The organism is Azohydromonas australica DSM 1124, from assembly GCF_000430725.1.
GTDB lineage: Bacteria > Pseudomonadota > Gammaproteobacteria > Burkholderiales > Burkholderiaceae_C > Azohydromonas > Azohydromonas australica.
This window is the reverse complement of the sequence record NZ_AUMO01000037.1, coordinates 110,280-166,002: the sequence shown is the minus strand read 5'-3', so window position 1 is coordinate 166,002 and position 55,723 is coordinate 110,280. Positions and strand designations below refer to the sequence as shown.

At 63.9% G+C, this 55,723-nt stretch carries 56 protein-coding genes (1 of these 56 running past the window's edge); 18 read left to right on the top strand and 38 right to left on the bottom strand.

Annotated elements, in window-relative coordinates; translation table 11 throughout:
* A protein-coding gene (locus H537_RS0105750; RefSeq protein ID WP_028997121.1) for an NAD(P)/FAD-dependent oxidoreductase crosses the window boundary here: on the top strand, positions 1–902 show its 3' portion. 307 nt of this gene lie to the left of the window's left edge; the window shows 902 of its 1,209 coding nt (coding positions 308–1,209); its start codon lies beyond the left edge, outside the window; the stop codon is at positions 900–902.
* Positions 903–1,044: 142 nt separating this feature from the next.
* Here the strand turns inward: H537_RS0105750 and H537_RS41475 are convergent, their stop codons facing one another.
* The 3 genes from H537_RS41475 to H537_RS0105735 all read right to left on the bottom strand — a co-directional run bounded on the left by H537_RS41475 (position 1,045) and on the right by H537_RS0105735 (position 3,535).
* Positions 1,045–2,676: an MFS transporter gene (locus tag H537_RS41475; protein ID WP_084150469.1), complete on the bottom strand. Its 1,632-nt coding sequence runs from the start codon at positions 2,674–2,676 to the stop codon at positions 1,045–1,047.
* Positions 2,677–2,886: 210 nt separating this feature from the next.
* Complete coding sequence (locus H537_RS0105740) at positions 2,887–3,135, bottom strand: hypothetical protein (protein ID WP_028997120.1); 249 nt, start codon at positions 3,133–3,135, stop codon at positions 2,887–2,889.
* A gap of 49 nt (positions 3,136–3,184) precedes the next feature.
* Entirely contained in the window at positions 3,185–3,535 is a 351-nt protein-coding gene (locus tag H537_RS0105735) for a hypothetical protein (RefSeq protein ID WP_028997119.1), read from the bottom strand.
* A 92-nt stretch (positions 3,536–3,627) separates the two neighbouring features.
* On the opposite strand from H537_RS0105735, the gene H537_RS0105730 reads away from it, so the two are divergent.
* Positions 3,628–4,074: a hypothetical protein gene (locus H537_RS0105730; RefSeq protein WP_028997118.1), complete on the top strand. Its 447-nt coding sequence runs from the start codon at positions 3,628–3,630 to the stop codon at positions 4,072–4,074.
* A gap of 298 nt (positions 4,075–4,372) precedes the next feature.
* On the opposite strand, the gene H537_RS0105725 is transcribed toward H537_RS0105730, so the two are convergent.
* The 18 genes from H537_RS0105725 to H537_RS0105635 form a co-directional block, all read right to left on the bottom strand.
* Entirely contained in the window at positions 4,373–4,840 is a 468-nt protein-coding gene (locus H537_RS0105725; protein WP_028997117.1) for a DM13 domain-containing protein, read from the bottom strand.
* Between the two features lie 543 nt (positions 4,841–5,383).
* Positions 5,384–6,403, bottom strand: a complete 1,020-nt coding sequence (locus H537_RS52400; protein WP_156901452.1) for an AcrVA2 family anti-CRISPR protein — start codon at positions 6,401–6,403, stop codon at positions 5,384–5,386.
* Between the two features lie 78 nt (positions 6,404–6,481).
* The gene (locus H537_RS48930; RefSeq protein ID WP_028997116.1) at positions 6,482–6,826 is read right to left on the bottom strand and encodes a hypothetical protein; all 345 of its coding nucleotides are present in this window, start codon (positions 6,824–6,826) and stop codon (positions 6,482–6,484) included.
* A 25-nt stretch (positions 6,827–6,851) separates the two neighbouring features.
* Positions 6,852–10,154: an LPD7 domain-containing protein gene (locus tag H537_RS0105705; RefSeq protein ID WP_028997115.1), complete on the bottom strand. Its 3,303-nt coding sequence runs from the start codon at positions 10,152–10,154 to the stop codon at positions 6,852–6,854.
* 29 nt (positions 10,155–10,183) lie between these two features.
* Complete coding sequence (locus H537_RS41470; protein ID WP_064735922.1) at positions 10,184–10,849, bottom strand: OmpA family protein; 666 nt, start codon at positions 10,847–10,849, stop codon at positions 10,184–10,186.
* 67 nt (positions 10,850–10,916) lie between these two features.
* Positions 10,917–13,694: a type IV secretory system conjugative DNA transfer family protein gene (locus tag H537_RS48925; RefSeq protein ID WP_051241992.1), complete on the bottom strand. Its 2,778-nt coding sequence runs from the start codon at positions 13,692–13,694 to the stop codon at positions 10,917–10,919.
* On the bottom strand, positions 13,694–14,734 hold the full coding sequence (virB11, locus tag H537_RS0105690; RefSeq protein WP_028997114.1) for a P-type DNA transfer ATPase VirB11: 1,041 nt from the start codon (positions 14,732–14,734) through the stop codon (positions 13,694–13,696). The genes H537_RS48925 and virB11 overlap by 1 nt, the downstream gene beginning before the upstream one ends.
* An 11-nt stretch (positions 14,735–14,745) precedes the next feature.
* Positions 14,746–16,068, bottom strand: a complete 1,323-nt coding sequence (locus H537_RS48920; RefSeq protein WP_051241991.1) for a TraB/TrbI/VirB10 family type IV secretion system protein — start codon at positions 16,066–16,068, stop codon at positions 14,746–14,748.
* Positions 16,065–17,033, bottom strand: a complete 969-nt coding sequence (locus H537_RS48915; RefSeq protein WP_051241990.1) for a TrbG/VirB9 family P-type conjugative transfer protein — start codon at positions 17,031–17,033, stop codon at positions 16,065–16,067. Before H537_RS48915 ends, H537_RS48920 begins: the two co-directional genes overlap by 4 nt.
* Positions 17,034–17,056: 23 nt before the next feature.
* The gene (locus H537_RS0105675; RefSeq protein ID WP_156901449.1) at positions 17,057–17,791 is read right to left on the bottom strand and encodes a VirB8 family type IV secretion system protein; all 735 of its coding nucleotides are present in this window, start codon (positions 17,789–17,791) and stop codon (positions 17,057–17,059) included.
* 12 nt (positions 17,792–17,803) lie between these two features.
* Positions 17,804–18,502, bottom strand: coding sequence for a type IV secretion system protein (locus H537_RS0105670; protein ID WP_028997112.1), 699 nt, complete (start codon positions 18,500–18,502; stop codon positions 17,804–17,806).
* Positions 18,503–18,514: 12 nt separating this feature from the next.
* Positions 18,515–19,543 (bottom strand): type IV secretion system protein, encoded by a 1,029-nt coding sequence (locus H537_RS0105665; RefSeq protein ID WP_028997111.1) that lies wholly within the window; start codon positions 19,541–19,543, stop codon positions 18,515–18,517.
* Positions 19,544–19,547: 4 nt separating this feature from the next.
* Positions 19,548–19,895: a hypothetical protein gene (locus H537_RS0105660; RefSeq protein ID WP_028997110.1), complete on the bottom strand. Its 348-nt coding sequence runs from the start codon at positions 19,893–19,895 to the stop codon at positions 19,548–19,550.
* Positions 19,892–22,462, bottom strand: a complete 2,571-nt coding sequence (locus tag H537_RS41450) for a VirB4 family type IV secretion/conjugal transfer ATPase (RefSeq protein ID WP_169516957.1) — start codon at positions 22,460–22,462, stop codon at positions 19,892–19,894. The genes H537_RS0105660 and H537_RS41450 overlap by 4 nt, the downstream gene beginning before the upstream one ends.
* On the bottom strand, positions 22,356–22,697 hold the full coding sequence (locus H537_RS0105650) for a VirB3 family type IV secretion system protein (protein ID WP_028997109.1): 342 nt from the start codon (positions 22,695–22,697) through the stop codon (positions 22,356–22,358). Before H537_RS0105650 ends, H537_RS41450 begins: the two co-directional genes overlap by 107 nt.
* Complete coding sequence (locus H537_RS0105645) at positions 22,694–23,005, bottom strand: hypothetical protein (protein WP_028997108.1); 312 nt, start codon at positions 23,003–23,005, stop codon at positions 22,694–22,696. Before H537_RS0105645 ends, H537_RS0105650 begins: the two co-directional genes overlap by 4 nt.
* A complete protein-coding gene (locus H537_RS41445) occupies positions 23,002–23,520 on the bottom strand; it encodes a lytic transglycosylase domain-containing protein (RefSeq protein ID WP_051241986.1) in 519 nt (172 codons plus the stop codon). Before H537_RS41445 ends, H537_RS0105645 begins: the two co-directional genes overlap by 4 nt.
* Entirely contained in the window at positions 23,520–23,879 is a 360-nt protein-coding gene (locus H537_RS0105635) for a hypothetical protein (protein ID WP_028997107.1), read from the bottom strand. The genes H537_RS41445 and H537_RS0105635 overlap by 1 nt, the downstream gene beginning before the upstream one ends.
* Before the next feature lie 341 nt (positions 23,880–24,220).
* Here H537_RS0105635 and H537_RS50710 point away from each other — a divergent pair, with 341 nt between their 5' ends.
* Entirely contained in the window at positions 24,221–24,547 is a 327-nt protein-coding gene (locus tag H537_RS50710; protein WP_169516956.1) for a helix-turn-helix domain-containing protein, read from the top strand.
* A 1,107-nt stretch (positions 24,548–25,654) separates the two neighbouring features.
* Positions 25,655–26,944 carry a replication initiation protein gene (locus H537_RS0105630; RefSeq protein ID WP_028997106.1) on the top strand — a complete coding sequence of 430 codons (1,290 nt, stop codon included), beginning with the start codon at positions 25,655–25,657 and terminating at the stop codon, positions 26,942–26,944.
* A 260-nt stretch (positions 26,945–27,204) separates the two neighbouring features.
* Here H537_RS0105630 and H537_RS0105625 read toward each other — a convergent pair whose 3' ends face one another.
* The 10 genes from H537_RS0105625 to H537_RS50705 form a co-directional block, all read right to left on the bottom strand.
* Complete coding sequence (locus H537_RS0105625) at positions 27,205–27,933, bottom strand: hypothetical protein (protein ID WP_028997105.1); 729 nt, start codon at positions 27,931–27,933, stop codon at positions 27,205–27,207.
* Between the two features lie 25 nt (positions 27,934–27,958).
* Positions 27,959–28,435 (bottom strand): hypothetical protein, encoded by a 477-nt coding sequence (locus H537_RS41440; RefSeq protein ID WP_051241984.1) that lies wholly within the window; start codon positions 28,433–28,435, stop codon positions 27,959–27,961.
* A complete protein-coding gene (locus H537_RS0105615) occupies positions 28,432–28,776 on the bottom strand; it encodes a hypothetical protein (RefSeq protein WP_028997104.1) in 345 nt (114 codons plus the stop codon). Before H537_RS0105615 ends, H537_RS41440 begins: the two co-directional genes overlap by 4 nt.
* Positions 28,777–28,906: 130 nt before the next feature.
* Complete coding sequence (locus H537_RS41435; RefSeq protein WP_051241980.1) at positions 28,907–30,421, bottom strand: AAA family ATPase; 1,515 nt, start codon at positions 30,419–30,421, stop codon at positions 28,907–28,909.
* A gap of 57 nt (positions 30,422–30,478) precedes the next feature.
* Positions 30,479–31,150 (bottom strand): hypothetical protein, encoded by a 672-nt coding sequence (locus H537_RS0105605; protein WP_156901447.1) that lies wholly within the window; start codon positions 31,148–31,150, stop codon positions 30,479–30,481.
* Between the two features lie 62 nt (positions 31,151–31,212).
* Positions 31,213–31,344 carry a hypothetical protein gene (locus H537_RS56240; protein WP_259375220.1) on the bottom strand — a complete coding sequence of 44 codons (132 nt, stop codon included), beginning with the start codon at positions 31,342–31,344 and terminating at the stop codon, positions 31,213–31,215.
* Complete coding sequence (locus H537_RS52395) at positions 31,337–31,558, bottom strand: hypothetical protein (protein ID WP_156901445.1); 222 nt, start codon at positions 31,556–31,558, stop codon at positions 31,337–31,339. The genes H537_RS56240 and H537_RS52395 overlap by 8 nt, the downstream gene beginning before the upstream one ends.
* Complete coding sequence (locus H537_RS41430; RefSeq protein WP_043458243.1) at positions 31,555–31,926, bottom strand: hypothetical protein; 372 nt, start codon at positions 31,924–31,926, stop codon at positions 31,555–31,557. The genes H537_RS52395 and H537_RS41430 overlap by 4 nt, the downstream gene beginning before the upstream one ends.
* Position 31,927: 1 nt before the next feature.
* Positions 31,928–32,284: a hypothetical protein gene (locus H537_RS0105590; RefSeq protein WP_028997101.1), complete on the bottom strand. Its 357-nt coding sequence runs from the start codon at positions 32,282–32,284 to the stop codon at positions 31,928–31,930.
* Between the two features lie 181 nt (positions 32,285–32,465).
* Positions 32,466–32,927 carry a helix-turn-helix domain-containing protein gene (locus H537_RS50705; RefSeq protein ID WP_084150462.1) on the bottom strand — a complete coding sequence of 154 codons (462 nt, stop codon included), beginning with the start codon at positions 32,925–32,927 and terminating at the stop codon, positions 32,466–32,468.
* A 139-nt stretch (positions 32,928–33,066) separates the two neighbouring features.
* Here H537_RS50705 and H537_RS0105580 point away from each other — a divergent pair, with 139 nt between their 5' ends.
* The 3 genes from H537_RS0105580 to H537_RS0105570 all read left to right on the top strand — a co-directional run bounded on the left by H537_RS0105580 (position 33,067) and on the right by H537_RS0105570 (position 35,028).
* Positions 33,067–33,516: a hypothetical protein gene (locus tag H537_RS0105580; RefSeq protein ID WP_028997099.1), complete on the top strand. Its 450-nt coding sequence runs from the start codon at positions 33,067–33,069 to the stop codon at positions 33,514–33,516.
* Positions 33,517–33,634: 118 nt separating this feature from the next.
* Entirely contained in the window at positions 33,635–34,612 is a 978-nt protein-coding gene (locus tag H537_RS0105575) for a hypothetical protein (protein ID WP_156901443.1), read from the top strand.
* A complete protein-coding gene (locus tag H537_RS0105570) occupies positions 34,600–35,028 on the top strand; it encodes a hypothetical protein (RefSeq protein WP_169516955.1) in 429 nt (142 codons plus the stop codon). Before H537_RS0105575 ends, H537_RS0105570 begins: the two co-directional genes overlap by 13 nt.
* A gap of 820 nt (positions 35,029–35,848) precedes the next feature.
* On the opposite strand, the gene H537_RS41425 is transcribed toward H537_RS0105570, so the two are convergent.
* The 3 genes from H537_RS41425 to H537_RS0105555 all read right to left on the bottom strand — a co-directional run bounded on the left by H537_RS41425 (position 35,849) and on the right by H537_RS0105555 (position 38,163).
* Positions 35,849–37,132 carry a PxKF domain-containing protein gene (locus tag H537_RS41425; protein WP_169516954.1) on the bottom strand — a complete coding sequence of 428 codons (1,284 nt, stop codon included), beginning with the start codon at positions 37,130–37,132 and terminating at the stop codon, positions 35,849–35,851.
* A gap of 340 nt (positions 37,133–37,472) precedes the next feature.
* Entirely contained in the window at positions 37,473–37,664 is a 192-nt protein-coding gene (locus tag H537_RS0105560) for a hypothetical protein (RefSeq protein WP_028997096.1), read from the bottom strand.
* A 256-nt stretch (positions 37,665–37,920) separates the two neighbouring features.
* Complete coding sequence (locus H537_RS0105555) at positions 37,921–38,163, bottom strand: hypothetical protein (RefSeq protein WP_028997095.1); 243 nt, start codon at positions 38,161–38,163, stop codon at positions 37,921–37,923.
* 109 nt (positions 38,164–38,272) lie between these two features.
* Here H537_RS0105555 and H537_RS41420 point away from each other — a divergent pair, with 109 nt between their 5' ends.
* Together H537_RS41420 and H537_RS52390 are read left to right on the top strand one after the other, a co-directional pair.
* On the top strand, positions 38,273–39,280 hold the full coding sequence (locus H537_RS41420) for an AcrVA2 family anti-CRISPR protein (protein ID WP_051241978.1): 1,008 nt from the start codon (positions 38,273–38,275) through the stop codon (positions 39,278–39,280).
* Between the two features lie 167 nt (positions 39,281–39,447).
* The gene (locus H537_RS52390) at positions 39,448–40,005 is read left to right on the top strand and encodes a plasmid mobilization protein (protein ID WP_156901439.1); all 558 of its coding nucleotides are present in this window, start codon (positions 39,448–39,450) and stop codon (positions 40,003–40,005) included.
* Between the two features lie 56 nt (positions 40,006–40,061).
* On the opposite strand, the gene H537_RS48905 is transcribed toward H537_RS52390, so the two are convergent.
* The 3 genes from H537_RS48905 to H537_RS50695 form a co-directional block, all read right to left on the bottom strand.
* Complete coding sequence (locus tag H537_RS48905; RefSeq protein WP_051241976.1) at positions 40,062–41,156, bottom strand: ParB/RepB/Spo0J family partition protein; 1,095 nt, start codon at positions 41,154–41,156, stop codon at positions 40,062–40,064.
* Positions 41,156–41,968: a ParA family protein gene (locus H537_RS0105535; protein ID WP_238446615.1), complete on the bottom strand. Its 813-nt coding sequence runs from the start codon at positions 41,966–41,968 to the stop codon at positions 41,156–41,158. The genes H537_RS48905 and H537_RS0105535 overlap by 1 nt, the downstream gene beginning before the upstream one ends.
* A gap of 118 nt (positions 41,969–42,086) precedes the next feature.
* Positions 42,087–42,260, bottom strand: coding sequence for a ribbon-helix-helix domain-containing protein (locus H537_RS50695; protein WP_084150459.1), 174 nt, complete (start codon positions 42,258–42,260; stop codon positions 42,087–42,089).
* A 498-nt stretch (positions 42,261–42,758) separates the two neighbouring features.
* On the opposite strand from H537_RS50695, the gene H537_RS0105530 reads away from it, so the two are divergent.
* The 4 genes from H537_RS0105530 (at position 42,759) to H537_RS0105515 (ending at position 47,294) form a co-directional block, all read left to right on the top strand.
* Positions 42,759–44,252 carry a hypothetical protein gene (locus H537_RS0105530; RefSeq protein ID WP_028997092.1) on the top strand — a complete coding sequence of 498 codons (1,494 nt, stop codon included), beginning with the start codon at positions 42,759–42,761 and terminating at the stop codon, positions 44,250–44,252.
* Between the two features lie 58 nt (positions 44,253–44,310).
* Positions 44,311–45,276 (top strand): relaxase/mobilization nuclease domain-containing protein, encoded by a 966-nt coding sequence (locus H537_RS0105525; RefSeq protein ID WP_043458276.1) that lies wholly within the window; start codon positions 44,311–44,313, stop codon positions 45,274–45,276.
* Between the two features lie 87 nt (positions 45,277–45,363).
* Positions 45,364–46,650 carry a DUF1173 family protein gene (locus H537_RS0105520; RefSeq protein ID WP_028997090.1) on the top strand — a complete coding sequence of 429 codons (1,287 nt, stop codon included), beginning with the start codon at positions 45,364–45,366 and terminating at the stop codon, positions 46,648–46,650.
* Between the two features lie 14 nt (positions 46,651–46,664).
* Positions 46,665–47,294 (top strand): class I SAM-dependent methyltransferase, encoded by a 630-nt coding sequence (locus H537_RS0105515; RefSeq protein WP_028997089.1) that lies wholly within the window; start codon positions 46,665–46,667, stop codon positions 47,292–47,294.
* Positions 47,295–47,392: 98 nt separating this feature from the next.
* Here H537_RS0105515 and H537_RS48900 read toward each other — a convergent pair whose 3' ends face one another.
* On the bottom strand, positions 47,393–49,168 hold the full coding sequence (locus H537_RS48900; RefSeq protein WP_051241974.1) for a zinc ribbon domain-containing protein: 1,776 nt from the start codon (positions 49,166–49,168) through the stop codon (positions 47,393–47,395).
* A 228-nt stretch (positions 49,169–49,396) separates the two neighbouring features.
* On the opposite strand from H537_RS48900, the gene H537_RS50305 reads away from it, so the two are divergent.
* The 5 genes from H537_RS50305 to H537_RS50680 all read left to right on the top strand — a co-directional run bounded on the left by H537_RS50305 (position 49,397) and on the right by H537_RS50680 (position 55,118).
* Positions 49,397–49,879 carry a single-stranded DNA-binding protein gene (locus tag H537_RS50305; protein WP_084150458.1) on the top strand — a complete coding sequence of 161 codons (483 nt, stop codon included), beginning with the start codon at positions 49,397–49,399 and terminating at the stop codon, positions 49,877–49,879.
* Positions 49,876–50,310 (top strand): ACT domain-containing protein, encoded by a 435-nt coding sequence (locus H537_RS0105500; protein WP_028997088.1) that lies wholly within the window; start codon positions 49,876–49,878, stop codon positions 50,308–50,310. Before H537_RS50305 ends, H537_RS0105500 begins: the two co-directional genes overlap by 4 nt.
* A gap of 477 nt (positions 50,311–50,787) precedes the next feature.
* Complete coding sequence (locus H537_RS50690; RefSeq protein WP_084150457.1) at positions 50,788–52,068, top strand: DUF262 domain-containing protein; 1,281 nt, start codon at positions 50,788–50,790, stop codon at positions 52,066–52,068.
* Positions 52,061–53,992 carry a GmrSD restriction endonuclease domain-containing protein gene (locus tag H537_RS50685; RefSeq protein WP_084150456.1) on the top strand — a complete coding sequence of 644 codons (1,932 nt, stop codon included), beginning with the start codon at positions 52,061–52,063 and terminating at the stop codon, positions 53,990–53,992. The genes H537_RS50690 and H537_RS50685 overlap by 8 nt, the downstream gene beginning before the upstream one ends.
* Before the next feature lie 682 nt (positions 53,993–54,674).
* Positions 54,675–55,118: a hypothetical protein gene (locus H537_RS50680; protein ID WP_211234967.1), complete on the top strand. Its 444-nt coding sequence runs from the start codon at positions 54,675–54,677 to the stop codon at positions 55,116–55,118.
* Positions 55,119–55,723 lie beyond the last annotated feature (605 nt).

Sequence of the window (55,723 nt, the reverse complement as noted above, 5' to 3'; positions counted from 1 at the left end):
TGCTGGCCACCGGCACGCGCGCGCGGCAGTTGCCCCATCTGCACGCCGACCTCGACAACGTTGCAGTGCTGCGCAATGCCGACGATGCGCAGCGCCTGCGCATGCTGCTGGCCGCTTCGGCACATGTCACCGTGCTGGGCGGCGGCTTCATTGGCCTGGAGGTCGCAGCGACCGCGCGTGCGCTGGGCAAAGCGGTGACGGTGCTCGAATCAGCGCCGCGGCTGCTGATGCGCTCAGTGTCGCCAGAGTTGGCGCAGCACGTGCTGGACACGCACCGCGCCGCAGGCATCGAGGTGCGCCTGGGCGTGGCGGTCGGCCACTTCGAAACCGAGGGCGCGCGACTGATAGGGCTGGCCGCGGATGGGGTGCGGCAGGAGGTGGACCTGCTCGTGCTGGGCATCGGTGCCGTGCCGGAGCACCAACTGGCCAGTGATGCGGGTCTGGAATGCGAGAACGGCATCGTCGTGGACGAGCACATGCGCACCAGTGACCCGGCCATCCTGGCCGTGGGCGACTGCACGAGCTTTCCTGAGCCCACCAGCGGCCGGCGGTTGCGGCTGGAGTCGGTGCAGAACGCCAACGACCAGGCGCGTGCTGCCGTGGCGACGCTCACCGGCGCACAGCAGCCCTACCGGGCGCTGCCGTGGTTCTGGTCCGAGCAGGGCAGCCTGCGCTTGCAGATGGCTGGGCTGATGCCGGCTGACGGAATTCGCCTGCGTCGCCCTGGCGCCAGCGAAGCCAGCTTCTCGCTCCTGCACTACGCCGGAGGTCGCCTGACGTGCGTGGAGTCGGTCAACGCGCCGCTGGACCACATGGCCGCACGCAAGCTGCTCGAGGCCGGTAGCAATCCCGATCCTGAAATGGCCTGCGATCCATCGAAGCCATTGAAGTCGTTTCTCTAGCAACAAACATCAGTTGACGTATACGGACCTTGTCGGGCCTGAGGAATAGCGGGCCCGGACCTGCGTCGAAATCGATTCAGCGCTCAAATGGACAACAGTCTCGGAAATGTTGGGCCGCTGGCATGCAACAAGCAGCAGCGAGTTATCCAAGGCGAGTTTCGTTTCCAAGTACATCGTTTTCACGATCGATGCCTATCAACCTCGAGATGCGCACGGGAACGCTCGCAAGCTTCTCGACGTCATGCAGCAGGTTGCGGTCCGCCATGGTAGCCCTCGCGCGCAACCTGACGTACTCGGCCCACGATGCAAGGATGAACCGCTCGACAAAGACGCCCTCTTCCCCCAAGTTGCGAAAGACGCGCCAACTGATGGCCCCATTGCGGCGGCGTACCGGCTCAAGGGTGTGAATGGCGCGAAGAAACGCCTCGCGATGCTCGACATCGACCCGGTATTCGAGCTGGATCAGCACCGGGCCATCCTTTGGTCCGGGCTCGACGGCAATGGCCAGCTCCGGCAACTGTGCCCCCGGAGTGACAGCAGCCTTGTCACCCATAGCGACCCGTGCGCGGCGGCTGATGGCGAGCAGCAAGAGCATGGTGACGGCGGAGCTCACCAGCGCGGCTTGAGTTCCGGCTGCCGAGGCCACGGCACCCCACAATGCGCTGCCGAGCGCAAGACTCGCCTGGTTAGAGACCAGATTCACTGACACGGCCCGCGCTCGAACCCAGGCCGGCGCGCTGCTCTGGGTTCCGGCCGAGAGGCTCGCCAGCACGCACACCCATGCCGTGCCGCCGACGAAAGCCGCCAGGATCGCCACGGCAACGACATCGACGACAGCCAGCAAGGCGATTGCGCCTATCCACAGCATCGTTCCGGCCGTCACGACAACGTTCAGCGATCTACGCTGCAGCTGTCCAGGAATGGCCAGTGCTCCAGCAATTGCACCGGCGCCAAAACCAGCCGACAGCAGTCCGAAGCCGCCGGCACCGAGCTGCAGCTGGTCGCGTGCTATCACGGGAAGCAGCGCCCAGAACGCGGCAGCGCACAGGCTGAAACTGACATTACGAGCCACCAGCGAGCGCATGGCCGGCGAATGTCGTGCGAAGCGCAGGCCGCTCAAGACGCCTGACAACACGGTCTCCGGAACCCCAGGCAGCGTGCGCTCGCGCTTCCTTATTCGATAGACCGCGACGACCATCAGTATGAAGAAAAGCGCGCTGGTCACCAGGGCGCTGCCCGAGCCGAGCCAGGCAGCAATACCTCCGGCGAGTGCGGGCCCGATCGCGCGTGCGACGTTGAAGGCCACCGCACCCAAGGCCACGGCGCGCGGCAGATCTTCCCTTGACACGAGATCGTTGATGGTCGCTGCCTGTGCCGGAAGGTACAAGCTCAGGCCGGTTCCGACCAGAAAGGTGAGAGCCAGCAGCAGGATCGGGCCGACAAATCCGGCGAGCGTTGCTGCGCCCAGGATGACGGTAGACGCCAGCAACAGGCATTGCGTGGCCAGGATGAGCCGGCGTCGGTCCACGATGTCTGCCAGCGCGCCGGCAATCAATCCGAACAAAAGGGCGGGCGCGGTGCTGGCCGTCTGCACCAGGGCCACCATCAGCTGGGACGGCGTCAGCGTTGCCATCACCCAGGAGGCAATGGTCGTCTGCATCGTGTAGCCGAGTGCCGTTCCTATGGAGCCGAGATAGAACAGTCGGAACTGAGCATGCCGCAGCGGTGATGCCTCGAACAACCGCGACGCTGAAGAGGCCAGGGATGCTTTCACGCAAGGAGTCTAACCACCGCACGAACGGCGGTCGTGCTGGCGGACGGGATTGCCAAGGTTGTAGTGGCCGGGCAAAAGCGGCAAATGGAGGCACAAGCCAGGGCGCGGGCCAGGGCCGAGACGAGATCGCACTGAAGGCCCATAGGGGTAGGCCAGCGATTGCCCGGGATGCATTGAAGTGCCGATGCCTGGTAATTGCGCGTCAGCGCATCAATGCGCCGGTGCGCTGTCGATGATCTCCACGAGGTCCCAAGCCTGGATGGCTTTGGTTGGCGCGTGGTCCGTTACGGCAATGCCGATACGGCTGACACGCGTCATCACGCGCAGTTCGCCAATCCCCATGTTCAGCATGACGTCGGCCACCAGGGCGCCGGGGAGGCCTTGCGGGCCCATCTCGATCACGGCCGAGCTCAGCACGGAGCAAGCCGTCCCGGGCGCCGTGGAGCTGGGCTCGGCCATGAGCGCACTTGTTGGACTGGGATCTCCCGGCCGAGAATTTCCAATGAGGTTAGCTTGCGTGCCATGGTCCTGGGCGTCGGCTGCGAGAACGCGTAGGCGGCGGCATCGCCGGCGCCGCGGCCACGAGCGCCTGCACCGCCTCGATGCCGTTGGGATCGTGGTTGCAGCTTACGGAAATGCGCCGCACCGTACCGTCGGCGGCTGGCACGTGGTCTACCTCGACGGTCAGCAGCGGATCGAGGTCGGCAGCGGCGTCGCGCAGCCGCTGCACGATCCGGCCGATGCGCTGCAGGCCCTCCTGGAGTCCCTGGTCGGTGAGCGATGCATCCAGCAACTTGCACAGCGTTGCCCCGCCGTCCACCACGATCTGCCAAAAGTCGCGTGCCTTGCCTTGGTCCATGGCCTGTTACCGTGGTGAGGGGTTGAGTCCGAGCCACCGGTCGTTCGCCTACGGGGGCGATGATGCCTGCGGATGCATGGCACGCTCGTGGCATGCCTGACGCCTTCGATCCCCAGCCACCGCAGCAGTTGCGTGCCTTCTATGACCGGTTCTCGGCGCGGTATCAGGCGCCTGGCGTGCGCCTGTCCGGCTTCAGGTTGAGGTGGATCGCCTACCGCAGCGAGGAACTGGACAAGGGCATCGAGCGCGCGGTGCTGGACCTGGCCTGGGGCGAAGAGAACGTCACCCGGCAAGTCCAGTTCGTCGCGCGCGCCCTTGAGGAAGTCCAGGGAGCATGCGTCTTGAGCTTCGTGGAGGTCGGGTGCAAGCGGATGCTGTGGGGCGCAGGCGATGAGCTGCTGACGCCAGCGGTGCTGCGGATTTCGATGTGGCGCACCGATCACCCGTGCGGGCTGATTGGCCGCATCGAGCTCGATGCCGAGGGCCGGCCCACGGGGGCGGCGCAGCCGCCGTCGCCGCTGGTGCGCATGGGCGGCTGAATCCATGGCCTGGCGAGGAGGTACGTGTCAGGACGGCGCTCAACGGGTGCGGACCAAGAAAATGGCCGCCACGTCCGGTCAGTTGTGGCCGCATTGGCGGTGGCGGTGAAAGCCCGGCCACGCAAGGATTCAGACCTTGACGTCCGCCCACGGCTGCGCAACCCGTGAGTTGCTTCGAGCCGGACGGCATTTGCGCCGAAGTCGAACTCTGCCGCCATGTGCAGCCGCTGCACGTCCTGCAGCGCCACCTGCAGCGGTCCGACCCGCACCGCCGATCTGCTGCTGTGTGCTTGAAGCGCTACCTGTACCGGGCGGCCGTGATGAACTGGCTGAAGGTCTCGCACCAGACGATGACGGCGCTGTATCGCGCGACGTCGATCGTGGGCGGCACCTGGACGATGAAGTTCTCGAAGGTTTTCACGTCCCCGACGCGGACCATGCGTGACTTGAGGCGCTGGAAGTCGGCTTGCGTTTCCACGAACTCCGGCGACAGGTAGAGCTTGTAGTCCGGCCCGGGTGCGAGCTTGCCGGCCAGCGTGACGGCCCTGGGGCCCACCGTCACCTCGCCCTCGCCCCAGTGCAGGGCGTCGCTGTCCTGCAACTCGCGGCGGAACCGGCCCTTGAAGGCGCCCGTCGCCGACAGCGCCCCGATCTCGGCGGACGAGGGCGCGGGCGGCGCGATCAGGATGGGCAGCAGATACACGCCCAGCGCGAAACCTGTGCCCAGGCATAGGAGGTGCGTAAAGACCAGGAGCAGGCGCTTCATTGGGCACATTGTGCGCATCGCGTCGCAGGGTGGCGTTGGTTTTCACGCTGGCCGGATGCCTGATGTTCGGCCTGGGCTACGGTGGCAGGCCTGGCCGAGAGGAGGGAGCAGCGGAGCCAAACGCACAACATACCTGTAATCGATCTACCAACCCCTTCTCCCTCCCCACTTCCCCCTGATCGCCCTTTCTTCTCCTCCCCCCACCTCCCACCGCCGAGAACGCGCAAACAAAGACAAGGCTGGGCAGGGAAGCTGTCTTCCCCTGACTTCCCCCCAAAGGCACGGCGCGCGCAGGAGAAACAGGGCTTTCTATCACCCCGCTCAAACAGCGCGAAGCCGGACAGAAAAAACGGCTCCCCCTGCTCCACCCTTCAACAGCGCGGCCGGAACAAGGAGGTAGCGGAATGTTTGGGCTGTGGCCCGGTATGTTGTGAAACAGGGCTGCCTAAGATCGCAAAAAGGTACGAGGTACGAGGCTGAGCCCAGATCAAACCATGAGGGTCTGGCAATGCGGTGATAGCCTTTGATGCCCGAAGCCGAGACTCAACGGTTGATTCGATAATCCTTCACTACCGCACCCAGCTTCGAGCCGGCATTCACCATTGTGTGTCGGACCCAGATGCTCTTGCTTTCGAGCCGACGAAGATGGCCGCGGCGAAGATGCATTCTTGGAGACGCATGGGTGCCTTTTTCGCCTGCAACCGTAGCGACAGCATGGGTCTGCGGTTCAGCGCTCAGCTGAAGCACCTTGTATGAAAAGAAAGGCTGCTTGCCGCGTGCAATCCTCTTCCTGTTGATGACGGGCTCAGCCCGCATGTCCACAGTGGTGACATTTGCACAATTGAGGACGCTGCATGCCTGGATCATCATGGTGACCTCGTCGCTTGCATTCAATATGATATTGGCTGTCGCTTTATCCCTGCTGCCAAACGCGTAGGCTAGTTGCTCCACCATTTCTGGCAAAACCTCGAATGGCTCTGCCAGGTATTCATTGGCGCTCGCCTTTGCTTCACCATTTTGAACTCTTGTTTCCTTGGCAATCAAGGAACCGGGCAGTTTCGGTTCAAAGGTTGCCTTGCGGATGAAGTTGCTGTGCGGGATGAACAGTCCACCAGCGCCAACCATCCATTGCCTATGGTCGTCGCTGTAATAGACGGGAAGCACGAAGACCCCGCCGTCGGGATAATATTCGAGCCAGTCGTTGCTGCCCGGGAAAACCTCGTTGGCTGGATCAGACTCCCAACACAATGCGATCCGTCTGGTGGACAAGGCTTCCGCAAACTCTCCCATTCTCAGACATACGTTTTCCTTTTCCCAAGGAGCCTCGAATGCGACACAAGGATAAGGCAAGCGCGCCATGTCCAGGTGGGCTTGCCTGAAATCCTCGGGATCAATCAATTCGCAGCAATTGGGAAGCAAAAACTTGATGCTGTTGCGAAGCATCGAGATAACGGTTTGGATGGCCCTTGATGACCGCGGCGCCGTGAATTTCGTGGCTTTTGACAGTTCCTTCAAATCCTCGATAGCGTGCGCGCAGTAGTTGAAGACTTGAACTCGCTCCATTGTCAATCTCCTTCACGAGAACTTCCTGAAGTCCGCCAGAGATTGCAATCCCGAGGCGCAATCGTTTCCGCGGGGACGTCACTTCACGTAAGCCGAGGTCCACAGGACCAAGCCGAAAACTGCCGCGTAGAAGGCCCACTTCGCGAGACGCACGGTCAGGAACTGGTATGGGCCACGCTGGGCCTCGTGGCGCACCCAGACCAGCCCCGGAAACCAAAACACACGCGTGCGCCCTCGGTCGATGCCCTGCGCGTCATCGAGAGCCCACTGCAGCCGGCGCACGCCCCAGACGAACACCAAGAGCATGAACAGCAGGAGGATGCCGCCCATGCGGTCGTTGGAGTGCAGCAGCCATGCCAGCACCGCCACGGGCCAGCCAACGGCGTCGAGCACCGCCAGACGATGACGCATCTCGGCTCGCATGGCTTCTTTCTCCAGGGCCTGAGTTTTACCGCGCTCGGCTCGGCGCCGCTTGCTCCCGCTGCGGCTGGATGTGAACCTGGCGCTGGCGCTGGGCATTCATGTCGTACACCTGCGCCGTCGGGTATCCCTTGCCCAGCGCCGCCTGCTTATCCAGCCACTCCCCACCCCGGGCCATCAAGGTGGCCATCTTCTCGGGCGGAGTGTTCTGCGATTTCAGGTACGCCTCAAGAACCCCAAGAGCCTGCGCCCGGCTGTACCGGTCCGCCTCGGACAGTTCCGTCGGCTTCACCGGCTGGCGCGCCTGCTGTTGCGCCGGCGGCTGGCGCGCCGCGTCCGGTTCCTGGCCGAGCTCAACTCGGTTGACCTGCTGGTCCTTGATGCGTTCCTGCAGCCTGACCAGATCGGCCCGGGTCGGTTCGTAGCCCACCGACTTCAAGCCACGTACCGCCGCCTCCATCCATGCCGCGGCGCGGAATGGCTCCGTGCCTTTGAGCTGCACTGTCTTCCAGCCCTTGGCCTCGGCAAGATCGACCATCGCACGCGCGACCTCGGGCTCATTGCGGTCCGTGGTGACCGTCTTCTCGCGGTCGACGAAAGCCACGCGTTGCTGTTCGCTGCGGAATCGGTACTCGCCGGCATTGATGGTGAAGCGCTGCGCCAGGGATGCCAGCAGCTCCTGCCGGCGCTTCTCGGCGGCAGCTTTCCCTGCATCTTCGGCTGGGACGGGTTGGCTGCTTGGCACCGGCTGCTGATCTTGGGTCTGCGCGGCTGGCGCTGCCTGGCGAGCAGGTGCTTCTTGCTGCTTCGCAGCCTTCTGAGGCGCAGGTGCTTCCGGCTGGTGCACCCGGGTAGGCCCGTCGTAGCGTTCAATGCTGTTTACGACGGGCGCAGCGCTTTGGCCTGGTGCCAGTGTCTCCTGGCCAGCTTCAGGTGAGGCATTTTGGGAAGGTGCTGGTGCCGTGGTTTCCTGCTCGGGCAAGGGTGAGCGTTTCTGTGATTCCTGCACTGGCGCCACCTCCGGTGATGGCTTTGTGGCGGCGACCTGTTCCACGACCTCCCGTGCCACCGCCTGTGTGGCACCCTCCACTACCGCCTGCTTCGCTACCTGATCCGGCTGGGACGAGAGATTTTGCGTAGGCCGGGGCTCACCGGCCGGCAGTTGCAGCTGGTCTCCACGCAGCGAGCCATTGCGACCCCTGGCTCCCAGCAGATGCTTGGCCGGCGACGCGCCGAGGTGGTCAGCCAGGTCTTCCTTCCGCAGCGCCGGATGTTTGCCCAGCAACTTTTCTCCTGCCCCATAAGCAGCGACCTCGTAGCGCAGGCCTGCGGGCGTCTGCTTCTTGGCAAATGCCAGCCTCTCCACCGGCAGCCCGTTGATCTCCATCTGCCGTCCCGTAAGCACGGCCCGCTTGGGCGCGACAGACTCCTGTTTGCGCGCGGCACGCTCGGTCCTCACTTTGGCTTTCACAGGTGCCGCCTGGGTGGGTTGCAGGATGTCAATCGGGCGTTGAACCTCTGTTGCCGGAACGTCGAGCTGTTGGCCGGAGAGCTCGCCAGTGCGGCCGTTGAACTTCGCAACTTCATGCCCCACCGTCGGGCCAAGGACCTTGGTCAGGTCGTTCTTGTCCACTCCATTGAATTCCGTCAGCGGCTGGTTGTTGCGGTCCAGCACAGTGAGATCGACAAACACCCCGTGCTCGGTTGAGTGCTTCTCGAACGCCAGGCGTCCAACATCTACACCGTCGACCTGCAGGCGCGTCAAGTTCATCGCCGGTCCTTCTTGCTGCGGTTGGGTGGGAGCTTGCTGGTCGCTCACAGGCTGTCCTTTCGGCTCGGTCGCTGCTGAGGTAGTAAGGGTCGGAACTTCAGGCTGCCGCGACGGCTCGGCAGCAGGAGACTGCAGAGAGACGGCCTGTTGCTGAGGTACAGGTTCAAGAGTGGACTGGGCCAAGTCCTCTGTCTCCACAGCCTTGGCGGGCATGCGCCGACGCGCAGCCTCGTAGCCGGTACGAAATTCCTGCGAGTCATCCAGGAAGACGTGCTGCAGCTTGCCGTCCGCTCCCGGCGCTGTGATCGCGATCGTGCGGGTGGTCTGGTTTTCGTACTTTCCCGTTCTGTCCTCAATGCCATCGACCACGTGTTGAATCACACGTGGCTGCTCCTCGCGGCGTGCAGCGTAGAACGCTTCTCCGGCCAACTGCGCGCTGTCGTAAAAGCGAGGTTCACGGCCCTGAGCGATCAACTCGAAAGCGCCAGAGACCTCGTAGCTCTTGATGGTCGCCTTCGCCAGTTGAGCGCTTGATGGCTCTGCCTCGCGCTGCGCAGCAATGGACGGGGGCTCCTGCGGCAGAGGGGGCGGCATCTGCGCCTGCTGCAGCAGTGGCGGTAGTGTCTGGTTGACCTCTGGCAAAGGCGGTGGCACTTTCTGGCCCTCTGCAGCCGGTGCAGGTTGCAGCAGGGCTATCAACTTCTGGTCCAAGTCCCGGCCGTCCTGCAGTTGCCTGTCGATCCGCTGGAGCTGATCTTGGTAATGGGCCTCGATCAGCGGGCGTTCCACCGGCGTGGCGACCTGCGTCAGCAGCCTGTGAACGTCCTCTCGTGCAGCATTTGCCCGCCGGCTCATCACATCGACATACGGTTCCTGCGCGCCGGACGCGTGGTCGTAGAGGCGACCATGCTCTTTCATGGCCTGCACGTAGCCGGCCAGGGTCGCGTTCTCGAGTTGATGATCCAGAGAGCCTTGGTGTGCGCCGAGGTGGATGTGCTGCTCCTGGCCGGGCCACAGGCGAGCCGCTGTCTCGCGCTGCCAGTCTTCGTGCAGTTGCCCATGCCCGGTCCAGCCCCAAAAATTGCCTTGGTGAAAATCGGCGCCTCGCTCAGCGAAGACCTGCTTGACCGCCGCGTCGCGTGCCTCAATGCCGCCCTCATAGAACACGGCCTTGGCACCCTCTGGCACTTGCGTCCCTACCGGTGCCACGATCGTTGCATCTCCTACGGGCAGGCTGCGGTGCAACCGACCATCAGCGTCGCGCTCACCGCGCAGCCGCCACCAAGCATCGACCTGATTCCAGCCCGCCGGTATGGGCATGTCCTTCGGGTCTGCGATTACGACGATCCGGCCTTTGAAGTCGCCATCGCGGCTGACGTTGAAGGCCCCGTAGGGCGTGTCGTTCACGATGGAGTTGACCGACCAGTGCAGCGTATTGCGGTCAGAGCCGCCGGTGCGCGTGTAGTGCAGCGAGAGCTGGTTGCCATCGTGCCGAGCGCCGTGCAGATCGTCTTGCACGCGTACGAGCAGCAGCTTGTCCGGAGTCGTTTGATCGTTCATAGAGGAGCCTCTCAGCGTCGCTTGTGGGCTCACTGCCGCTGCGCGACGGTGGCGCGCGGGTCGTCCAGGGAGCCCGGCTGCGGCTCAGCCGCGTACACCTCGATCTCGACGCGTCGGTTCAATGCCCTGCCCTCGGCCGTGTCGTTGCTGGCCACCGTGTCGCCTGCGCCCTGCCAGGTTGCCCGAATCCTTGAGACAGGCACTCCCCCCTGCACTAGCAACACCCTGGCCGCTTCGGCGCGTAGCCTCGCCACGCGCGCGTTGGCGGCATCGTCGCGTTCCGAGTCCGTGCGCCCGCGCAGCACGATCTGTGCTCCCTGGCTCGCCGCCTTGACCAGTGACTGCTGTGTGGCAGGCGCCAGCGCCAGCTTCGTACTGCCGCTGCTGAAACGCACGGTGTAGATCGTGTTGGCGCCGTTGCTGGCGCTGCTTACGCCGCTGCCGGGGCGGAAGGCCACCGGACGCGCCATCGCCTGCGCCTCGGTGAGCATCTGCATCGACTTCGCCTGCTGCGCGGCGATCTGCAGGCCGACTCGGGCACGTTCCATCTCCGCGCGCAGTTTCAGCGCCTCGATGTGCGCCGGGTCGTTGGCTGGCTGGCGGCTGGCCTCGTTCGCCATGGGCGGCTTCGGCGCCGAGGCGCAGCCGGCAAGCACCGCTGCTGCGGCCAGAAAGGTGAGGCTGAGGATTCGCATGGTTTGCCCCTTGGTCAGAAAACAGGGATCGCGCAAACACCGGCGCGCCGAATGTGGGAGGGAAGTTTCATGCTCGCTCCTGTCGCATGCCCGGTGCCGGGCGATTCGGCTTGTTCTCAAGCACATCCAGGTTGAGGTCGTGCCAGAGGTCATCGGGCTCGCTCCTGGGTGCGGCGGCATCGCCACCCTTGGCGCCATGCTGCGCCGGCTCCATTTCGATGACGCCATCGGCGTCAACCTTCTGGCGCTGACCGTTTGAGCCTGCCACCGTGGAAATGTGCGGTTCCGCCCCTGTTGCAGGGTCAGCCTCGCCCTCGCCCTTCGGCCGCCGCTTGCGGTTCACCGGCTTCTTGGGTACCACTTCGACCAGGCCATTGGGCTCGACCGAGATGTCCTGATCGGCCGTGCTTGTCACGGCAGGGAGGCGTGGCCCTTCTCCATCCACCTGGTCAGCCTCGCTTTCACCCTTCGGGCGCCGCTTGCGGCCCACCGGCTTGGCCACCAGTGAAACCTTGCCGTCCTTGCCAACCGTGATGTCAACGCCGATGCCCTCGCTGCCCTTGGCTTCGGCGCGCGGCTTCTTGGGCGGCTCATCAACCGGCGCCGCCTCAGGCTCCGGCTGGGCCATCCGCGCGAAGAAGCCGCCCATCCATTCGTCAACGACCTCATCTGGCGTGTCCGGCGTGATATCCGGCGGCGGTGGCAGGTCTTCAACATGGATGGCGATCTTCTCCATCGGCATGTCCTTCGTGTCGCCGTCCTCGGGCTTCACTGGGCGTGTGAGCGTGGCGGCGCGGGCGAGGTGCAGCTCAAGGTCGATCGGCTCGACGACAACCGGATCCATCACCCGCGACAGCATGATCGGGTCTTCGAAGAAGCGCGCTTTCTCGCAGAGGATCGGCAACTGGTTCTCGATGAAGATGATCTGCTTGTCGGGGCCGATCTCCTTGACCTCCTGCGGCAGCAGCAGCGGCCGCGCGTGCTCGCTTTCGTTGAGCGAGCGGCTGGTGCTGCTGTGGTGGCCCGACGAGGTACTGCGGCCCTTGCTGACCTTGCGCTCGGTGAAGGTGCCCAGCCGCCTGGAGTACGCCTCGGCGTCTGCCTGCTCGTTCGGTGCGAACACGATATGGCAGCCGCAGGCTGTCATGATGGCCCGCGCCATCTCCTTGCCGTAGGTCGCCTCCAGTTGCGCCACCGACTGGATAATGATCATCAGGCGCAGGTTGTAGGCCGGCATGAAGCCAATGCCGCGGGCGATCACGTCAATGCGGCCAGCGGCGGTGAACTCGTTGAGGTACACGTCGCAGACGTGCTTGAGCTCCTTGTTCTGCGAGGGCAGCTCGCGCACGTTGAGGCTCACCATCTCCGTCACGAACAGATTCAGCAGCAGCCGGGCCGGCTCCAGCTCGTCAAACGGAAGCACCACGTAGATCGTCATGCGCCGCTTGCGCACGTCCCCCAAGTCGAAGTCGCTGGCGCTGGTGGCCGCATCCGTGACCGGATCGGCAAACGGTGTGAGCGGTGCCAGGAACGTGCCGACGATTCCGGTGAGCGTGTTTTCGGCGGCATTCGCCAGGAAGCGGCCAAAGGCCGCGATGCAGTCGTACGACAGCGGACGGTCGGATTTCTCGCGCTCGTTGATCAGGTCGCCGATCGTGTCACGTACCGGCTTGCCGTCGCCCTGAACGATGCGCAGCATCTCGCCGATCGTGCGCGGGCGCTCTGGGGTTTCCAGCAGGTACAGCACCAGCGCCAGGTAAAGGTTGCGTGCCTGGTCGGCGAAAAAGTTGCCGGCGTCGCTGACCTTCGTGGTGTCGTTCGGGTAGATCACCTGCCCGCGCTTGAGGATGTCCTTCACGCGCAGCCGCCTGTCAGTGCGGATCGCGGCCAGCGGATTCCACCGGGCGGTGCAGCCGTCGGTGTCGAAGGGCGCGAAGATATAGACCTCCTGCCCGTGCGCGGCACGGAATCCTGAGGTTCTGTCGCGCTGCTCGCCCTTGATGTCGAAGACGATCGCCGATCCTGGGCGGTGGAAGAGGTTGGGCGTGACAAAACCGACGTCCTTGCCCATGCGCGGCGGTGAAACCATCGCAACGAACTGCTGACCAGGAAAAGTGATGTACTCGTTGTCGATCTTGCCGACGATCAGCCCGTCCCCCGCCAGAAGCCCAGCCGTGCGGATCTCGGGCTTGGTGGCGAAGCGCGCGTTGCCGTAGGTCGGGCGCGACGTTTTCATAGCCGCTGCGAACGCACCGGGGACGGCCACGTAGCAAAGCCCAAAGGCCAGCGCCAGCGACAGCACCAGCTTTTTCTCCTGCGCCGGATCTTCGCTGTACTGCGACCAGTAGCGCAGCGTTGAATCCCAGTGCGCCCGGCGCGGGTCGGTCTTGTTGAAGGCCAGGAACGCCATGCCGGAGAGCCACAGCGCCGCGAACGTGAGCACGCCGACGACGACCGCCAATCCGGCGACCTTGCCGACGTTCATTGCCACCGCCGACGCGTCGCTTTCGGGCGTCTTGAGGGCCAGGAACAGCTCGGCCACACCCCAGGTCAGCACCAGCGTGAACGCTGCGAAGCCGGCGCTCTTGAGCAGGCTCTGCATCGTGGCGCCGCCGGCCCACTGGAAGGCCAGCACGATCACCGCGACCACCGCCCCGAGCAGCGCCACGAACACCACCATGTGGCGCGGCGGCAGCTTCGCCGCGCTTGGGAATGCCTGCTGCAGCGCCCCGTGGAACCTGCGCACCATCCATCCCATGGCGATGCCGATGCCCACGGCGAACATCGTCAGGACCAGCAGCGAGCGCAGGGCATCTGTGCCTGAGGCCGTTTCGATTGCACCCATCACATGCCTCCTTCAGCAGCCAGCCGGCGCTTCAGTTCGGGGTCGTAGTAGATGTCCTGCACGAAGCGGCCGTCACCTTCGTTCCCGAATTGGACGATGACGTCGATGGTCAGCAGCAGCAGCCGCTTGATCTCCCTGAACGTGAGGCCCGCGCCTGCGCTGGACTGGCGGATCATCAATGCCATCTGCTCGATGGCCAGGGCCGGCGTTGCCGCATGCAACGTCGTCATGCTGCCCGGGTGGCCCGACGCCGCCGCGCGCACGAAGTAGTAGCACTCCTCGTCGCGCACTTCGGCCAGCAGGATGATGTCGGGGCGCAGCCGCAGCGCGATCGTGAGCAACTGGCGCGGCGTCACCTCGGCCACGCCCTGCCCGCCCTGGGACCAGAAGAGGTGCAGCGCGTTGGGGTGGTTCGGGGTGTCCACCTCGGCGGCGCTCTCGATGGTGATGATCCGCCGGTCGCGCGGCATGTACTCGGCCAGTGCGCGCTGGATGGACGTCTTGCCACTGCCGGTGTGGCCGGACACCACGATGGTCTTGCGGTAGCGTATCGCTTCGGTCAGGAAGAGCTTGTTGAGCCGGTCGCGCTTGAGTTCCAGCAGCCGCCGCTCATGCTCCTGCAGCCCGTCGCACTGCGGCGCGACGCGGTCGAACATTCCCTGCGCCTCCATCTCGTCGAGCGTGATGATCTTCCCTGGCGGCCGGCGCATGACCATCGCCACCGTGCCGCGCGTGCAGGCTGGCGGCATCACCAGTCCCAGGCGCTGCCCGCCTGGCAACGCGGCCTCGAGGAGCGGCGTCGAGTCGGTCACCACCTGCGTGGAGAACGTCGCCGCCGCCTGCGCCAGCGACATGCAGCGCTCGAAGTCCATCTCCGGCACGGCGATGCACTCACAGCCGGTGTTGGAGTAGATGAACACCTCGCCGGGCCTGTTCATCACGATGTCGGTGACGCCGTCGGCGTCGAGGAAGCGCTGCAGCGGTGCGATCAGGTGCCGCACCGAGGCGGAAGGGTCGCCGTAATCATCATGCGTAGTCATGGCGCACCTTTTCAGCGGGAGGCGCGCAGCGCGTAGACCTTGGAGAAGTCCACGTTCTGCTTGATGTGCAGGTAGACCGTCGCACCCTGGTTGACGGTGAAGACGGGCGGGATGTCCAAGGTGCGCCTTGCAACGTCGGTGGCCAGCCGGTCACCTTGCTGCAGCGTGCCGCTGCCGATTACCACCGTGTTGCCGGTGGCACCGTCGGACTCGCGGGCGATCAGCAACTTGGCGGTGTCGCTCATGAGCGAGAGGAAGATCGCTGGGCCCAGCCGCTCGGCCCATCGGTTGTTGATGTGCCCCTGCAGCCCACCCTCGCCAAGCGGCCCGGTAACGCTGGCCGGCAGGTCGATCAGGATGCTGTTGGGCGCGGGTGTGCGCAGGCGCAGCTTGTTGATGGGGATGGCGTTGACGCCCAGCCGCACGCTCTGCGCGTCGTACTCGGCTTCAAGGATCGACCCGGCCTCGATCAGAACGATCTTGTGGTCGGCGCCGTAGACGTTGCGGGCAACCAGGCAGGAGAACGGGCCACCCACCGTCGTGGCGACCTTGGTGAGCGAGGTGCATTGCATGACCGAGCCGAACGGCAGTGTTAGCGTGCTGTCGGTCAACTGGTCGGCCACCACCGTCGCTGTCGCCATCGGGTTCGACCTGGCCGGTGCGGAAGCCGCAGCGCCAGGAAGCGGCGCCGAAGCGCCCGGCGCGGCTTGGGTAGCCTGGGCGGCCCGCTGGTCCACCATCGCCTGGGTGCGCGCCATCAGCGTGTCGATCTGCCGCTGGTAGTGCTCGCGCCGTTGCTGCAGCTCCTGCCGGCGCTGGTCGAGATCGGCGCCGGACATCTGAACCGCGGCCAGGAGACGCGTGTCGACCACGTTGCCCTTGGAGATCACCATCATCGGACCGTCGCGCGGGTCGCGGCGGGGCTTGGGCGAAGGAGACCCGCCTCCTCCCTTGATAGGAATCGGGCTGATCTCGTCATCACGTGGTTCGGGTGGCGGAACCTTGTGCTTCGTGGGCTCGGACGCCGCTGATGCAGCCTGATCAGGCGCGGAGGCTTTCCTGGGCGGTGACACGAAGGCCGGCGCAACGCCTTCAGTGGCTCCGACCGGACTGGGGCCCCGCTCCTCCTTGACCACCTTGAACTTGCCAGTAACGGCGTCGTGCAGGTACCAGACCGCGCCACCGCCGATGCTGGCGACAGCGGCGCCCACGACACCCATCGTGATCCAGCGGCGGCGCTGCGAGCGTTTCTTGGCCAGCCCGGCAACGCTGGGGATGCCCTGCGGGGCTGGCGCGGCGGCAGTGCCGCACTGCGGCGTGCTGATCGTGCTCAATTGCTGCGCTCCTCAAAATTGCCGGTGCGCGGATTGCGCACCACCCGGCGCACGCCTTCGACGGCGCTGCCGGCCACGGGCGCGACGCCCTGCGGGTCGTATGCCTCGTTCCTGACCGATGCCACTGGCGAACCCTTCTCGGCCCCCAGGCGCAGCCGCCAGCCGTGCGCTACTTGGTCAACAGCGAGGTACTCGGTGGCGAGGTCGAACCGCGGGTTGACCTGCTCCTCCGACCCGTCGGGGTTGACCTTGAACACCGCCGGCTTGGGGCGGTTGCCGGGCAGGTGGAAGTACGTCGCGCGGCCATCGTCGAAGACCGCCACGGGGCGGACGTCCTCGCTGTCCCGGCCCAGCGCGATCGAATAGGCGGCGTTGCGCACCAGCGGCGGCAGCGCCATGCGCGCCTGGATGACGTCCTCCTCTTTCGGAGCCAGTGCCATCGCTATCGCGACCTTCTGCTGCATGGCCAGGGTCGCCGGATCGGGCTCGGGCGGCTTGGGCGACTGGATGGTCAGCCGCTGCACCGCCAGCGCGGGGTTACCCACCACGTTGAAGGAGAAGGAATAGCTGCGCCGGTTGGTCACCACCGCCACCGGGTTGGGGTAGCAGTGCGTGACCGTGCGCGGGGGCTTGCCGTCTTCTGTTGGAAGGCTCTTGGTGAAACAGCCACTGGAAGTGGGCTTGATAAACAGGTTGCGGCCGTCCTTGGGAGCGCACAGGTCCCAGGCGTCAGGCGACACCTCGGCGGTCTGTGCCGTGCCGTTGCTAGTGCTGTCCTTTGCGGAGGTGCGGCACACTGAGGCCAGGCCAGCGGCTGGCGGGGAGGTGATCTTCTCGCCCTCCTCAAATTCGATATGCGTGGGGACGCCGCGCGCCACCGGCACATTGATCACCTTGGTGGGGTCGTAGGTGATGACGCGGATCGGTCCCTCACTGGCTGCGACGGCGGCCTGCAGCGCCAGCATGAGCGTCGTGGCTGCGGCGAGTCTCATGGCGCACTCCCTCCTGCCTTCACCGGAGTGACGAGTTGCGAGTCGGCACGCCGCACCGTCACGACGAACCCCAGCGCGTTCTCCGAGCGGCACTCGGGACCCAGCTTCATCCTCGGGTCGTAGCGGTACTGCACCGTGAGCACGAAGTACTTCGGCCTGGGTTGCTGGTCAGCCTGGCGGTCGCGGTGGACGACCTTCTGTTCGATCTCGATGCGGGCGTCGTACCCGCCGGTCTTGTTCGGGCCCAGAAGCGTCGTGCTGGTCGCTTTGGCATAGCGCACGATGTTCGCCTTCGTGCCGTTGACGTCGATGTAGTCCTCGGTGCCGGGCTGCTCGAACTGCGCCTTGTACTCGTTGAAGATGCCCGCCGGGCTGGTGCATTCGACGGTACGCCAGTCGCGCGGCAGGAAGTCGTAGCTGTACGAGTGGTAGGCAACTGCCCAGCGCTCGAGGTCGTGCTTGTGCGAGGCCTCCTGCGGCGTCAGGTTCTCGACTGTCAACTGGCTGGGAAGCCGCTTCTGGCCAAACTCGTTGACGTACACCGGCTGGTAATCGACCGTCGGAGCCGGCGGGAACACGCGCGGCCAGGCCAGGCCCACGATGAGTGCTACGAACTGCCCGCCGGCCACCCACCACGCGATGCGCTCGGAGCGGTTGCGCATGGCGCGCACGACCAGGTCGGGGTTCACGTTGGGGAGGGTCGGGACCGGGTCCTCCGAAGCTTTTCCCACGACGTCCTCCGATCAGAAATCGGTGGGGTCGGCGGCGATGCGCAGCCCGCCGGCACGGTTGAGGTTCTGCAGCATGGCTTCGCGCCGCTGCGTGGCAGCAATGCGCTCGTCCTGCTCGGCCACGGCCTGCAGCGTGGCGATCTCCGCGTCGGCCTGCCTCGCCGCGGACATCTCGCCTTCGATGCGGGCACTGAGTTGTGCGATGGCCGCCGGATCGCTCGCGCCACTGACCATGTCCAGCAACCCGCGAATCTGCGCGACGCGCTGGCGCTGCTGTCCCATCGCCTGCCGAAGCAAGGCCGAGTTCTGGTAGGGGATGGCCCCCTGGCGCTCGCAGATGCCCCGCGCCGTCGGCATCAGGCTGAGGCAGACGTTGGGGCCGTTGCCGCGCAGGGCTCGCGCCGCCGGCGACATGGTGGCGAGATCGGCGGCGTCGACCAATGCCATCGCGTCGGCCGGCAGGTAAGTGTCGAGGCCAGTGTTGCGCAGCAGGCGGCCATAACCTCTGTCCCCGGTGAATGCCGCGTACTGCCGGTACTGGCCCTGGATCATTTCGATCTGGTGCTCGATCTCCATGACGTTGTCCAGCAGTTCCTGCAGCCAACTGAGGTTGGCCAGGATGTCCGTCACCGGGATCTGCGCCTGGACGGGAGCGGCGGTAGCGGAGGCGGCCAGCGCCAGCGCTGCGAGCTTGGTTCGAAGTGCGTTCACGGTGGCTCCTTGTCAGGGGTTGGAACGACCGCGGGAAGCGATCGACTGGTAGGCCCAGCGCCCGGCACTGGCCATGGCGTGGCCAGCGGCATAGCCGACGGTTGCGGCCGGCGTGGCCTTGCCGAGCGAATTGCCGGCACCGTCGCCGCCCTTGGGCTTTTGCATCTGCAGGTAGGTCTGTGCGGCCTGCATCACCAGTTGGGAGCCCAGCTGCATCGGCGTGCCGCCGGTAATGCCGGTGGCCAGGTTGGGCGCGTTCCACAGCACGGCAGCCAGCGACAGCATTAGGACGACGAAACCGCCCGCGATCTTCAGGACGTTGTCGGCATCCAGCCCCGCCTTGGCGCTGTCCACGAAGTTGGTGGCGGCGAAGAGCGCGACACCGAGGCAGAAGTACGTCACCCAGGTGAGTACGACCATGCTCAAAAGCATGTGCAGCCAGGAGAAGAAGAGTCCTGTGGTCTGCTTGATCAGCGTCAGGCCGATGGCGATGGGTCCCAGCATCAGCACAAACAGGCGGAACACCTTGGCCTGGACGGTTACGCCGATGGCGACGAGTTCCAACGCAGCAACGCCGATGGACATCATGACGACGGCAGCGAGTCCGATGAGCATGTCCAGGCCCACCGCGAAGTCCCGCGCGACGATGACGACCAAGTCCCAGGAGCGGACATCGACACCCTGAATGGCCGCCCACACGTCACCCGCGTTGTTCTGCATCGCGTTACCCGGCGCGGTGAAGAACGTCAGCATCGCCCCGCCGGCCAGGGATTCGATGAAGTCGCTAACAACGTAGTTGAAGACGCCCGTGATGGTTGCCACTGCCACCACGCAGGCCTTCTGAAAAGCATCCCAGGAGAAGGTGCCGATGGCGTGTGGCACCTGGCCCGTCGCGGTTGCACGGAAGACCCCTGTGCCCCAGATCATGATCACCGAGGCCAGGATCGGCCCCAGCCACGCGCACAGCAACGCTATCCGGCCCATGACGTAGCCGAAGACGGCGTTGTCGATGTAGCGCCCAAGCCAGACGATGCCGTCCATGGCGTCAGTCCTGCTCGACCCAGTTAGGCGTCTGGCGCATGCCGACGCAGCCTTCGCGGCCCTTCGGGCGTGGGCAGATCATCCATTCGCCCTCCTTGCGCACGAACACCCTCATGCGCTTGTCCTTGCCCTGGACGTAAGGCCGGCACGCCGCCGGGTCGTAGAACCGGTCGGGGCACTCCACAGGTCCGGTCGAGGTCTGGATGACGTATGCAGGCAGCGTTGTGCCCTTGGCCCACCACGTCGGCGACGGCGGCAGCTTGTACTTGGGCTCAGGCGGCAGCTCGATGGGTGCAGCCATGACCGAGAAGGACAGTGCGCCAGCCAGCGCGAGGAGAACGGAGTACTTCATGCAACTTTCCTGAGGTGGTGGTCATGCGCGCGAGCCTTGCGCTGGCGCACGCGCTCCAGAAGGATGGGTTCCCAGTCGGCGGGGTCGTCTCCAACCTCGGCCCTGATCTCGTCGAGCAAGCGGACGTTGTCCTCGGTGCCGGAGAGGATGACCAGGTGGTCATCCAGTCCAGTGAGATCGAGTTCCAGGACGACGGAGGTACCCGTGCTGGGTTGCTTGAAAAGGAACTTGTGGCCGCCGTCGAGGTTGAGTCCACGGATGATCCGGGTCTCCTCCTCGGTCCAGAACATCTTGTCGACATAGACCTCCCGCTTGGCACCCCGGTCGCCGAGCGCCAGGAAGGTCGATGTCTGCGACACCATCGTGCGCCCGTAGGTGGACAGCACCGAGTCGGCGGGCTCCTGGGTAATTTGCCAAATGGTCCCGTGCTTCTTGCGCAGCGTCTTCATGACGTCGCGGGCCTTGCGCGCCAGCTCCTCGTCGTCGAGCACCTTCCAGGCCTCCTCGAACACCAGCATCAACCGGCGGCCGTCGATCATCTGGTCGAGGTAGTGCAGCAGCGCCAGCGTGATCGGACCGCGCAGTTCGGGGCGGTCCAGGAACTCGGAATAATCGAACCCGATGATCTCGGCCTCGCGCGCATCGGGCAGCACGTCCTCCCCGTCGAACACCCAGCCCAACGCGGCGCCGCGGCACCAGGGGCCGAGTCGTTCGAACAGTGACAGTCCCGGCCCCTTCGACGTCTTGACCCGCAGGTTCTCGCGGATGCGGGTCAGCCCGCGCATGTGCGCCGGCATCCCGGCCACCACATGGATCGCGCGGCGCAGGTCGGCCTTCTCGTCGGGCGAGGAAACGACCTGGGGCGTGTCGGCGCAGCGCAGGACGAGCTCGTACCAGTGGTTCTCGTCGCCCGGCGTGGGCTCGCCGACACGCGGGCGACGAAAGGGGTTGATGCCCGTGTACTCGCCGATCTGCAGCCGGAAGTACTTGCCGCCCATGCGCCGGATGCAGATCTCGTTGCTGCGGTCCTTGTCGAACAGCAGGATCCGGGGCGCGGGGTAGAAGCGCTGCGCCAGCACCATGTACACGCACAGCAGCGAGGACTTGCCCGACCCCTTCACTCCGGTCAGCAGGACGTCACCCGACAGCGGCTTGCCCTCCTCGTCCAGCTTGGGGTTCGATTCATGCACGCTCGCCATGAAGGCGCGGCCACTGGCCGTCCGATGCAGGTTCCAGGCCTCGCCCCATGGATTGCCAAACCGCTTGCCCAGCAGCATCCCGTGATCAGGCGACAGCGCCGCGAAGGCGCTGCTGGTGATCTCGACCTTGCGCGGACGCTTGTCGAAGTTGCCGGGGCACTGGAACTTCCATGCGTCGTCGGGCAGCAGGTCGACTTTCGCCATCTGCAGGCCGTGGGCGTCCTGCATGACCGAGCCGACGATGCTGGACGCGAGGTTGAGCGCTGCTTGCGCTGACGCACCGAAGATCGCAAGGCCGTAGCCGTACCAGCCCTGCGACTCGCGTCCGTCCTCGACGGCGTCCATGCCGGCCTGCAGTCGCTCGCGCTGGGTGACGGAAACATCTTCCGTGGCGAGCAGGAAATTGTGTTGGCGCTTCATGGACGCCACGCCGTCCCGGCGCAACATCGGTTCCCAAGCCTGAACCTCAAGAAACTCCACCGGCTCCAGCAGCAATCCGTTGAGCACGCCCGGCTCGACGTTGACGTAGTCCTTGACGTCCAACATCGCGGCGAAACGGCTCTCGGCGATGCCGATGAGCTCGACAGCGCCAGCGTTGGCCGCCATGCGCTTGCGCGGCAGCACCTGCGGCAAGAACCCGCAGTCGGCCCGCACGCGGGACCACTCGCCGTTGATGGTGTAACCGAGAAACTCGGCGGGCTGGGAGAACGTGACGCCGTTGTGCCGGTACTCGCCGAGCACGCGAGGCTCATGTGCGCTCAGTGCGCGCTCCATCGACGTGCCGCCCTCGTCCAGCGACTGCAGGGCCGCAAACTCGTCGTCGACGATCTGGGCCGGCGTGCGGCGGTCGCTGCCCAGTCGGTTCTTGCCGCGCACGCGCTCGGGGATGAACTCCAGAACGAGGTAGATCTCCGAAACGAGAAAGGGGCGCTCGGCATTGCGCCGAGCGATCTCCTCATCGAGCAGCGCCGCGTAGGAGGCCCCGGCGATGGGCGTGAGGCGGGCGTACGCGTAGCGCTGGACGCGGTACTTGTAGACCCGCCACGCGCCGCCTTCCAGGCTGTTGAGCCAGTGCACGTGCACTTCGTGGTGTCGGGCGATGTCGTCAGGGGTGGCGGTTTCCCATGGCACGCCCTCCAGCTTCCAGAAGCGCAAGTAGGTGCCCGCGCGCGTGATGACGGTGGTGGCGTTCACAAGCGACGATGCCGGAACCCACTGGGCGACCGGCACGTCGTGTGACGCCAGCGACCGACGCATGACGTCAGTCCAGCCAAGCATCTGAGACTCCGTGGTAGGTGATGGGGGAGTAGGTGCGGCACTTCCAGAAGGCGAGGCTGCGGCGGTGACGCCACCACAGGCCAGCCGCACGGACGACCTGGTCGAGCTTCTGCGGGTCGTGCTTGGTGACATGGCGCATCCAGAAGATCGCCCCAGTGGTTGCGCCGAAAACGGTCAACATCCACCAAGGCGACTGCGTGAAGACCATGCCCCATATGCCGACCACCAGCCCGCCGAACATCGTGTACATCAGCGGCTGCACCGGCACGCCGTACTTCATGGCGGGCCGCGTGCAGCCCTTGTAGAGCTCGACCTGTACGCTCATGGCGCGGTGATGTACGCGGCCAGCATGGCGATGGCACCGATGCCGGCGCCGCCCCACATGATCGGCGTGAGGTCTGCCCATTGGGCCTTGTTGGCAGCCATGCGGCTGAAGCCGATAACACCACAGATGGTGATGATCGACGCGCCCAGGCCAACGGCGTACAGGGCGATCTCGTTCATGAGCGTCCGAGGCTTCTCGGGCAGGCCTTGCGCCTGCGCCAGCATCGGGGCGACCAGCATCACGAAGATCGACGCCCACGCCAGGACATCGCGCCAGGTCAAACGCTGATTGATGGCAATGGCTTTCACGGTGCACGCTCCTTGAGTGCTGCGGGTACGGGAGAAACGACCACGGGCGCCCGCAGCACCTTCACGACGTAGCCGTTTTGAAAGCCGGCGCGATGGCTGCCGGTGTTGTAGCAACTGAGCGCCATCCTCAAAGCCGCCTGCGGGTCAGTGGCCGGTGCGCGGGTGAAGCAGTCCAGCAGCACGCGCTGCGCGGCGCGGGCGCTCTCGCACGCGTCGAAGACGGTGGATTCGTTGAGTCCCAACCAATCCCAGTTTTTGATGTTGATTTGCCAGGGTCCGGCATCGAAGTTGAAGCCGCGGCGGCGCAGGTCGCGGGCCGTGACAACCGCCTCGGCCAGGCTGCGCGGCTGCCACGCGAGCTGGACGCCGCCGTTGATGCTGACGGCGAGCACGTTGCCGCCGGACTCGACCTTGAGCACCTTGCGCATCGTCAGCGGGTGAACCTCGGGCGCGCAGGTTTCGATGACCTGCATCAGCGTGGCCGGATCCACAGGGGGCACGTCGGTGGGCAGCATTAGCTGCCTCCGTTGCCTGGGTCAGGCAGAACCAGCGGTGGAGGCTGCGTGGCAATCCACGTTGCGAGGTCGATGTCCCACTGCGGATTGATGAAGTTGCCGTACAGGGCCCGCGCTTCGTCGCTGTACTGGATCACGGCGTTTTCTTCGCCACCGTACGTCCACCACACCCGCGTCCACTGCGGGTTGCCGTTGGACGCGATGTCGATCACACCGCTCTTCGTGCAGCCGACCTTGATCCGATTGCCATAGATGTCGTACTCGTAGACGCCGTACTGGTCGGGGCAGTCAGGCGCTGAGGCCCAGGCAAGCGTCGAGTTGCTGTCCTCGCATGTCGGCCAGCACTTGCCGCGCGACATGCATTTCAACGCTTCCCGTACATCGGGCACGCACTCTTGGATGGAACTCCACTGGCCGCCCAAGCATAGGATGACCCTGCAACCATCGAAGGCCTTGGCAGCGAAGGGTGCCAATAACCCGAGGGCAGCACACGCAGCCCCTACTCCATGTTTGAACTGTTGGAAAGGGGGCTGCATCAGTGAAATTTCCATGCGATGGAAATTTCATCATCCACGGGAGATGCGGCACGATCTGCTGGTAAATGCTCACCCCGGTAAACGGTGGTTAGCAGCCGGGCTGGATGTTTCCCTTGGAAACAACCTCATGTAGTGCAGAGGTCAGCCGTGGTCGCATATCTAAAATGAAGAGGAGCAAAAAAATAGACATGCATGAAAAAAAAACGGACGCGCCAGCCAAGGCGCGGGCGGCGCAATGCGTCGCGAATTTTTTGTCCAGCAAGGAAGTTCCCACGCGAAAGCACTCGCGGACCGTAGAAGCGATCCTTGGAATCAGCTACTCGCAGGCGCATCGCATGGTGCTGGGCACCGACGACTGGACGTTAGACGAGCTGATGAAGGTCGCTAGCGCCTTTGGATCCACGCTGGACGACGTGCTGCAGCCATTGCTGGAACGGCGAGGTCAGCCAAGTAGTGCGCCGCCGCCAGGGGTACCGCGCAAGAAATCTTGAACTTGCCCAGCCCATAGGTTCTTGGGCGCATATTGCCAGCCGCCTCTGCCCATGGCTCGACAGTCAGCTCCACCTGTGAGCCAGCGCGGAGTCCACGCAGGTCAAGACCGCCCAAGGGAGACAACTTTTGGGAGTTCTACTGGCGCTAAAGGCTCAAGAAAGCCCAAAAGTTGTCCCCTTGAAGTCTTACAAACGGCAACAGGGACACCTTTTGGGATTTGCTGGGCTCAAAACGCGCTACGAAAGCCCAAAAATTGCCCCCCTTTAGCTCTTTGGAGAGCACGACAGGGTCAACGTTTGGGCTTACCGGGTGCTTCTAGGGCTTTCAAGCTCCCAAAAGCTGTCCCCCTTGCCCCTTAAAGGGCCTCAAGGGGTACAACTCTTGGGCTTTGGCCGCTGCCCGGGCCCGATAAAGCCCAAAGTTTGTCCCCCTTGCGCGATCTAGGCGCGTTGACGGGAACTGGCCGTCTGGTACCGCTGGCAGGTCGCGCAGTTGGCCACATCTGTCGCGGGTTGCCAGAAGGGCTGGTGAACCGGCCACTGCATGAGCTGCAGCCACGCCGAACGCATTGGGCGCCAGGCAACGCCACAGCGCCAACGAGCTGCGGCGGCTGGTATCACACAGCTGCCTCAGCAGCTTGCTGTGGATAAATCTCGTGCCGCCTTGGCGCAGGCTGCGGCTCGGCAGCCGCGCCGGCCCGCTCGCCGCTGCGCCGCGGCAAGCTCGGTGTACTGCGAGCCAATCATTAGCACCGCCTCGACAGCCCAAAAGTTGCCCCCAAAAGCCCATATCCACACCCCCTAAAGCCCAAAAGTTGCCCCCCAAAGGCCCATATCCACACCCCCTAAAGCCCAAAAGTTGCCCCCCAAAAGCCCAAAAGGTGTCCCGCAAACGCTTCCAAGTACCTGTCAGCAAAGGGAAATTCTGTCCTAAAGGTTTAAAACGTCTTAAAGGTTCTTAAAGGTTAAAAACAAGCCGCTGCGTTGCAAGGAAGGAGCAAACGCCCATTGCCTTGCCCTGTCGTTGAGTGAACGTAACATCAGCCGGACAGGAGGGTGAGCCGGTACACTGCGATGTAACTTTGTCCCGCTTCCCGGAGTCACCGCTTGAACCGCCGATCACGCGAAGTCGTCGAATCGACGCAGGGCAGCCTGCTTCCAACGGAGTCCCAGGAACCCGACGACCTGTGGCGCAAGACGGTGAAGGTGGTGCACAGCGTCCCGCGCGGGCATTCGCTGACCGTGATGCAGCGCAAGATCGCCAATGCCTGGATGAAGCACGCAATCGAGAACCCACGAGGCAGGGACGGCTGGTGGCAAATGCCGCTGATGAAACTCCGCCAGGAAACGGGCTTCGGCAGTTCGCACAACACAAAGCACCTCAAGGAGTCAGCGAAGGCGCTCATGCGCATCATTTTTGAGTTCGACGTGTTCGCGCCTGGCGACCGGCGGACCGACGAGTGGCAGGCGCAGGTACTGTTTCACGGCGTGGCGCTGTCCCGCGGCTATATCCGCTGGCAGATCAGCGACAACATCTACCGCGAGCTGCTGCGCCCTGAGGTTTACGCGCTCATCAACATGTCCGTCATGCGCCGCTTCACTACTGCGGCGGCGCTGCAGCTATGGGAGTTCTGCGTACGTTTCGAGAACATCGGCTTGACCAAAAAACTGCGTTGGGAAGAACTGCGCGACACCGTGCTCGACGGCGCTGGGAAGGCATCCTTCGCTGACTGGAAGGTGCTCAAGAAGCGCGCGCTCGTGCCTGCCATCGCGGAGATCAACACCTGCTCGGACCACGACATCGAGCTGATCGAGTTCCGCGACGGCCGCCGTATGGCTGAAGTCCAGTTTCGCGTAACGCGCAAGAAGCAGGACACTAGGGTCCCTCTTGAGGCAGAGCGGCTGGTCGAGCGCATCGTGCGGTTGGGCGTGCCAGCCATCGAGGCAAAGCGCATGGCAAGCCTCTACCCCGTGCCGCGTCTGCATGCCGCGCTGCAGTACACCGAACTGCGCCAAACCGACGCCGAGCAAGCCCCGCTGGAGTCGCCCGCCGCGTACTTTCGCCGTGCACTGGAACTCGGCTGGGGTTATGCCGGCGACATCGCTGCGCCGCAAGTCACTCAGGCGACAGGGCCTGTTGCAGCTGCGGCGGCCAACGACGTCGGCGCACCGGACGCGAGCGACGCTGCTGCTGCCAAGCGCCGCGAACTCGCCCGGGCGCACTACGACAAGCAGTCACCCACGGACAAGGAAACCCTACGCGAGCGCTACAACGCCCAGCAGCGCCTGCCCAATCTGCGCGTGAAAGCCCGTGTTTCCAAGATGACCCAAGTCGCTTTCCTGAACTGGCTGGCCCGGGAACTGTGGGGCGATGGAGCGCAGGACGTGCTCCTGTGATCGCGGCGCTGACGATAGTTTGTGAAGTTGCGGCTTTACGTTGAATTCACAGCCGGCTTACCGGCCGGTCCGACCATCACCAGTCGGTGTGCGGCGTGGACGCCCATCGGCGCCGTAACCTTCAACCCGGAGCGCGAAGCCGTCGTTGCGGCGGACTCGCGTTCATCCCACCTACACAGCCTCTAGCTGCATAGGTCAGGCGACAGGCAGGTTGACGCGCACCGCACCTGCCACCCGCCGGCGCTGCGAGCGAACAGCTTTCACTGGATGAACGGAGGGCTGTACTGGGGAGGACTGTCTGTTGCGGGTAGCGCAGCAGTCAACAGGGCACGCACCGCTGCCACCGGGTCGTCATCGAGACCAGGGCGATGCGCGGCGGACGCCACCAGCGCACAGATCACGGCATCGCGCCATGGTGCATTGCTCTGATCGAGAGCGTGCGCCGCCTCGCGCATGAGCCGGCCGGCGGCTTCGATCTGATCAATGCTCCGAATTGCGTCGTGGCTCTCGAACGCATCGGCGGCGTCGCGCAGGCGCTGCGCGATGTCGTCCGCGGCGGGTGGCGCCGCGCTGGAGGCATCTTGCAGCAGTGCCTGTGCGAACCGCTGCACGTCGGCAGCGTTCATCTCGCCCTCAGGAGCCAAAAACGGCGCAGCGATCTCGGCAATACGCGCAGCCGACAGGACCTCAACGGTGGTCGCATGGCGCAGCGCAACGCGCAGCCGGTAGGACGTGCTGATCCAGTCCGAAAGTGCGGCCGCGGTGTCGCGCCACATGCGCTCCAAGTCTTTCGCTGCAGCTTCCCGAGAGCTTTCTGCGGCCTCCTGCAGCTCTTTGCCTTGTTGCTCAGCTGCCACTTGTTCGCACACGTGCAGCACATGCAACTGCCCCATGAGCCTTGTGGCTGCATTCCAAAGGCGGTTCGCAGTGTCCAGCGCCTCGTGAGCGGCCTCGCCCAAGTCGGGCGCAGCGGGTTGTTCTGTTTGCATCACACAACTCCTTTTGTCCCATGTCTCAGTTCGGTATGAGCTCAGGCCAGTCGCCCGCCTGCGCGCCCTTGGCAACCAGAACCACGGCAATGGCTGCCCGGGTCTGCGCCTGAGATAACTCCCGGCGCTGGTCAAGCACGCCGGTGTGCAGATCAACGACATAGCGGTAGTACAGAGCCGTGGCCGGGCCACGCCATGCCAGCCAGTGCTCACGGATCGCGGCCTGCTGCTCGGCCGTCGCGTTGCGTGCGTCGCGGCGGCTCTCTCGCCACACACGGGCTTCGAAGTCCCGCAGGCGCTGCTCGGTGGCCTGGTGTGCCTGGGCACGGATGCAGGCCTCGACGTCGGCATCGAAGCGCTGCGGTTGGGAGAACTGGTCGGACAGCAACGGATACCGCTGTTCTAGACAGGCCTTGGCACGGGCGCCATGCAATTGCGCCGCGGCCAACTTGTGAGGGGTCCAGGCGAAAGTGCCCCAGCGGCGCTTGCGCTCGAATCTCATTTCGTGCCTCCGCGACGCTGGTGCCAGTCGGTCGTGAACGGACCCACCACGACCGTTCCAGGCGGCACTTGGTAAAGCGGATCGTGGTCGATGCTTGGGCAGCGCTCGATGGGTGCCGTCTGCCGTGTCGCCAACAACTTGGCACGCAGCTCGGCGAGCGTGATGCCGTGGTGCTGCATCAGCGCATGGATGCGGTCGAGTACCGGCCGCACCGATGCGGCCGGGCGCTTGGCCGCGGAGCGCCGCTGGCGCGTGCTGGGGGGCGCAGTGAGCATGCAGGCATGGCCTGCATGGCCGCAAGCAGCCACACGCTGGAGATCGGCAAAGGGACTGGCGGACATGGGCACTCTCCTTTGAAAACGTGGAAGGCAGGGCAGCAGCGGCTGGCGCTGCGCGGGATGGGAAGGGAAAGGAAGGAGGAGAAACGCCCCACCCCGCTGGCTTCGCCCTGAAAGCCCCTCGGGCCGGTGACTACTCGGCGTGCGCGCGGCTGGCACGCCGCGCTGGCGCAGCCGGTGGACGGCGCGGCGGTTGCGCCTGGCGCTGCCGCTGCGTCAGGCCGCCACGCAGCCGCTCATGCAGGTCCGTGAGGCGCGCGCGCGATTCCTCATCGAGCACATCGCGAAGCTGCTCGCCCAAGGCGTTGAGCGTGTCCAAGTCCTGCCGCTCCGCCGCCCCCTGCATCTGCCTGGCGAACGCGTCGGCGTCGAAGCCGCGGCGTCCTTGCGGCGCCGTCAGCAGCCTGGCGGTGGCCTCCGGCGCCTGCGCAGCGCCAGCATCGCCGGGAGGGGGCACGTCGGCCCGATCCGGTTCTGGCTTCGCTGCCGGTGCAGGCTCACCACGCGGGGGCTCGCCGCTGGCCGTGCCCTGCACTGCGCTGGCGCCCTGCTGCGCGGACTCGGCCGCACCGGGCCGCCCGCCGTCATAGCTCGGCGGCTTGATGGCGTACTCGCACCCTTCCAGCTCGATCCACAGGTAGTTGCGCGCCGCATTGACCGTGGGCCAGTCCATCGTCTGGATGCGCTCCCACGTGCGGGAGTTGAACGCCTTTTCCAGCCAGTCGCCCTTGAGGCGCTTTTGCTCCGAGGCCTGGCCGGGGAAGTGCTTGGCGAGCAGGTCCGCGATCTCGGCCAGCGCCACCTCCTTCATCTCCTTTTCGCGCTGCCACTTGGGCTTGCCGTCATCCTGGAACAGCGCAGCGTTGTTGCGCGAGAGGTCCACGCTCAGGTGCACACCACCCAAGTTCAGGCACTCGATGTGCGCGCGGAAATCGGCAAAGGTCGGGTTCTTGAAAACGCGGCCGTCGATGCGCCGTGACCGATCCTTGAGCACGGTGGCGGTGCGCCACATCTCGACCTGGCCCGTGCGCGGGTCGGGCAGCCCGATGTGCTTTTCCATGTGGACCAGCAGGCTCGGCTCAAAGGCGGTTTCGCTCTCGGCCTTCATCTTCACGCCCGTGCGCTCCAGCTCCTTCTTTCCGTCGTCGCGCTCGAAGAAGTCGTATTCGTAGCCGGCCCGGCCGGCGAGGATGATGTGGCACTGGCTGTTGACGTACAGGTCCGTGAAGGCGCCCCACTCCCGTTTTAACCAGTCCCAATCACCGAACTCCAACCCGCGCCGCCGCTCCTTCCTTGCCGCGTACTCGTCACAGAAGCGACGCCAGAAGTGCGTGAGCGAATCGGCGATGAGCACGCACCCGCGCGCCTCCGTCTCGCGCACGGCGTCCTTCAGATCCACGAAGGCGCGCGTCTTGGCGACTTCGAGCTCGATGTCCGCTGCGTCAAACAGCGGCTTGACCCAATCCGAGCCGGTTTCCGAGTCGATGAACATCACGGGCCGGTCGCCGGCGGGAAAGCTGCGCTCGCGCAGCAGCTGCATCAGGCCGATGGCTACCAGGCTGGCGGTGTGCGTCTTGCCGTCGCCGGCAAACCCCTGGATGCCCATCTTCAAGTAGGCCTGGGCATTGGCCGCTTTCTTGAACAGCATGAAAATTCCCGGTGAAGGCGCCGCGGCGGCGCCTTGAGCTTTGCAATGGGGGTGGCGTCAGAACGGGCAGCTGTCGGGGCACTCCCAGGCGCCGGCCTTGGCCAGCAGCCGGAACGAGCCGCGCCAGTTCATGGGGCCGCACCACGCGCTGCCCCGCTCGAACGCCACGCCCAGGCGCTGCGGCTCGACAAGCGTCACGCGCCCGACGCGCCCGTCCATGCCCTGCACCGTGTCGCCCAGTGCCAGCGGCTCGGTGTAGGGGTCGAAGCCGCCAGCAGCGCCCGCTGGCAAGGCCACCTGCGCCAGGTGCTCGGGTCGGAAGCCCCAGATCAGGCCGTCGAGCTCGACGGCCACCAGCCCCAGCAGGGCGTACAGGACGTGCGCCACCACCCTGCCCTCGCGGTTCATCACGTAGCCGGCGGCGAGGACGGGAAAGGGCTCGCAGTCGTACTGCACCAGTTGCTCCAGCGTGGCGACCACACGCACGCACGCGCCGGGCAGGAAGGCGTGGCTCTCGGTCACCGGCGCGGCCGGCGTCGCAGCCTTGTGCTGAGGCGCGAGGTAGCCCGGCACGAAGGACTGCCGCCCATCCGCTGCAGTGGCAATGGTGCCCACCGGCGTGCTGCGGCTGGCCTGCAGTGCCAGCCTCTCCCGTAGGTGCGGCTTCAGGGTGGCCTTGTGGGCATCGGCGATGCGGTTGCCAACCACGGGTCCAAGAGCGTTTGGCATGGCGGGACTCCAGGGGAAGGAGAGGCCGGCAAGAGGGGGCCGCCGACCGAGGCCCGAAGGACTCAGATCCAGAAGAAGGGAGCGGACAGCAGCGCCAGCAGCAGCCCGGCGATGAAACCGGCCAGCTCCCAGGCGGTGCGGTGACTGCAGCGGGCGCGGCGGTGCGGTCGGGGCGGCTTGTGGAGGTCAGCCATGGCGTGCCTCCCTCTCGCGCACCGGGCAGCCGCCACCGCGCAGGCAGCGGTGCCCGTACTCGCACGGCGGGCATGCAGGATCGTCGGCTTCCTCGGCCACGCAGGCGGCCTCGTGGTCGCGGATCAGGGCATCAACCCGCTGTTGCACCGTGGGGTCCGTGGGCCGGTGTGCTGCAAGCCAGTGAATCGCGGCCCGGTGGACGGCGGCACTCATGGCATGGCTCCAAGGGCACGCGCCACCGCCACATGCGCCGCCTCCACCAGCACCGCGATCCGCGCCGCCAGGGCATCGGCATCGGACGTGGTGCGCAGGGCCGCAAGTGCGGTCAGGGCCTGGGCGACGGTGAACAGGTCGGGCGCAGCTTTGAGCAGGTGCGCGTTCGCCAAGACCGGCACCACGGCGACCAGACCGCCAGGGCTCGGCAGGTTGTCGTGATGCACGGTTCGCCCGCTGGCTCCCAGGTAATACGGGCCGGGTTCAAAACCGAAATGCAGGCGATCAGAAGAAGAGGTTTGGCTGATGGCCGCCGCATGGCCCCGCACTGGAGGCCACGGGCTGCGCGTGATGCACAGCCCTTCCATTTCAGTACCCCGCGCGGGCGTGGTGGATGCGCTCGCGCTCGGCGATCCAGTGATCCTCGGCAGCGGAGGCCGCCCAGGGATCGGCGTAGTCGTCGAACTCGCTGTCGTCCTCGCCGGCCTTTTCGTGATCGGCTTCGGCTTGCGCCAGCCACTTCTTCAACTGCTCGGGATGGAAGAAGCCGGCGTCTTCGCAGAGATCGACCGCGTGGTCGCCGATGACGCAGGCCGTCGGGATGATCACGACGTCCCGGCCACGGTGGTCCTCGTTGACCTCGATCTCGTACTGAATCTCGACCGGGATGCCGGCAAAGGTGCTCTTGAAACTGTAGACGGAGTGGGAGAAATCAGAACCAACCATCTCTATCTCCTGTAGCACCTGCCCTGGTGCATGGAGATAATTCTACTTGATGTCGACCTAATATTCCAGTTTAATGTAGAGTGATTTGAGTTAAAGTGCTACCTTATTCTACTGGCAGACGTAAATGCCCAGCAAGAATGGATTGTTTGAAAACAGACTCTATAATTTATCGTAATCGACTTTACCGTTCTCCATTCACCTCCACCCCTGCCAGCACCCCGTTGAGGAAAGCGCGCACTTCCCTTTCATCACTCAGGCCGCTGGCCATGGCGCGCTGGATGACCCGCACGAATTCCGGCATGGAAAGCTCAAAGGTGTCAGGACGCTGCGCGGGCGTTGACCGGTGCGCTGTCTGCGGTTCGGCGAGGATCTGCTGCGGCTGAGGTGCCGCTGCCGGTTCCTCAGGGGCTTTCAGCAGCAGCAACTCATCGACTGAAACGCCGTAGTTCTGCGCCATCCAACGCAGGGTCATGGCGTCGGGCAAAGAGCGGCCTATCTCCCATGTCGAAACCGTGCCGTCACCCTTGCCAAGAATCGCCCCTACCTCGGCTTGTGTGAATCCTTGACCGTTACGGGCGGCCTGACGAGCCTTGCGGAATCGCTTGCCGATTTCCCGGCGCAGTTGAGCTTCATCGTTGTCCATGAGGCCGGACTTTACTGATAGGCGCAGGGAAGGCCTCTAGAGATTCTGGAGTTCTACGGTGAGCCCCCTTGTCAAAGTAGTCCTTGTGAGCGCAAATCGCACCTAGAGGACACTGCTGCAGATCGCCACGGAGGTTTCCATGTCGCCGCGTGCCGAGTTCATTGAAGCCATATTCCACAGGCTCACGCTGCGGTACGGCCGTGCTTTCCTGGCGCGCTGGGAAGCAGTTCCGGTGGACGAGGTCAAGGCCGATTGGCGGCGCGAACTGGCCAACTTCGCTGAGCGTCCTGAGGCCATTGAATACGCGCTGGCGCTGGTGGACCCCGCCGAGCCACCGACAGCGGCGCAGTTCCGCGACCTGTGCAGCACTGCGCCGGCGCCGGCGTTCCGGGCGCTGCCGCAGGCGAAACAGGCCCAGCGCGCAGCCGAAGTCCGCCGCAAGTGCCTGCGGCCGGTGATGCCCAGGATCGGGCGGGATGTGAGGTGGGCTACCGACATGGTGCAGCGTGCCCAGGCCGGTGAGCGGGTGCCCAAATACAGCCTGCGCTTGGCGATGGACGCATTGGGGCAGCAAGGCTCGATGTGCTGACCCAGCCCCATTGACCAAGGAGTGCTGCCGTCTTGGACGTCGATGGTGACCCTCTCCATGCTTTCCCTGATGGCGTCGCGCAAGTCACCGTGGCTGATATATCGAGCGCGCCGCCGCGTTGCCCTGGCTGAATGCCATCAAGCCCGACGATCTTCGGCTGCCGGTTCCCGGCGGCGTGGACCTTGCCGCATGGCTCAGGTCGGAAGTGCGCTGTGCGCAACCGTCACAGGAGGCGTGCCGGGCCGCAGCGGTGATTCTTCGAGCCAACGATCGCACGTTCGCTCAAGAAGTGGCCGACGCCGCCGTGGCCGCGGCCGGCGCACGCATCGCGGGGAAGTCACGCAAAGGCAAGGTGCAGCAGTGGGTAGAGATGTTTGTGAAGCGGTATGTCGCGCCCGACGGCCCTGGGCGCCCGGTGTCGCAACTCGCCGAGACGTTTCAGGTCTCCGGCGAGCGGATCAGGCAGGTGTGCGAAAGGATGCTGCAGGAGCTACGAGGGGATCGCTTTACCCTGCCGGCGACGATGCGTGTGTTGGAGCTCGCCCGGCGCGCCGGGCCATGCACGGTCAGCGACCTCAATGCCCAGCTGCGGCTCCACCTGGGTGATGGCGCCGGCATCGAGGCCGCCATCCACTTTGCCCACGAGATGGGCCTCACCGAGATCCCGGTCGAGGTCGTGAACACGTGGGTTCACGGCGGCTCGGACGTCGTGCGGATTGCGACGGTGCAGCCCGCCGGTGGCCTACCCTGGAGCGAGGCAATCTTCCGCCTTGCCCTGCATGACGTGAGCTTCATCGGCTGCACGAGCGTGGTCAGGCTGGCAGGCCGCCTGGTGCTTGAACACGGCGTGGCGCTGTCTCGCCAGAGCCTGCTGTCGCTCATGCAGGCGGCCCCGGGCTTCACGATGCTCGACGAGGCGGGGGGTGGTTCACCTGCGGGGACCGTGGTCTCGGCAGCCCGGTGGCAACTCGGGTGCGCAAGATCATGGCCGTGGCCAGGGAGCCGGTGCGGGTGGACGAGATTGCCGCGGCGCTCATCACGGATGACCACTGGATGCCGCGCGACAAGGAGCACGAGTGCTCCTTGCCCGCGATGAACGTCCTGCACGAGCTGCTGCGCAGCTGGGGCTGGCTCGAACAGCGCCACTACAACCGGTTCGTCGCGCGGGAAGCCGTGCCGCTGGACGTGCTATCGGAATCAGAGCGGCTCGCGCTGCAGGTCATCCAGGCCAATGGCGGCATCGCCACCGCAGGCCAGATCAACGACACGTTGGCGGCGAAGCTGCATGTCGGTGTCGAAGGCGTGAGCGGCATGCTGAACTCGTCGCCCATCTTCCTCAGGTTCGAGCAGGCGCTGTACGGGGTGGTCGGACAGCGGGTGTCCGAGACCGCGCTGGCAGTCGCGAGGCAGGAGCGGCGCTGGCGCAGGTCGCCGCAAGCACCGACAGTTCCTGCCGGCGGCCAGCCGGATCCTGACGTCGAGGGGGCTATAGGCGAGAAGGATGACTTCTGACGCTCCAGACCTGCCGCGCTGCTCGCTGCCCAGCAGGTCGCCCTTGCCCAAGCACCAAGCACAAGCACGGGTTGCAAGTTGATCAGGGTTCTTTTCGATGCTGCCATGCCTGTCCAGGCAACACCCGCCACGCCGCTAAGAGAGAGTAGTAGTCAGAAAGCGCGCAACTCCGGCGGTGACGCCGCACCGCCCTGGCGGCAGAAGCTCTCGTGGGTGCTGTAGCTGCGCGCCCGAAGTCCTCTTCGCGGCGTGAGCGGTTCAGGCCAGAGATTTCGCGCTTGATCACCAGCGCGCGCGCAGCGCCTGCTCGGCTGCGTTATTGGTTCGCGTTACGTTCGCATGTTCAATGAAGCGCGACAGCGAGGGACAGAACTGTTGGGCACGCGAAAAAAAACCCCGGTCCTTGCGGAGCCGGGGCCTGTGAGCTGTACCAATCATCAATGAAGCGCAGCTGCTGTCCCGCAAGCCACGCCGCCATCTTGCCCGCCCTGGGCCGCGAGCGCGCTGTGGAAAGCCGCAGCGCGCTCGCGGCCCAGCGGCGACTTCTCAAGCCTGGGTGCAGACGTCGCCCTCCCCGGCCGCAGCTCGGCGTGCGACACGCCTTCAGGCGCCCGTCCAAGCGTTTTTTGACCATGTATAAGCGAACTAATCTCAGGGCAGTTTTTGAACGTCGATTCGAGCCCGCCGCGAGGCCGCGGCCGCTTTGCCAGGCGCGACAAGCACTTGCGGCCGCCCTGCCCTGCCACCGCGCCGGCGTTGCGGACCACCCTGGCGGCAGGAGAAGGCCCGTGACCCCTCTTCCTGTTGCTGGCTGGGGGTCTTACCTGAATCCGAAGACGGCGCTGTGCTCGACGCCATCGGCAAAGCGCAGGGTCAACCTACGGCACTGGCCGCTCCAGGCCGAGGCCGTCTTCCAGACGTAGGTGTAGGTGTTGGTCGAGGCGTCAAAGCGCAAGCTGCTGGCGTCGGCCTTCACGGTCCGCTCGATTTCATCGGTCGGCGCGTCGGCGTTGCACGGAACTGTCCGTGAAGCCGGGTAGCCGTCGGCAAAGATGTCATGGCCCTTGTTACTGCCCAGGCTGAACCTCACCGGCACGCCTTCACCCGCTTCCAGCGTGTTGACGAGCGGTGGTGCGTCCACCGGAGCGAGGAAGCCGCTGAAGCGGTAGTTGCTCCTGAGGGCCACCGTGTGATGGGTGCCGGCGGAGATGGCCATGATGTCGCGCAGCCCGGCGGGTACGGTTGCTTGGCCAAAGGCGTTGAAACCCCACGCCACCACCGTGCCGTCACGCTTGAGCGCCACCGTATGACTGACGCCTGCGGCGATGGCCCGGACACCGCTGAGCCCGGCGGGGACGGTGGTCTGGCCCTCGCTGCTGTTACCCCAGGCCACCACCGTGCCATCACGCTTGAGCGCCACCGTATGTCCAAACCCGGCGGCGATGGCCCGGACAGCACCTAATTGGGCAGGTACGTTTGTCTCGCCGGAGGAGTTTTCCCCCCAGGCGACCACTGTGCCGTCACTTTTGAGTGCCACCGAGTGATTGATGCCCGCAGCGATGGCACTGACACCGTTGAGCCCGGCGGGTACGCTAACTTGGCCGACGCTGTTATCACCCCAAGCCACAACCGTGCCGTCGCGCTTGAGCGCCAGTGTGTGCCATCCCCCAGCGGCGATGGCAATGACACCGCTAAGCCCGGCCGGTACGTTCGTTTGGCCCTTGTCGTTCCCGCCCCAGGCCACCACGGTGCCGTCGTGCTTAAGCGCCAGTGCGTGATAACCCCCACCGGCGATGGCACTGACACCGCTGAGCCCAGCAGGTACGTCCGTTTGTCCGGCGTCGTTTCTTCCCCAAGCCGCCACCGTGCCGTCGCTCTTGATGACCAACGTCTGCTCGATCCCGGCAGCGATGGCACGGACACCGTTGACCCCAGCGGGTACGTCCAGCTGCCCATAGGTGTTCAACCCCCAGGCGACCACCTTGCCGTTCACGGCACCGTGGGCCGCACTGGATATCGCGCCCATCAGTGCGATGCAAAGCCACGCCGCGATCAGCATCGGAGCACGCAAACGTACCGCCGTAGATGCAGGTAAACCGCTCATGGAACGACTCCTAACCAGTAATTTGGACGGAATCAGCGGCCATGACCTTCGTTGGCTCATGGACGATCCGCGCTGATCTGCGCTCCTTGTTCAGGCTCATGTCCCGCTCAGATCGAACCGGCTTCCGGCGGCGTGCCGTGGCGCGTCGAGGGGGTCGTTCGCAGCGATGCTCAGTTCTGAAGGGTTCGTGAAGGGACGGTAGCACCGGCTACGCACAGTGTCACCGCAAGGCCACGTCAGCAGCGCCATTCGGCTCGCGGGCTTCACTGAGAGCCGCAGCTCACCGTCCCTCTTGGAACTGACCTCCGGGGGCCCGCTCCGATGTGCGTTCCTCTATTGCTCAGGGCTCCAGCGCCAGTGCGGCCACCCTTTCCGGCGTGATCTCAGGAATGGCTGCTCCCTTGGCGACCAATTCGTCGAGCCTGCGGTTCAGATCCGTAATCAGCTTGCGCCGCAGTTCCTCGTCCTCAATCTGACGCAGATCCATGTAAGTCGCGAACGCGAGCATGAGCTGCTGCCTGCGGTTTTCCATCCCTACCTCGCTTCCTCGGTGACGGCAAGCAAGAGTAACTGTGCCAGCACTCGGTCGAACTGGCCTACCGCGATTTTCTGGCCGACCCGCAGCTGGCGGCGCAGTGGATTGGCTCCAAGGGCGTGCCGCGCCTTGAATCGCTGTAGCGCACGTTCACCGGACCGCTCAAGATCTCATCCCAGGGACAGTCACTCAGCGAGCTGCGCATGAATTGCTGCCGTTGAGGGCGGGCAAGTCAGGCCGCTGCCTTGCGTGGTCAGCCCCGGCACTGCGGTGTCGGCGTAAGGCCCAGATCCGCCGACGTCAGCTCGAAAGCGCGCATAAGGTTCCGGATCTTCACCAGCGCTTCCAGCCGGGCGCCCTCCTCCATCTCGCGCAGCTGAGCCTCGGCCGCGGCCAGCTCAGTGCGCAGCTCGGCAATGCGGGCCCTGAGGGATTCGGGTGTGGGCTTGGCCACCGGCTTGACCCAGCCGTTTGGCATGTCTTCGGTCTTGTACATGTCCCAATGATGCCGCCTCGCTCAACGAGAGGGAAAGTAGCTGCTGGCGCAGCCGGCTGAAGTAGCCAGCGGGCGTGACCGCCCGCGCAGCGCCGGGCAAGATGACTCCATGCTTTCCAGCGCCATTGACCACCGCACCTGCCGCCCGCGCGAGATCCTGACTGCCATCGGACGGCGCTACCCGCACGCATGGAAGGTCTGCGACGAATTCCGCGCCGGCAAAGGCAGCGACCTGCCCGACTGGCCGGACTGGTGCTTCCTGCCGCTGCCGGCCATGTACCCCATTGTTAGCGGCGGGCGCGACGTGGACCTGCCGGAGCATCAGGCGCTTGACGTGTACCGCCTCGCCGCCCTGTCGCCGTGGCGCATGACCCAGGGGGTCTACAGGTTCGACCCGGCCGTTTTTAACGCCGTGCGCGACACGCCGGTGAGCGGTGACCTGCCCCACGAAGTGCTGTTCCGGCTCCCAGAGTGGGCTGTGTACGTTGAGACACCGGGCCTGCTCTACGGCGGTGAAGTGCTGTACGGCTTCTTCGCACACCTCGACTTTTCATTGGACACCGGTGCGGCTGAGCTGCGGCTGCTGCTCGATGGCGATGGCGCGCTGGACCCCGTGGGGTTTCCGCTCGGACCTTGGTCTTTGGCCGAGTCCATTGCGCGCACGCTGGTCAGCGAAGGCACAGAAGCCGCACGGGCAGCACCGGCTGCAGCTGGTGCAACCCTGCGGGCCGTGGTCGAGCCACTGGTGTCCCTGTTGCTTTACCTGTGCAGCCAAGCCGCTGAAATCGGTGACGGCACCCGGCGCCCCGGCAACCCGCAGCCCAAGAAGACCAAGCGCGGCCCGCGCCTGTTCCAGGCGGAGAAGCCGACCGCTTGGGATGTAGGTGTGAGGCTGGGGGCGGCCCTGCGCCGCGCCTACCAAGCCGAGCAGACGCGCAGTCCCGGCGATGGGATCAACACTGGCCCTCGACCGCACATCCGGCGAGCGCACTGGCATGGCTTCTGGAGCGGCCCGCTCGAAGGCCAGCGGCGCTTTGGCCTGCGCTGGCTGCCGCCCATCGCCGTAAACGTAGAGGACCTGGACGGATTGCCGGCCACCGTGCGCCGAGTTGGATAGGCTGCAGTAGACCAAGCCAGCCACGCAACTGGACATGGGCTGCCCCTGTATTGCAGACGTCAGCCTCGAAAGACTGCGTAAGAGCCCAATACCTATACAAAGAGCGATGGCAGGATTCGGGCAACTGCCCGCCTCGTATCACGTAGCACAGCGTTACCAAGCCCGCCATGCCCAGTCCGCGCCAGTTCTTGGTGGTCGATGTCGGCCCCCTGAAGCCATTGATCGTTGACTGCGCCGCGCGGGCCCACATGCCGCCGGGCACCTGGGTGCGGGAGCTTCTGGCGCAGGCCGTCGAAGTCATTGGCGACACTCCGGCGCCCGAACGTCCGTCGCTCAAGCGGCCGCCGCGCAGCGGCAATCCGGTCAAGTTCTTCGCCCGCCTTACGCCCGAGGAGTCCGCGACGCTGAAGGCCGCGGCCAAGGCTGCCGGCCTGTCTCAATCCGAGTACGTCGCGCGCCTAGTGATGAATCCGGCCGCGGCCGGTGCGGTGGGCGTGCCGGCATTGCAGGTCCTGGTCGAGTCCAACCGGCAGTTGCTGGCGGTGGGGCGCAACCTCAACCAGATCGCGCGCAGCCTCAACGAGCGGCTAGAAAAAGTCACGCGCGCCGAACAAGCGCAAATCCTGCAAACCGTGGAGATGGTGCGGACGCATGTCGAACTGGTGGCCAGCGTGATTAAGGAGCTGTCGGTCAACCGACGCACCGCGTCACGCGCCAAGACGTAGAAAAGCCGCCCGCAGGCGGCTTCTTGGTGCTGTCTTGCAAAGTGCTCTGTGAAGATTCAGGGCGTCTCGACGCGGACCAGCTGCAGCTTGCCAGGCGCGACGTGCTGCACGCCCTCGTCGCTGCCCAGGGGGCGGACCGGGATGCGGTCCTTGCGCGGCTTGGCGTCGGTGGCGACTTCCATCAGCGTTTCACCGTACCGGACCACGACCCGCAGGCCGGTCGCACGGGCCGGGGCAGGGCGCGGCAGCCTGTCCTGGCCGTCAGCCGGCGCAGCACTGGTTGGCGAGTCGGCAGGCGATTCGGACGCTCCTTGGACGACCGCCACGTCCATCACTCCCGCCGGCTCCTGGGGTAGTAAACCGTTTACCGGCTGCTGTTCTCCGGTCTGGACACCGGGCACTGGTAAACCGTTTACCGGTGCGGTTGCTGCTGCGGGTGAGGTCGTGGCTGGTAAACCGTTTACCACCTGGGCAGCCTCTTCGACGTTGCCCGGTGCTGGTGAACCCAACTGCGTCTTGAGCCTTGCCAGCGTTGTCCGCGTGAAAGCCTCTTGTCCGGCACCCCACTGCTCCACCGCATCCGGGTGCGCCTCGTACAGCTTGCGCAGCTCGTTGATCTCGAAGAGTCCCTGGCACTTGCCGCTGCGGTAGGCGTTCATGACCCAGTCGGGCGCATCGATCAGGGCGCAGGCGTAGGTGATGAGCGGACGGGACTTGCCGAGCCTTCTCGCGATCTCGCCCTGGCTCATCTTCTCGTCGAGCTTCTTCTTGACGAACAGCGCCAGCTCCAGCGGCGTGAGCCCCTTGCGCTGCTCGTTCTCCGCCACTTGGTCGAAGTCGTTGGCTGTCTCGTCCACGAAGGCCGGGATCGTCTCCTTGCCAGCCATGCGCGACGCCCGCAACCGGCGCGCGCCGAAGTTCAGCATGTAGCGCCCGGGCTGGGTCGGGTGGCTGCGGACCGACACCGGCTGGCGCACACCGCGCTCGCGGATGTTGTCGGCCAGCTCCTGCAGCGTCTCCTGGTCAAACTCCATGCGCGGCTGGTTGGGGTCCTCGTCGATCGCGTCGAGCCGCAGCTGCAGCGGCGTGCCCGCAGGTTCTACAGCGCTCGCGTTGAGCGCCCCCAGGTCGAGGTCGGGCAGTTCGAGCATCAGGCGGCTCCCATGAGTTGCGCCACGCGGGCGATGACGGGTTGGATCTCGCGCCAGGAGTCACGCGCGGCCGTATCCCCCTTGATCTCGGCCAGGAACTGGCCGGCACCCTGGGCCTTGGCGATGGCCGTGCGCTTGGGGATGAAGGCGTAGTCGGCGCCGCCTGTTGGCGCGTCCACCATGGCCACCATCTTTGATCGGATCTGCGAGGAGGCCACCAGCTGGCGCAGGTTCTCCTTCTGATACGGCGTCGGCTCGACCATCGTGGGCAAGATGCCCAGGAACCGGAGCTTCGGATTGAGCTTCTCGCGGATCCGCTCGACCCCGACCCGCTCGTCGAGCAGCAAGCCCTGGATGCCGTCCAGTGCCTCCTGGTTCAACTGGATCGGGGAGAGGACGAAGTCGGCCGACACCAGCGAGGCCACGACGCGGATGTCGGGATTCGGGTTGGTGTCGATGATGCAGAAGTCGAACCGCTGGTCGGCGTGATGCAGGAAGACGCGCAGGTTCCTCGCGAACTGGTTGTGCTGCTCACGCTGCTGCTCCAGCGCCTTGAGCTCGTGGCTGCTCGGAATCAGCACGAACGGGTGTTCCTCGGCGATCCCGTTGCTGGCCGAGGCGGCGTCCGTGAAGACCTGGTGAGCGGACATCGGCGCCACGAAGGCCTTGCCCGACTTCGTGAGCGGCTTGGTCATGTTGCCCTGGTGGTCGACGTCGATTGCCAGGACGCGGTAGCCCTGCGCGGCCAGCCAGTGGGCCAGGAGGCAGGCGATGGCCGACTTGCCCACGCCACCCTTCTGATTTGCAAGCACGACTGTTTTCACGGTTGGGTTCTCTCGGTTGATTGTTGGGCTTGAGCCACTTCGTTGTTTCGGCCGACTTGCGCTCTGGCTAAATCCTGGCGCCGGGCCTGGCGAACAAAAAGGTTCGTCAATGGGCTTTCTCGCTGGTCGCAGCAGGGCGGGGCGCTGGTGCCTTGTTGCGCTTCAGATACTCATCGATCGCACGGCGCACATGCTCCGAAACCGTGATGCCAGTACGCTCCGACAGCGCTTGAAGCGCCTCCCGAGACTGTTCTGAAAGGTGAATATTGGTGCGCTTCATGTGCGCACATCATACACACCTTTGCGGGCGAAAACGAGCTGGAGACAAGGGCTGCATGTCCGTTTTCAGGCCAGCCTGCAGCACGAGGTCACACGACGGCACACACGTCCATCCAGGGCCGCCACTGCGGGCCCGACATCCGGGAAGCTCCAGCACCCGGGCCCTGGCTGCTCCTGTCGGCTGGGCAGCAGCAGGGGAGGGCAGGGCAGCCCCCGGTCTGCCTGATGCACCGGTGCTCCAGCCCCCGCTTGCCCCGCCGGCCTGCTGCGTGGTCCGACGAAGGACGGAATCTACTTCGCGACGCCCCGCGCTGCCGCGGCCATGGCTCGGCACGAGGACGGGCCACCCGCGCGGACACTTGGCGTTGCGCCGTGCCGTTTGACGCCTCCTGGCGTGGTGCGTAGAACGTTCGAAGGGGCGTGCGTGCTCAACGAACAGGACACCGCTCGGCCGCACCTTGTCTCTTGATGCGGTCCTATCGGTCAAGCATATTTGGTCATGGTCCGAAAGCCCAAGCCGACCTTCATTCACGAGTTTCCGCTGCGCGTCGATCGCGCGCAGGCCCATGCGCTGGAGAAGCGGTTCGGCGTGGTGCACTTCGCCTACAACGTCGTGCTTCAAGAGATGCTTGCTCGGCTCCGTAGCATGCGCAACGACCCTCGGTACGCCCAGGCGTGCAAGGCTCCCAAGGGTGACGATGCCCAGCGCAAGGCGCACGGATTCAGCGAGTTCGCGGCCCATGACGTCGTCGCGCTGCACATCCGAGCCTCCCGCTACCTGGACGGCCTGATCGACTCGCACACGGCGCAGACCTTGGCCTCGCGGGCCTTCCGCGCGTGCGACGAGCACGCCTTTGGCAAGCGGGGCCAGCCGCGCTTCAAGCGCCGCGGCGAGATCGCCTCCGTCGAGGGTAAGGGGCCGACCTCGCCGCTGAACTGGAAGGGCGACCGCGTCGTGTGGGGTGGCAAGCGCCGCGACCGCGCGATGACGCTTCGCCCCGTCTTCGACAAGCGCGACCGCGACGGCGTGCAGGCACACGCCTTGTCTGGCAAGGTCAAGTACGTGCGCCTGATCCGACGCACGATCCAGGGCGAGGTCCGCTGGTTCGTGCAGCTCGTGTGCGACGGGCTGCCGCTGCAACGCTTCGAGGCCCGCGACGGCGTGGCCGCCATCGACCTTGGTCCGTCTACGGCCGCCATCGTGGCGTCCGACAAGGCGGCGCTGGTGTCGTTCCTGCCCGAGGTCAAGGAGGACATGGCCGCCAGACGCCGCCTGCAGCGCGCCATGGACCGCTCGCGCCGGGCGACCAACCCGCAGTGCTTCAACGAGGACGGCACCTGGCGCAAGGGCACGCGCGCCACCGAGCGGTCGATCCGATATCTCGCCCTGTGCCGGCACCTGGCCGAGCAGGAGCGCGTCATGGCCGAGAGGCGCGACCGCGCGCACAGCCGCTTGGCCAACATCGTGCTGCGCGACTTCGGTAAGGTAGTTCGCACCGAGAAGCTCAGCAAGAAGGCATGGCAGAAGAACTGGGGCCGGCGCATGAAGGCCACGGCCCCGGGCATGTTTATGGAGAAGGTGAGCCGCAAAGCCGGGAATGCTGGCGGCTCGCTTGTCGAATTCAATGCGGGCCGGCACAAGCTCAGCCAATTCGACCACACGCGGGGCGACTTCGTCAGGAAGCCGCTGAGCCTGCGGTGGCACGAGCTCCGCGATGGCTCCGGCCAGATCGTGCAGCGCGACCTCTACAGCGCCTGGCTCGCATTGTTCGTCTCAGCCGATGGATTGGATGCTTCCCAGGCCTCGCAAGCCTGGGCGGTTGCGTATCCGCTACTAGCGCGTGCGGCGTCCAGTCCGGTTCAAGCAGCAAGCTGGCGGCCTGCGGCCGCCTCACGCCCTCTGAGGGGCGTCGGAGCTGCTCGCATGCGAGAGCGGCAAGAACGCGCGGCGAGGCCTGCCCAAAAGGCAGAAGAGTCGCGCGTCACGCCGTAGGAATCCCCGTGCTTCAGCGCGGGGAGTGGATCAACGCAAGGCGATGGGGGAAGTGGTCATGGCCCAGACCGTCGATGGCGTGCTCCTTCAGCATGGCCAACTGCTCTTCTACCCCGAGCCCAGGCATGGCAGGCCTGCCAGTGCACCGCGCCTGCCGAAGTCGCCGCAGGCAGGCGCGCGCGTCATCCGCCGGCACATCGAGGCCGTCGTGTACCGCGTGCCTCAGGTGATGGTGAAGATCACCGGCACCAGCAATGGCATGAAGCAGCTGATGGGGCACCTCGCCTACATCACCAAGCACGGCAAGCTGCCGTTGACCGACGATCGAGGCGAGCCGCATGCCGGCATGTCAGGCGTGGGCGAGGTGGCCGACGACTTCCGCTACGGCGGATCGCTGATACCCGAGAGCAGCGACAGGCGAGAGGCCTATCACGTCAGCCTGGGCATGCCCGCCGGCACCGACGTCAACGGCATGGTCGCCGCAGTCGAGGAGTTTGTTGCCAAGGAGTTCGGCAACCATCAGCACGCCTGGGTGGTTCACGAACATCAGGACAATCCGCATGTCCACTTGGTCGTGCGCGCCGAAGGCCGCAACTTCAAGCGACTGCCCACACGCAAGCCTGACCTGCACCGCTGGCGTGAGGGCTTCGCGCGGGCGCTGCGTGACCATGGCATCGAGGCTGACGCCACAAAACGTGTGGCGCGCGGCGTCGTGCGCGACTCCGACCTGCTGTGGCAGGTCAAGGCGTACGAGGAAGGGCGCCTGGACAAGGAGCACAAGGGCCATGGCAAGGTTGCCATCAAGCTGCCCACGATGTACCGGGTGCTCGAAGCCTGGGCCCACATTCACAATGCGCTGCAGGCTTCGGCAGATCCGGCTGACCAGCAACTTGCCGATGACCTGCGCAGATTTCTGGCGGGCACGCCCATGGCTCGCATGGTGCACGCGATGGAGAAAGCAAGAGAGCACTCAAGGCAGCCGCCGGTGCGCCAGCCCGACGGGCCAGAACAAGGCATAGGTTAGGTTTCTCGCGGGCATGGTCCACAGCTGTTGAGCGCCTGTAGTCGCGGGCTCGCAGCAGCGGCTGCTGGCTCATCACGGGGCAGTTCGATGCATTACTGGATCGACGGTCAACGGCATGACTTCAGCAGCCTTTTGGACAACGAGATCCACGCGCTGCTCAAACCCTTTCACCACGCAAGCACCGAGCATGTCTTCTGCGCCTGCCAGCGCACGGATGCCCCCGACACTCGGCTTCCGATGTACATCCGCCAGAACCGCAGCACCTCGCTGAGCCTGGCCAGGGTGCCACGCAGCGGCAACGAGCACCACCGCTCATGCCGGCATTTCGACATCGCTGCAGAGGATGCGGCTCGGCTGGGCTACGACGACAGCGTGCTGGCGGTGGACGAGGAGGGCAACCAGGTTGTCGCCTTGAGCGAGTCGCTGCGCAACTCGGCCGGTGCCACGGAGCCGCGGGCCAGCGTGGTGCGGCTCGGACCCAGGGCAGTGCCGCGGCGTATATACGCGCGTATGACGCCGCTGGGGCTGCTGCACCTGCTCTGGGAGCGGGCATGGCTGAACCGGCACGTCGTAGGCAAAGTGCCGGAACTTCCCGACCTGGTGCGCCGCCTGCGTCACGCGGCCCGGCAGATCCGGATCAGGGGCCTTCGCAGCGCGCACTGGGGCATCGAGGACTTCCTGTTGCTGCAAGAGACGCCGGCGCTATCCACCGCGCGGGCGAACTTCGCCAAGCTCAAGGCCGCGGCCGACAAGGACAAGAAGGTGCTGGCGCTGGCCGTGATCGAGGACGCGATGCACCTTGCCCGCCTGGTGGATGCGAGGCAGCGCCCGACGCTCAGACCGCTGCTGGGCGTCACGGTGCGCGGCGGCGATGTCGGCAGGACCTTCGAAGACCTGCTTGCGCCCAGCTTTGAGCGCGCCCTGTCCCTGCTGCACGTCGGGGCACGGCTGGCGGTCCTGGCGCTGGCCGGTACCCGGACCTATGAAGGCACGCCTTACGCCATTGTCGAAAACGTGGTTGCGACGGCAATCACACCGGCATGGATTCCGATCGACTCCTCGCGCGAGTTCGAGTTTACTCAGCTGCTGGTCGCACAGGGCCGGCAGTTCGAGAAGCCGCTGCGCTACGACGCCGCCGAGTCGGTGTTTCCGGATTTCGTGCTGGAGGACACGGCGCAGCCTGTCCCCATCGAGATCTACGGCATGGGCACCCTGGCCGACTATGCGGCACGGCGCGAGAAGAAGCGGTCGATCTACCAAGATGCCTACCCCGGTCGCCACTGGGAATGGGATGTGCAGCAGGAGGGCCGACTGCAGGAATGGCTGCGCCGTCATCCGTTGCCAGCAGCTATACCTTCCCGGCAACGTCAGTGAAGGGAACAGCCCCCATGTCGCCCACATCGTCCTGGTACGACCGCCACGTCCTGCCGTACCTGCTGGACTTCGCCTGCGGCCTCTCGCCCATCGCGCGCCAGCGGCGCAAGGTGATCCCTCAAGCAGCCGGGCGGGTGCTAGAAATCGGCATCGGCACAGGTCTGAACCTGGCCTTCTACGACCGCGCAAAGGTCGAGCGGCTGGTGGGCATCGACCCGGCGACGGAGATGCACGCGCTGGCCCGCAAGCGCAGCCAGCGCCTGGGCCTGCCGGTGGAGTTGCTGCAGCTCTCTGCCGAGGAGGTGCCCGTGGAGTCGGGCTCCTTCGATACCGTGATCTGTACCTACACGCTGTGCTCCGTGTCGTCCCCGGATCAAGCTCTGCGCGAGATGCGGCGCGTACTGCGCCCGGGCGGCAAGCTGTTGTTCGCAGAGCATGGCCTGGCACCCGATGCGCCAGTGGCGAAATGGCAGGCTCGGCTGGAGCCGTACTGGAGCAGGATTGCCGGCGGCTGCCATCTCACCCGGGACGTTCCACGGCTGCTGGCAGAGGCCGGCTTTTCGGCCGACATGGAGGCGGGCTACGTGGCGTGGCCGAGATCACTGGCTTACAACTTCGTCGGGACTGCAACTGCGGCCCCCTGAGGCGGCGCAATCACGCGACACCGTCACGCGGCTGGGTACATCAAGCATGGCGGGTTGCTGCGTCGCCCCAGTTTCCAGGCACCGAGACATGGCCGGGCTCAGCCTTCGAACTTCACGCCGCAGTCCATGCAGAACCGGGCGTTGGCCGGATTCCGGTGGCCGCAGGACGGGCAGAACTTGGGCTTGGGCTGTGCGGCCGGCGGTGCCGGCGCGGCGGCGCCCTCCGGGCTGCCCAGCGCGGCGGCCACGTCAGCCGCGATGCGGTCCTGGGGCGGCGAGGCGATGGCGCCCTGCAGCGCGCGCTCGGCGGTGGCCAGCGCCTGGATACGGCCCAGGTCCTCGGCGCTGGCCGGCGCCACGAGGCTCGCGCGCGACTGGCCGAACTGAATCAGGTGGTCTGCCAGCGCCTGGGCCTCCGCGTCGGTGGAAAACATGGCGGTGACTTGCCGTGCGCTGTCCTTGCCGAAAACCACCGACTCGATGCGGGCGCGCCATACGCGCAGCGTCATGGATTCCGTGCGGACGATCTGGTTGGAGCTCTGGACCTTGCCGGTGAGCGTATTGCCCGTGCCGATGCTCGCCGTCTGGTAGGTGCCCTCCATCTCGACCCAGGTCAGCACCGAGGCGAAGTCGAAGCGGCCCCACAGGCGGCTCGACGCCCGGAAGCCGAACGCCGCCACCACCAGGAAGATCGACGCCGCGCCCAGCAGCCGCAGCGGCAGGTCCCCGCCGCCACCGACCGAGCGCACGAAGGCCAGCGCACAGCCCACGGCCACCAACATGAGCAGCGCGGCGTAGAGGTCGAGCAGCGTGAGGAACCGGTGGCGCCTGGACCGCAGGGCCTGGACGATGGTGGCCGGCGCCGCGTGCGCCATGGGCATGGGCTGGGTTTCCTCCAGCAGTTCGCCGGCGAAGGGCCCGGCGTGCAGCTGCGGATCAATCACGGGCGAGATGCGCGAGTAGCGGCGGTTGGGGATGCGCTCGACCCATTGCTCCTGCAGATGGCGCTCCAGCTCGTCGAGCAGCAGGCTCGGCGGCACGTTGAGCGACACGCGGCTCTGGCGCGCGCTGGTTTGCGTGGGCGGCGGCGGCTGCACCTGCTCCAGCGTGGCCGCCAGCACCAGGGCCACGGCCACCAGGCCGGAGGCCAGCAGCATCGTCGTCTGCGGCGCCAGGGAAATCTGCGGCACCTGCGGCAGTGCCCGGGAGACGAGCCCCACCAGCGCAGGGCCCAGGATCGCCACGGCCAGCAGCGCCACGAGCGACGCGGTGGTCAGCCGCGCGGTACCGGCACTCACCACCGGGCGCAGCAGGAAGAAGACGCCGAAGGCGAAGTACGCCATGCTCAGCAGCGGGCGCGACGCCTCGGTGCCGAACAGCCCCCAAGCCAGCGCGAAGCTCACGGCCGTGACCAGCATCGCGCACAGGTTGTAGAAGGCGACCTTGGCCTGCTCCTGGATGGCCAGCGGCGCGGTGATGAGGCGCGGCACCCAGTGGTACAGCACGCCCTCGATGGCCCGGGCGGGCTCGGGATAGGTCAGTGCCCCGTCGCGCAGGATGCGCTTGATGGTCGAGGCCTGGTCCGAAGTGCCGACCATGGCATTGGGCAGCTCCGGCGCTAGCGACGCCGGCCGGCCGCGGCCGAAGAAGAAGCGCAGCCGCTTGGCCCCGGTCGCGGCGGTGACGACGCTGGCGAACAGCAGCCCCAGGCCGACTGCCACGGCGATGGGGTCCAGCGATTGGCGGTGCTCGAACAGCGTGAAGAGAGCCGCCGCGCCCATGAGCGCCGCGCACGCGAACAGCAGCTTGTTCTGCACCCGGTAGGGGTTGGGCAGCTCCAGGGTGGCGTTGGCGCTGCTGTAGTCGTAGCTCATGGGCGGCCTCGGCGCGCTGGCAGGGGAGAGACGAACGATTGTGTTGGCGCCGCGGCGGCCAAGGGTGCTCAGGTTGTTAGGGCAGGGCGCCGGCGGGCAGCCACCGTGGGCCACGTCGGTGGTGAAGGCTGACGATGCACCATGGTCCTGATGGCTGGCGTACAACTGCGTAAGTGATGGGGCCGAGCTGCGTCTGGACGCCGGGCAGCTACACGGAAGGAGCAGGTCGTGATCGAAGGACTCGTTGCAGGGAAGGTGTACGGCCGCCCCGAGCAGCGCACGAGCAACAGCACCGGCAAGGTCTTCACCGTGGCCAAGGTCCGCGCCGCCACCAGCGGCGGCGAGGCGCTTTTCGTCAACGTGCTGGCCTTCGACGCCACCGCCCAGGCGGCGCTGCTGGCGCTGTCGGACGGCGACGCGGTGTCGCTGGCCGGGACGCTGACGCCAAAGGTGTGGGTAGACCGGGAGAACCAGGCGCGGCCGGCGCTGGACCTGATCGCGAGCCAGGTGCTCACGGCGTACCAGGTGAAGCGCAAGCGCGAGGCGGTGACCGGTGCGGAGCCGCCGCTGCGCCAGGCCAGGGTAGCGACGCAGCAAGAGGACTATCGCTCGCCGGCATCAGCACCGGCAGCGCCGCCTGCAGCCGCGGCGGCAACCGATGCCGATGGCTGGCCGGCATCGGACGCACCCTGGAACGATGAGACGCCATGACCGGCGAACGCGACCTGAGAAAGCTGCTGCGGCACATGACGCCGAAGCTGCAGCCCGGCACCTTCGTGTTTTGCACCTTTCCGGACGAAAACGTGCCTGCCGGCCTGGCGCCCATCGCCACCTTCCGCGAGGCCGAGGGGCTCAGCGTCATCCTCGCGCTGGACGAGGCCCAGCGCGCCGGCGTGCCCTACCAGTTCGAGTCGGGTCTGATCACGCTCACGATTCACTCCTCGCTGGACGCCGTGGGGTTCTTGGCCGCGGTTTCCGCGGTGCTGGCTGAGGCCGACATCCCGTGCAATGCTGTGGCGGCTTTCCACCATGACCACCTTTTTGTGCCCCGGGAGAAGGCGCAACGGGCGCTGGATCTCCTCGCAGCGGTGGCTGCTGCGCCGGCGCAGCTTCCTGCTGGGCAACAGCCGCCGTCGAATTGAAGCCCCCTTGTCTACATCAGCCGTCAGAACAAAAACGCCGAGCAGAGAGACGGTGTGCAGCGGTGGAGTAGAAGCCGCACCTGAATCCACACCGTGCCTGTCGCAGGCATTCGACTCGCCATCGCGAATACCCGCTTCGCAGCGGAAGCGGCCGCCCGGCTATGGACTAAGAATTACGCATTCCGGCCACGAAAGGACGATCACTGCTTTGGGACAACGACTGTTAATTGACCAGAAAGACATCACAGCAAACGGGTTCTAGCTTCATTGTTTTTCTTAAAAGCGAGGAGCCAAGTCTTACTTATACATTTCCGCTCGTGCGTTTACTTTCCGGCTCTGCCCAGCAGCTCTGTGGCATAGCCGTAGGTTACCTATCAGCCACGTTAACGCCTTCGTGACTGCGAGCTAACATGAACACCGTCCAGATTCTGATTTTAAGGTACAATGTGACGAATTGTTTGTTATATATGGCCACAGATGAAAGTTGAATCAAAAGTCCTTTCTCTAGAAGACGTACTTGGGCAGAATTTAAGCATACCGCCTTACCAAAGGCCTTATCGCTGGCAGCGCCATCATGTCAGCCAACTGATAGACGACCTAGTCCGAAATCGCCACAAGCAGGCCTACCGACTTGGCACCGTAGTATTGCATCAGTACGACACGCTTGATATCGTTGATGGTCAACAACGGCTCGTGACATTAACAATGCTGTGCAAAGCATTGTCTCCCAATAGTGCCATGCGTCTGACGTTACTTAATCACCACTTCATGTCGCCGGTCGCGATCCGCGCATTGCAGCGCAACTTCGCCTTAATACAGCACCGAGTCCAGCAAATATCTCCCGCCGAACGCAGCGTCTTACGAAAATTTCTTGTTGAACGTTGTGAAGTGGTATGTATAAAACTTAATGATATTGGGGAGGCATTTCAATTTTTTGACTCTCAAAACGCGCGAGGCAAAGACCTGTTCCCACATGATTTGCTTAAAGCGTTCCACTTGCGCGAGATGCAAGACGACACGGAAGAAGCGCACATCGCCTGCGTCAAGCAATGGGAGGAAGAAGTACGAAACGATCAAAATGATAAGAGCCGACATGGATTACGGGCGGTCCTTGGTGATGTGCTTTATCCTTTGCGGCAATGGTGTGCAGGAGAATCTGGCAGTGGATTTAATCGAGAGGTAATTGGTGTTTTCAAAGGAGTGAATCTTCACAGAATGCAGCATCCTTTTGTAGAGCCGCTGCGTCAAGTCGATTTAACTCTAAATAAATATCCATTCCAAATTAATCAACCCATAATTAACGGCCGACGGTTCTTTGAATATGTTAAACATTATCTCATGCTATACCGCCGCTTGTTTTCAAAGCCACATCCACAGCTTGAAAATATTATCGAAATTCTTGACAGTTATCCAGGGCGCAACCGTCCCGGAGACCACTACATACGCGACCTATTCTGTGCAGCATTGCTATTTTATTATGACAAGTTTGGTGAGCATGAGTTAAAAAGGGCCGCAGAACTATGTTTCGTATGGAGCTATCGCCTTCGCATGACACTGCAGCGTGTGGCAGCCGAATCCATCGATAATGCTGGTTTGGCGCACAACGGACTCATCAGAACCATACGTAATGCAATCAATCCGGAAGACGTGCTCTCGTACATGATTGAACCATTATTGGACGCTGATGTGCGAGCAAATGCCAACAAGATCAAAGCCTTGATCGAAAAGTTCAAAGAACTGGGGTATCTCCATGCCTAACTACGATATCAGAAATTTGTCCGTGCACGAGTTATTTGAAAGCGGATGCTATATTATTCCAAACTACCAACGCAACTATGCATGGACTCCCGCAGAGGTACAGCAGCTAATTGTTGATATCCGAGATTGCGCGCTTTCCAATGACGGCCGCGACTATTATCTCGGTAGCCTGGTGGTTTTTCAGCGTGGACCAAATGTGTTTGAAACTGTAGACGGACAGCAGCGGCACACTACCCTCGGGATTCTGTTGGCGGCGCTAAAGAATGAGTTTGGACAGTCGTTGCAAGGTATTGCAGGAATCAATCTAGAGTTTGATAGTCGGGAGGTATCCAGCATGACGTTGAGTCGCCTGTTTAATAAACGTCGCTCCCTTGCCGATGATTCTGATGAGCACACGATGCTAGTTGCTTACCGTGAATGTACTCGTGTACTTCGAGAACATAACGCCAAAGATATTCGTAAAATAACAACCTATTTACTCAATCAAGTTAAGATAATTCGCACCCCAGTACCCAATGAAACAGATTTAAATCATTACTTTGAGGTAATGAATAACCGTGGCGAACAACTCGCCAAGCATGAAATTCTCAAGGCCAGGCTGATGAAGCAATTGCCAGAGGAGCAACAATCTGCATTTGCTGCAATTTGGGATGCGTGTGCCGATATGGGGCGGTACGTACAATTATCCTTCCCAAAGGAATCGCGCACAAAGTTGTTTGGAAAGGACTGGAATTCCTTTCCAAATAATCTCGCTCATGTTGTTGCCACACTAAAATCTAGTACTCGGCACGATCAATCTAAATCGCTGAACGAAATCATTAACCAACCGCCCAGCAAGCCGCCGCGGGACGATGAACCAGACGAAGCAGATGATATTGGTGGTATAGTCACTTTCGACAATTTTCTATTGCATGTCTTGCGCATTTGCAGCGAAAGACCAAAGCGAGATGTGCCGCTTGACGACAAGCGATTGCTTGCGACATTTGGGCGCGAAGATCTTTCGCCAAATCCCTCTATTTTTATTATCAATCTGCTGCGTTGCCGAATGCTCTTTGATCGCTATGTGATTAAGCGACAAATCAACGGCGAATGGGGGATTAAAACTTTGAAATACAAGCAAGGAACCAACAAGGATAGCATTTATTACATAGAATCATTCGATGAAGGCGAGAGCCAGAAAATTGTTATGCTATTGGCGATGTTTCATGTCTCCTTTCCGACGCAGATCTACAAACATTGGTTGAGTGCTGCACTTTGGTTTTTGTACAAGCAAAATACTGAGCAAATTGACGGCCAAGCTTATCTGAAACGCATGGAGTTCATTAATGATAGATTTCTGTTTGGTCGTTTTTGCGACAACGAACCAATAGATTACTATGAACTTTGCTTTGAAAATGGTACGAAGACGCCCTCGGAAATTAACGAGACTCACTTGCATCGCGGAACAGACGTCCAGAACTTCATATTTAACCGTTTGGACTATTTGCTTTGGTGTCAATTAAGGGACGGTTTTGTTTTTGACGGCATTGACATGGATGCAGTTATGATTGGTTATAAAAAGTTTGCTTTCACACTGCGCACCTCTGTTGAGCATCACTATCCACAAAATCCAGCGGGGCAGCATATGAGGTTATCTGAATCTAAAAAAATGCCACATGGCTGCGACACGTTCGGCAATCTTTGTTTAATTAGTCGTAGCAATAACTCTAAACTAAATAATCTAATTCCTGATGCAAAAAAGGGGCACTTTAGCGAATCTTCGGCCGTGGAAAGTCTTAAGCAGGTGTTCATGTTTACTTACAAGAATTGGGGGCCAAAAAACGAAACAGCGATCCTGCACCATGAGGAGATGATGATTAAGGTTCTTTGTACCCGAGCAAAGCAGCGCTTGTTATCGCAAACTGTAGCGTCCCACAAGAATTGACGCACTGCGTAATTGTCTTGAAAGAATCCGGAGCACACAGCAGAAATAGGCGCATAATAATGCTGCTGGCGAACCAATTACTGGTTCGGTTGTTATATCTAACGGCGTCTCCGGTCGCTTTTCAATCGCAATAAAGAACCTAGAAACTGATGGTTGTGGCTGAGCATCAGCAACCGACCGCTCCCAGCCTCGAAGCGCCTGTCGGAATGCACGTCGTTCGGCAGCTAACTGCGGAGCGTCGTCCCACCGCGATTGCGAAGTCGTAGAGAGGTGCAGTTCCAGCGCACGCCAAGAGTGGGGACGCATCGTTGGCTGACACCGTAAAAGCAGTAGTGGTCGGGCCGGCGGTCAGTGGAGGTGGTTGCCATATTTAGCATTGCGGCGGTCGTCGCCGCGATTGCATGCGGGTCGGCCGCGGCTCATGCCTCGACGGCTTGCTGTGCCGTGTCCCGAATTGCGATGATCAACGCGCGACTGGCTCGATGGTGACCAACCTTCACCGCTGGAGCAGCAGCATCCGCTTCGCGTAACGACGCAATCAGGATTGCGTGTTAACCCGGCCGCACGGTTCAGCCCTGTCGCACCGTTATGCCTTCGTTGAACACCACGTCGAAAACTAACAACTTGATACGCAGAAGCTTTATAATCATGACTGCACAAGTTGCATTGTAGAGAGGGCAGCATGACGATGAAAATGAATTTTGAAGACACTGATGCTTTTTATAAAAAGCTGAAGGATGGATTGAGCACTGGCGAGCATATTGAAGTCATAACGAACTACAAAAAATATACAGATCTACCAGAAAGATTTCGCAAAATTTTTGAAACGGAGCGGTATAAGCACGAGGGTTGGATTAATGTGAAAACACTCGCGTTTGTACCGATGAGCAAGGCGGTAACTAAGATTAACTACCAAGCTCTATATGTACTTGGAGGCGCTGCAGTCGGCGCACTTGTAGGGTTTGTTGGTGGTCCATTTGGTGCTGCAGTAGGAGGTGCGTTAGGAGCCGCAGCTGGAGTGGCTGCTGCTGCTATGGCGTCGGATAAACACGATGTTGAAATTGAGATAGATGCGGAAGGTAAATTGAAAGTTAAGATCCAGCCCCGCACTCCGCGTTCTGCATAAACATTATGTGCGTACCCCCATCAGGGCCACCTCTGGCGACTCCGCACCGGGGGGATAACTGATTTTGCCGGCGTGTCCTCTACCCACCACTGCGGTGGGCTGTCTTCCAATTGCCCATTTTTTAGTGGTTTCCCTGGATTAAAACGTCACATGCTTTGGACAGTGGAGAAGTGCGCCCTAGGCGCCTGTATACCTCCCGCATGTGATGCCTCTCATCTCGAACATCAATTGAGAAAATTATGGCAAGCAAAGGTCAATTTACAGGGATGACGGGCTCCTTCTTGGTGGCCGCTCAACTTTCCTCTAGGAGCCTAGTCGCTTCAACTACTTCAAGAAGTGCTGCTGGCGCAGACATCCTTGTAACGGACGCGGAGTGTCGTGTCGCTTTCTCTGTGCAAGTGAAAACAAATAGTAAATCAGCAAGGTTCTGGTTGTTGGGAAAGAAGGAGCCTTCGAGAGGAACCGACTCCTATATTTACGCATTTGTTAACCTCGGTAGAGACCAGTCAGGCGATGTGACAGGAGACTATTATCTTGTTCCAAGCAAAGTGGTTCATAAAATTGCCAGGTATGGCGGTAACAGTTGGCCCAACTACTCGGTTTAC

What these genes read in the sequence shown, in the direction of transcription:
- H537_RS0105740 (WP_028997120.1), bottom strand. Translation starts at nt 3,135, where the DNA reads ATGGCCGAGCCCAGCTCCACGGCGCCCGGGACGGCTTGCTCCGTGCTG.
- H537_RS0105735 (WP_028997119.1), bottom strand. Translation starts at nt 3,535, where the DNA reads ATGGACCAAGGCAAGGCACGCGACTTTTGGCAGATCGTGGTGGACGGC.
- H537_RS0105730 (WP_028997118.1), top strand. Translation starts at nt 3,628, where the DNA reads ATGCCTGACGCCTTCGATCCCCAGCCACCGCAGCAGTTGCGTGCCTTC.
- H537_RS0105725 (WP_028997117.1), bottom strand. Translation starts at nt 4,840, where the DNA reads ATGAAGCGCCTGCTCCTGGTCTTTACGCACCTCCTATGCCTGGGCACA.
- H537_RS52400 (WP_156901452.1), bottom strand. Translation starts at nt 6,403, where the DNA reads ATGGAGCGAGTTCAAGTCTTCAACTACTGCGCGCACGCTATCGAGGAT.
- H537_RS48930 (WP_028997116.1), bottom strand. Translation starts at nt 6,826, where the DNA reads ATGCGAGCCGAGATGCGTCATCGTCTGGCGGTGCTCGACGCCGTTGGC.
- H537_RS0105705 (WP_028997115.1), bottom strand. Translation starts at nt 10,154, where the DNA reads ATGAACGATCAAACGACTCCGGACAAGCTGCTGCTCGTACGCGTGCAA.
- H537_RS41470 (WP_064735922.1), bottom strand. Translation starts at nt 10,849, where the DNA reads ATGCGAATCCTCAGCCTCACCTTTCTGGCCGCAGCAGCGGTGCTTGCC.
- H537_RS48925 (WP_051241992.1), bottom strand. Translation starts at nt 13,694, where the DNA reads ATGGGTGCAATCGAAACGGCCTCAGGCACAGATGCCCTGCGCTCGCTG.
- virB11 (WP_028997114.1), bottom strand. Translation starts at nt 14,734, where the DNA reads ATGACTACGCATGATGATTACGGCGACCCTTCCGCCTCGGTGCGGCAC.
- H537_RS48915 (WP_051241990.1), bottom strand. Translation starts at nt 17,033, where the DNA reads ATGCTGGCGCTGCAGGCCGCCGTCGCAGCCAGTGAGGGACCGATCCGC.
- H537_RS0105665 (WP_028997111.1), bottom strand. Translation starts at nt 19,543, where the DNA reads ATGGACGGCATCGTCTGGCTTGGGCGCTACATCGACAACGCCGTCTTC.
- H537_RS0105660 (WP_028997110.1), bottom strand. Translation starts at nt 19,895, where the DNA reads ATGAAGTACTCCGTTCTCCTCGCGCTGGCTGGCGCACTGTCCTTCTCG.
- H537_RS0105650 (WP_028997109.1), bottom strand. Translation starts at nt 22,697, where the DNA reads ATGAGCGTACAGGTCGAGCTCTACAAGGGCTGCACGCGGCCCGCCATG.
- H537_RS41445 (WP_051241986.1), bottom strand. Translation starts at nt 23,520, where the DNA reads ATGCTGCCCACCGACGTGCCCCCTGTGGATCCGGCCACGCTGATGCAG.
- H537_RS0105635 (WP_028997107.1), bottom strand. Translation starts at nt 23,879, where the DNA reads ATGTCGCGCGGCAAGTGCTGGCCGACATGCGAGGACAGCAACTCGACG.
- H537_RS50710 (WP_169516956.1), top strand. Translation starts at nt 24,221, where the DNA reads ATGAAGAGGAGCAAAAAAATAGACATGCATGAAAAAAAAACGGACGCG.
- H537_RS0105625 (WP_028997105.1), bottom strand. Translation starts at nt 27,933, where the DNA reads ATGCAAACAGAACAACCCGCTGCGCCCGACTTGGGCGAGGCCGCTCAC.
- H537_RS41440 (WP_051241984.1), bottom strand. Translation starts at nt 28,435, where the DNA reads ATGAGATTCGAGCGCAAGCGCCGCTGGGGCACTTTCGCCTGGACCCCT.
- H537_RS0105615 (WP_028997104.1), bottom strand. Translation starts at nt 28,776, where the DNA reads ATGTCCGCCAGTCCCTTTGCCGATCTCCAGCGTGTGGCTGCTTGCGGC.
- H537_RS41435 (WP_051241980.1), bottom strand. Translation starts at nt 30,421, where the DNA reads ATGCTGTTCAAGAAAGCGGCCAATGCCCAGGCCTACTTGAAGATGGGC.
- H537_RS0105605 (WP_156901447.1), bottom strand. Translation starts at nt 31,150, where the DNA reads ATGCCAAACGCTCTTGGACCCGTGGTTGGCAACCGCATCGCCGATGCC.
- H537_RS56240 (WP_259375220.1), bottom strand. Translation starts at nt 31,344, where the DNA reads ATGGCTGACCTCCACAAGCCGCCCCGACCGCACCGCCGCGCCCGCTGC.
- H537_RS52395 (WP_156901445.1), bottom strand. Translation starts at nt 31,558, where the DNA reads ATGAGTGCCGCCGTCCACCGGGCCGCGATTCACTGGCTTGCAGCACAC.
- H537_RS41430 (WP_043458243.1), bottom strand. Translation starts at nt 31,926, where the DNA reads ATGGAAGGGCTGTGCATCACGCGCAGCCCGTGGCCTCCAGTGCGGGGC.
- H537_RS0105590 (WP_028997101.1), bottom strand. Translation starts at nt 32,284, where the DNA reads ATGGTTGGTTCTGATTTCTCCCACTCCGTCTACAGTTTCAAGAGCACC.
- H537_RS50705 (WP_084150462.1), bottom strand. Translation starts at nt 32,927, where the DNA reads ATGGACAACGATGAAGCTCAACTGCGCCGGGAAATCGGCAAGCGATTC.
- H537_RS0105580 (WP_028997099.1), top strand. Translation starts at nt 33,067, where the DNA reads ATGTCGCCGCGTGCCGAGTTCATTGAAGCCATATTCCACAGGCTCACG.
- H537_RS41425 (WP_169516954.1), bottom strand. Translation starts at nt 37,132, where the DNA reads ATGAGCGGTTTACCTGCATCTACGGCGGTACGTTTGCGTGCTCCGATG.
- H537_RS0105560 (WP_028997096.1), bottom strand. Translation starts at nt 37,664, where the DNA reads ATGGAAAACCGCAGGCAGCAGCTCATGCTCGCGTTCGCGACTTACATG.
- H537_RS0105555 (WP_028997095.1), bottom strand. Translation starts at nt 38,163, where the DNA reads ATGTACAAGACCGAAGACATGCCAAACGGCTGGGTCAAGCCGGTGGCC.
- H537_RS41420 (WP_051241978.1), top strand. Translation starts at nt 38,273, where the DNA reads ATGCTTTCCAGCGCCATTGACCACCGCACCTGCCGCCCGCGCGAGATC.
- H537_RS52390 (WP_156901439.1), top strand. Translation starts at nt 39,448, where the DNA reads ATGCCCAGTCCGCGCCAGTTCTTGGTGGTCGATGTCGGCCCCCTGAAG.
- H537_RS48905 (WP_051241976.1), bottom strand. Translation starts at nt 41,156, where the DNA reads ATGCTCGAACTGCCCGACCTCGACCTGGGGGCGCTCAACGCGAGCGCT.
- H537_RS50695 (WP_084150459.1), bottom strand. Translation starts at nt 42,260, where the DNA reads ATGAAGCGCACCAATATTCACCTTTCAGAACAGTCTCGGGAGGCGCTT.
- H537_RS0105530 (WP_028997092.1), top strand. Translation starts at nt 42,759, where the DNA reads ATGGTCCGAAAGCCCAAGCCGACCTTCATTCACGAGTTTCCGCTGCGC.
- H537_RS0105525 (WP_043458276.1), top strand. Translation starts at nt 44,311, where the DNA reads ATGGCCCAGACCGTCGATGGCGTGCTCCTTCAGCATGGCCAACTGCTC.
- H537_RS0105520 (WP_028997090.1), top strand. Translation starts at nt 45,364, where the DNA reads ATGCATTACTGGATCGACGGTCAACGGCATGACTTCAGCAGCCTTTTG.
- H537_RS0105515 (WP_028997089.1), top strand. Translation starts at nt 46,665, where the DNA reads ATGTCGCCCACATCGTCCTGGTACGACCGCCACGTCCTGCCGTACCTG.
- H537_RS48900 (WP_051241974.1), bottom strand. Translation starts at nt 49,168, where the DNA reads ATGAGCTACGACTACAGCAGCGCCAACGCCACCCTGGAGCTGCCCAAC.
- H537_RS0105500 (WP_028997088.1), top strand. Translation starts at nt 49,876, where the DNA reads ATGACCGGCGAACGCGACCTGAGAAAGCTGCTGCGGCACATGACGCCG.
- H537_RS50690 (WP_084150457.1), top strand. Translation starts at nt 50,788, where the DNA reads ATGAAAGTTGAATCAAAAGTCCTTTCTCTAGAAGACGTACTTGGGCAG.
- H537_RS50685 (WP_084150456.1), top strand. Translation starts at nt 52,061, where the DNA reads ATGCCTAACTACGATATCAGAAATTTGTCCGTGCACGAGTTATTTGAA.
- H537_RS50680 (WP_211234967.1), top strand. Translation starts at nt 54,675, where the DNA reads ATGACGATGAAAATGAATTTTGAAGACACTGATGCTTTTTATAAAAAG.